A 57,671-nucleotide genomic window follows, 5' to 3' on the forward strand; every position below is an offset into this window, starting at 1 on the left:
CCGGCACCCCGCTGGCGCAGTATCTGGCCTCCGGAGAGCCCACTCTGGAGGTCGATCTCCCCGGGGCGTACGACTGGCGGCAGCAGGACCCGTCCGGCGGCCTGCGCGCCGTCGACGAGGGGTTCGGTTCGCTGATCCGGATGCCGCTCACGGCGCGCGGGGTCGTGCTGGGTCTGGTGAGCTTCTGGCGCGCCGTGGAGCGTGAGCCGTACGAGGAGGACGACCTCTCCTTCGCCGAGGAGCTGGCCCTGCGGGCGGCGCTGAGCGTCGACAACGCCCGCCGGTTCACCCGCGAGCACACCACGGCGGTCACCCTCCAGCAGAGCCTGCTCCCCCACGATCTGCCGGAGAACCGGGCCCTGGACGTGGCCCACCGCTATGTTCCCGCCCGGACCGGGGTGGGCGGCGACTGGTTCGACGTCATCCCGCTGCCCGGCGCCCGGGTCGCGCTGGTCATCGGCGATGTCGTGGGGCACGGCCTGCACGCCGCCGTGACCATGGGCCGGCTCCGTACGGCCGTCCACAACTTCTCCTCGCTGGATCTGTCCCCGGACGAGATCCTGGGCCATCTCAACGACCTGGTCCTCACCATGGACGAGGGGAACAGCTCGCTGGGTGACGGCACGGTCGTCACCGGGGCCACCTGTATGTACGCGGTCTACGAGTCCGTGTCGGGCCGCTGCACGGTGGCCAGCGCCGGCCACCTCGGCCCGGCGCTCGTCGGCCCCGACGGAACGGCGCGGTTCCCGGCCGTCCCGCTGGGTCCGCCGCTGGGCACCGCCAGCCTGCCCTTCGAGACCGCGGTGCTCGACCTGGCCGCCGGCAGCAGCCTGGTGCTGTACACCGACGGCCTGGTGGAGGAGCGCGGCCGGGACATCGATGTGGGCCTTGAACTGCTGCGCACCACCCTGGAGGAACAGGCCGGGCTCGACACGGAGCCGCAGGAGATGTGCCGGAGTGTGTTCGACGCGCTGTCGCCCTCGCACCGGGAGGACGACGTCGCCCTCCTCGTGGCCAGGACCCGGCTGCTCGACCCGTCGTCGGTCGCGGACTGGGAGCTGGAGGCCGATCCGGCGGCGGTCGCCACGGTACGGTCAGAGGCGGCCCGCAGACTCGGCGAATGGGGCCTGGACGAGATCGCGTTCAACACCGAGCTCATCCTGAGCGAACTGCTCACCAACGCGGTCCGCTACGGCACCGCCCCGATCCACGTGCGGCTGCTCCACAGTGCGACCCTGACCTGCGAGGTCGCCGACAGCAGCAGTACCTCACCGCATCTGAAGCGGGCGGCGGCTATGGACGAGGGCGGGCGCGGGCTCTATCTCGTCGCGCAGTTCGCGGAGCGCTGGGGCACTCGGTATCCGCCGCACGGAAAGATCATCTGGGCCGAGCAACTCCTCACCGGGCCACAGGCGCAGCCCCAGCAGTGGTCCGTGGACCTGGACGATCTGGATGACCTCGATGACCTGGAAGGCCTGGGAGGCCCGGAGGGCTCTGGCCTGTGACGGGAGACGGGGACGGCGCCGGCGCGTAACGGGATACGGGATACGGGATACGGGGACAGCACCGACCCGTAACGGGACACGGGAACAGCACCGGCCCGAACGGGACACCGGAACAGCACCGGCCCCGCGTCGGCGGAGCGGCGGCAACAGCACCAGCGCCGGAGCGGCAGCGCCTCAGGCTCCGTCCGCGATCGCCGACTCCACCTCGGCGACCCGCTCCTGCTCCTCCTGCGCGAACCGCTCCCGGTCGAGCTGCTCGGCTATCTCCTCGTCCTGCGACATCAGCAGGTCCAGGTTCGAGTTGCCCATCTCGAAGACGCCCATGTCGACGTACGCCTTCTGCAGCCGCTTGCCCCAGAGGCCGATGTCCTTGACGCACGGGACGATCCGGCTGAACAGCAACTGCCGGAAGAGCGTGAGGAATTCGGACTGCTCCGAGAGCTCCTCGGCCTCCTTCTTCGCGATGCCGAAGTTCTCCAGGACCTCCACGCCGCGCAGCCGGTCGCGCATCAGGTAGCAGCCCTCGATGACGAACTCCTCGCGCTCCCGCAGTTCGGCGTCGGTCAGCTGCTTGTAGTAGTCGCGGAGCGCCATCCGCCCGAAGGCCACGTGGCGGGCCTCGTCCTGCATCACGTACGCCAGGATCTGCTTGGGCAGCGGCTTGTCGGTGGTGTCGCGGATCATGCCGAAGGCGGCGAGCGCCAGACCTTCGATGAGGACCTGCATCCCCAGGTACGGCATGTCCCAGCGGGAGTCGCGCAGGGTGTCGCCGAGCAGTGCCTGGAGATTGTCGTTGATCGGGTAGAGCATCCCGATCTTCTCGTGCAGGAAGCGGCCGTATATCTCGGCGTGCCTGGCCTCGTCCATGGTCTGGGTGGCCGAGTAGAACTTGGCGTCCATGTCGGGTGCGGACTCCACGATCCGGGCCGCGCACACCATCGCGCCCTGCTCACCGTGGAGGAACTGGCTGAACTGCCAGGACGTGTAGTGCTTGCGCAGCTCGCCCCGGTCGCGTTCGGTCATCTTCGCCCAGTGGGGCGTTCCGTACAGGGTCATCGCCTCGTCGGGCGTACCGAGCGGGTCGTACGGGTCCACTTCGAGCGACCAGTCGATACGCTTCGCGCCGTCCCACTGCTTGTCCTTGCCCTTCTGGTACAGGGCGAGGAGCCGGTCGCGCCCTTCGTCGTACTCCCAGCTGAAACGGGCCGAACCCGACGCGGGTATCTGCCAGTTGGGCTCGGCCGGTCCCTTGGTATAGAGCTCATGCGTCGACATACCTGGCAGGCTCACACGTTGGTAGACGCCGGGTCAACAAGTCGCGCGCAAGGGATTGACCATCTTACTGACAAGCAGTCTTATAAGAGGTGACCACCGGTAACCCCAAGCGCGAGGTACCTCAGAGATGACGACAGCGACCGAACGCGAAGTGCTCCGTGACGCCCTCGGCCTGCTCAGGGACCGCGAACAAGTGGCCGAGCGCCTCCTCGAATCGTCCGCCAAGCACTCCTTCGACCCGGACAAGGAACTGGACTGGGTGGCCCCCGTCGAGGACGGCAAGTGGTTCTGGCCGCCCGAGCTCGTATCGCTCTACGACACCCCGCTCTGGCGGAAGATGTCCGAGGACCAGCGGATGGAGCTCGCCCGGCACGAAGCGGCCTCGCTCGCCTCGCTCGGCATCTGGTTCGAGATCATCCTGATGCAGCTGCTCGTCCGGCACATCTACGACAAGTCGGTGACAAGCAATCACGTGCGGTACGCGCTCACCGAGATAGCCGACGAGTGCCGGCACTCGATGATGTTCGCAAGGATGATCCAGAAGGGCGGGGCGCCGTCGTACCCGGTCCCGCGGATGTACCACAACCTGGCGCGGGTACTGAAGACCGTGTCGACCACCCCCGGTTCCTTCGCGGCGACCCTGCTGGGCGAGGAGATCCTCGACTATATGCAGCGGCTGACCTTCCCCGACGAGCGCGTACAGACCCTGGTCCGCGGGGTGACCCGGATCCATGTGGTCGAGGAGGCGCGCCATGTCCGTTACGCACGGGAGGAGTTGCGCCGCCAGATGGTCACCGCGCCGCGCTGGGAACAGCACTTCACGAGGCTCAGCTGCGGCGAGGCGGCGCGGGTCTTCTCCACCTGCTTCATCAACCCCCAGGTGTACACGAACACCGGCCTGGACCGCCGCGAGGCCGTGGCCCAGGTCAAGGCGAGCGGCCACCGCGCGGAGGTCATGCAGAGCGGCGCCAAGCGGCTGACGGACTTCCTGGACGACATCGGCGTACTGCGGGGCGCGGGGCGCAGGCTGTGGGTCAGCTCGGGGCTGCTGGCGAAGTAGGGCGGCCGGGGCCGGGCCGGGCACGCGAGGGCGTCATCGGGAGGCGCGGTGAGCGGCGTGGGATTCCCGCTCGCAAGAGATCGATTTTCGGTCAGTTCCGTCCCCGGACCCAGGCTTTCACCTCACACACCCTTCACAACTTTCTCACAGCTAATCCGTAGTGTGCGCACGGGAGTTACCCGTTCACAGAGGTCCATCTACTCGCTGATGCGATCGAGTCAACGCCGTAGTCATCGCTTGCAGCAGTCCGTTGACCTGTGCCTATAGCGCGTTCCGCGCCTCGGCGGGGATGTTGACGCACCCCGCCGGTGGCGTTGACCGAACTGGCATTCCGGGGGGGGGCCGCACACAGCGCCTGAGGAGGCCCGCTTCTTCCAAGCGCGGTCCCTCCTGCCTCCCTTCGGTGTGCCCATCACCTCCGAAGGGATACTCCGTTGCGCCCAGGACCGTGGTTCCGTATGCCCGGATTTCGAAGATCCGGAATCCTGACCCCGGTGGTCACGTCCGTGGCCGCCCTCGCCGTTCTCGGCGGACTGACCGTGCGCCCGGACCTGCTGGATCTCGGACGGAGTGCCGAGTCGGCGAGTGACTCGTACAACTGGTACGAGGACACGGCTGCCGAACAGCTCCGTCAGGACCAGTGCTTGATGGGCGATGTGCCGCGTCTGGGCGGCCCGTCGATGGCCAAGACCGCACAGGGTGGCCTCAACCAGACCCCGGACCAGCTGCGGGTACTGGCCGACCGGCAGTACTGGCAGAAGACTCCGCTCGCCACCGCGTACACGGCGGACCGCGAGGCGGCGGGCAAGGAACTGGACACCCTTGGCGCCCGGCCGGGCGCGTGGCAGAAGCCGCTCTCGGGCCTGGAGAGCCCGGCCGGTTTCACCGACGCCGACTTCCAGTGGCTCCGGGATCACCCGGGAGCGGGACGGACGACTTCTACTCCCAGACGGGTCTGAGCCCCTGGATCGCCGACCACTTCTGGAAGAACGAGAGCGACTTCTACCAGGACTCCACCCCCAGGCTGATGCGAAGACGCTGAAGGCAGTGAACGCCGTCGGCGCTCCGCTCTACGGCAAGGACCCCGACCCCACCGGCCTGTCGAAAGACGACTGGGACCGTGCGGTTGCCGAACACGATGCTTTCGAATGGCTGCAGGGAGAGCCGGCCGGGAGCGCGGGCGCGGACGACGCTCGCATCTTCCTTGCGTCCGGCGGCTTCCCCCACACGGCTCCGCAACCGGGAAGCGCGGAGTACCGGATCGCCGTCGAGGATCTGAAGTCCCGGTTCGCCGGCTGTGCGTGGCGTGACCCGGTCGATCCGGACAAGGTGCTCGGAGGCATATCGGCCACTGCTGCCGCGGAGTGGCAGCAGGAGATCGCCTCCCAGCAGGTGCAGCGCAACCAGGTCCTGGACGCGAACGCCACGGCCACGAAGGCCCTCGCCACCGGGGCCAAGGCGCTGGGCGAGCTGCTGGGCCAGTCCTGGATCGCTGACCATCTCGCCCGCTGGCAGGACTACTGGTCGCCGGGCGGTGCCGGATGGATCGGCGACGCCCCGGGGGTGATCGAGGTGCACGCGGCGAAGGGCAAATGCCTGGACGTGCAGAGTGCCGCGAAGACCGACGGCACCCCGGTCCAGGTGTACACATGCAACGGTTCCGCGGCGCAGGCGTGGCGGGTGTACGGCGACGATGTGGGTCTTCACCTGCAGAACGTGAACTCCAACAAGTGCCTCGACGTGAACGGGAACGCCGCGGTCAACGGCACGCAGATCCAGATCTGGGGGTGCCACGAAAACCCGGCGCAGACCTGGGAGTACAACCTCCACGCCACTACGAGCCTGAAGAACGTCGGTACCGGCAAGTGCCTCGACCTGCACACGTTCGCCGACGGCCTCAACTCGCAGCTGTACACGTGCAACAACACCGCTGCGCAGCAGTTCGACATCAAGCCGTCCGGGCACACCGGTCAGGTTCCGCCGAAGGCACAGTTCGACCAGGCCACCAAGGGCGTCACCGACGCCCAGGCGGCCGCGAAGAAGCAGCTCGCCGCCCTCAAGGTGCAGGCCGCAGCGGCGAAGACGGCCGCCACGACCTCGGACACGGCCGAGACCGCCGCGTACGCCGTCGCGGACAAGAACGGCGCGCCACGGGGCCGTGGCCTGCTGGTCGGAGAGCAGAAGGCGCAGGTCACCCAGGGGGCATCTGCCGCTCTTGCGGCGATGGTGAAGGCGGGCGAGACCGCCGAGGCCGCCACCCGCGTATCCGGTGGGGACAGCGAAGGACGCGCGCGCAGCGGCCGACCGCGCCGACGCTGCCGCCACCGAAGCCGAACAGGCCGCGAAGGATGCCGCCAAGTACGCCAAGGAAGCCCAGGACGCCGCCGATAGGTCGGAGGCCCAGGGCAAGAACGACCAGATTACGAACGGGGCCACCACCGGCATCGGCAATGTGTTCTACGTCGTCGATCACATCGAGACAATCGGCGACCCGGAGGTTCTGAAGAAGGACAACTGCAACCCGATCGTTCACACCGGCGACTGCACGATCACCGCAAAGATCCACTTCAACGCGATCATCGACCTCTACCTGTGCACTGCCGAGGACATGCCCGCAACCGAGTCCGGGTGCCCGGCCCCGGACACAGCGTTCCTGGGATCCCAGCCACTCAAGGACCAGACCTATGAGGTCAAGCACACCCTCTCGATGGCTGAGTTCAATGCGGGAATCGACCCGGTAAAGATCCTTCTCGGCGACTTCATCGAATGCGCCCAGAGAATCACGCCCGGCGGCGAGAGCGGAAGCTTCACAGGTTGCGCATGGGCCGCAACCTGGTTCGTCGGCGGTAAGGCGCTCGCTGCGGCTGCCGAAGCAGTTCGTGCTCTCGATGCCTCCCTCAGGACCGGCATCGGAATCGGAGACGCCTGGAAAGGCCTCAAGGCTGTTGGCCTCTCCGAAGACGCGATCGCCGGCATCGCGAAGACAGAAGGCAGGGAGCTGGCCACAGGGTGCAAGGTCAACAGCTTCCCCGCCGGCACGCGGGTTCTGCTGGCTGACGGAACGTCCAGGGCGATCGACACGATCTCCGATGGCGACCAACTGCTGGCAACCGATCCGAACACAGGCGCCACCCGGAGCGCACAGGTCACCGCGACCTTCTCTCATCATGCCGACCAGTTCGTGGACATCACGACGGCGGACGGCGGACGAGTCCGCACCACACCGGGACACCGGCTGTACGTGCCGGGCAGTGGATGGGTACTGGCATCCGACCTGCATCCCCGTGACCGTCTTCGTTCCCCCGCCGCAGGCCCTGCGGACTCTGTGGTGCGTGTACGGACCGTGCATGTACCGCAGGCGGTCTGGGACTTGACCGTTGCTGACCTCCACACGTTTTACGTCCTCGCCGGATCCACGCCGGTTCTCGTCCACAACTGTGACGGACAGTTGAGCGAGGAGCTGTACGCGGAAATCGAACACACTCATGGGCAGGATGTCGCTGATGGAGTGGACTGGATGGCAGACCGAATGCACGACGGTAGCGCAACCGCTCTCGATCACGAGATCCCCGGGATCGGCCACAACCTGACCGCCCTCGGTGACTATCTCGCTGATTGGCGCGGTCGCCTCAATTACAACGACGTGAAGCAAGGATCCCGGGTCGCGTACGATCAAGCACGAGGCACGCTCGTAGTCGAGAACTCCTACATGATCCACGCGTATCAGTACGACTACGCGAAGTTCAAAAAGCTTGTGGATGAAGGCAGGTACGTCCTGCAGAAAACTGAGGGATAAAGTCGTGAGGAGAGAAATCCCGACTGTGGCCCGCAGGGGTGATGGCTTCGCAGTCAGATTCACCAAGTGGCAGCGAGACCTCCTCGCAGGTTCAATCGAGCCCGTGACGAACCTTAGGACAGAGGAAGCTGTTCTGATTCGAACCGGTTTCACCAAGAATCAGATCACCCAAATAGAATCAAGCCTCGACGGCCTGGAAGAACACACGTACTCGGTCAAGGAATTGCACGTCATCTATTCCGTGCTCGTCTCGGTATGCAGCATGTTCGGACCGGAGGAAGCATTCCATACCAGGACCGGATTCTTCCGAGAGAACGCCCTGGGCCTCGCAGAGGGCCTGGTCAAGGCAGTCGGAGACGCCAGAACAGATTCGTGACACGGCAGTGAGCGACATCAACGCCACGTAGGACCGTAGGCGCCGCGTCACTCCTCCGGAATTTCTGCCGGGGGAGTGACCAGGCTCCACCATGGTGATGCGCTCCTCGACGCGGCCCTTGTTCTCGAAGTGCTCGACTCGGCTTGCGCGTTCCGCACCGCCCTGCTTGCCGGTCGCACCGAGAACAACGCACACATCGTCGCTGTTCACAGACATCTGTTGCTCCCTCCGAAGTAATACGAGGAGCGCGGCCAGCGTACTGGAGACCTCCAGCGGGATCTCGACACCGAGCCGGCCGTGGACGAAGAGCGCGGGCACCGCCAAACCTATCCGAGGCCACCGCGGGCGCGAAGAGGGACGCTGCGGTCAAGGCCGCCGACGCGGCGAAGGCGCAACCGATGCAAGGACCGCGGCCAACGCGGCGGATATCACGTTCTGCAGAAAAGAGGGCAGAGTAGTGGACATACCCGAACGGAACTGGGACGCACTGAATGGGTGAGATGACACCGGAGTCCACCGGTTCCGAAATCTTCCGATCCGACAGGTACTTCAGGGTCTGGCAGTACGCTGTCGGTCATCGCAGGCTACTCCTCCGTAGTAGCCAGGACAGGTCGCCGGACACCCGGATCGAAATCTACTTCGCCAACGTCGATCTCATGCTTCTCCGTCCCAGCTACGACAGTTTGGTCATCCGTCGCGCCGACGACGAGGAATGCAGGAAGACCGGCCTCGACTACGGGGTGGAAGTCAAGCCTGGGCGTCTGTTCTTGCTGGGTGGCGACCTGAGAAGCTTCGTCGTTTCGGCCCCTCCACAGTGGCATGAGGATGAGGGCACGATGGACGACCCATCATGGTTTGGCCCCATGCGGGGAACGCACTGAAAACAGCATCGGGAGGCCGCTTCACCAAGGGGTCTCCCGATGCTCTCTGCCCGCTCACCACGCCGGTCATCAGTAACCGAAGCCCAGCACGAACCTCCGCGGCCCACACTGGTGGACACCCGATACTCGTTCGCGGGAACCGACTTACGGCAGCCGCACAGGGCCCCAGACATCCCATTCCCGAACCGGCCCGCCCGAGCCGTTCGGCGAACACTTGACCCTCACGTGGCGTCATGCCGCATTGTCGGTGCCGTGGAAGAACACCTGACCGTGGGACGCGTGGCACAGCTGGCCGGCGTGAGCGTCCGCACGCTGCACCACTACGACGAGATCGGCCTCGTGCGGCCGTCCGCGCGGACCACCGCCGGCTACCGGACGTACTCGGCGGGCGATGTGGAGCGACTGCGGGAGGTGCTGGCCTACCGGCGGCTGGGATTCGGACTACGCGAGATCGCGGATCTGATTGACGACCCGGGCACCGACGCGGTCGCTCACCTGCACCGGCTGCGTGGCCTGCTGCTGGAACAGCGCGATCGCGCCGGTGCCATGGTGACAGCCATAGACACGGAATTGAGGGCACGGGCGATGGGCATCAGGACGACATCAGAGGACCAACTCAGGGCGTTCGGCGCGCAGTTGTACGAGGTCATCGGGTCCGCTTACCCGGCGACGCGGCGCACCGAGCCGCGGATCGCCGCGCGGGTATGGGACGCACTCGGGGACGCACGGACCGTATTGAACGTCGGGGCCGGCACCGGCTCCTACGAGCCCCCCGACCGCGACGTGACCGCGGCGGAACCGCCGGCGGTCATGCGGACACAGCGTCCCGTGGGCGCGGCGCCGTGTGTGGCCGCCGGTGCGGAGAACCTCCCGTTCGAGAACCGGTCCTTCGACGCCGCGATGGCCTTCAGCACCGTTCATCACTGGCACGACCCGATCGCCGGGCTGCGTGAGATGCGGCGCGTGGCCCGCCGCGTAGTGGTGCTCACACACGACGCCAGTGACAACGGCTGGCGTCACCGGTTCTGGCTCACCCGCGACTACCTGCCTGAGGTCGCCGGCCTCGTCGCCGGCCGCCCCTCGGTTGACCAGCCGGCCCGCTCGATCGGAGCCCGCATGGAGCCGGTGCTCATCCCGTGGGACTGCGCCGACGGCTTCCTGGAGGCCTGCTGGCGCAGGCCCGAGGCGTATCTGGACGAACATGTGCGCCGCGCGGTGTCGGTGTGGACCAGAGTCGGGCCGGAGGCAGAGCAGCGGGCCGTGAACGGGCTCCGCGACGACCTTTCCTCGGGCCGGTGGGCCGAGCGCAACGGTGACCTCGTCGATCTCGACACGGCAGAGCTCGGCCTCCGCCTGCTCGTAGCCTGAACGCCTGCTCGTCGCCTGAACCATCGTGGGCGAACGCTGTCAGAGGTGCTGACCCGCCGGAATCAGCAGACGGTGCCGCTGCCTCACGAAGCCCTACCGAGTGGGCTGTGCCAGCTCGGCGATGGTGCGCTCCAGCCAGGCGTGGTCGGCCTTGCTGGTGGCGTGGGCGAGTTGGAGCATCCCGCGGCGGAAGCGGTCGGTCATCTCGCGGGCGCGCAGCGGGCGGCCGTCCTCGTAGAAGTAGCTGCCGGGCTCGTCCATGAATGCGAGGCGGCGACGTAGTACGTGCACCTGGTCGGCGGGGCTCGGCAACTGGCCGAGGAAGGCGAGCAGGATGAAGAAGGAATTGCGGTCGGTGACTTCGAGTTCGGCGGGCTCGCGCAGACGGCGCATGAGTTCGGCGCGGCCGGATTCGGTGAGGGAGAGGACCTGGCGAGGAGTGGCCCGTTCACCGGGCTCGGTGTGGCGGGTGAGGTGTCCGGCGGCTTCCAGGCGCTTGATCGCGGGGTAGAGGGCGCCGTCGCTCACGGGACGCACGTGGCCGCTGAGCCCGGAGATGCGGGCACGCAGGTCGTACGCGTGAAGGGGCTCCTCGTTGAGGAATCCGAGGATGCAGAGGGTGAGCACCGGGCCTCCGGGGTGCGTACTTCGCGGTCGTCGTGGCTGCCCAGGGTAGCCGCATCGGGAACTTTAACTCGAATAGAGTTACCTCTGTTAGAGTCAAAACCATGACGACGGCAACCACGCGGCACTTCCACACTCCGGACGGCATACGGCTCGCCTATATCGACCTGGGCGGCGCAGGCCGCCCCGTCCTCGCACTGCACGGCGCCTACGGACGCGGCCGTTCCATGCTCGGGCTCGCCACCCACCTCGGACCCGGCTACCGGCTCATCGCACTCGACCAGCGCGGACACGGCCTCTCCGACCACCCCGACGACTACGGTCGCGATGGCTACATCGCCGACGCGGCAGCGCTCGTCGAACACCTCGGACTCGGCCCCGTCGCGGCCGTCGGACACTCGCTGGGCGGCATCACCGCATACCAACTGGCCGCGAGGCGACCGGAACTGGTCTCGGCCGTGGTCGTGCTGGACTTCCCGGCGGAATACCGGGCGTCGCTGGGCGACGATCAGCTGCGCGCGCTCCCGACGCACTTCCCGAGCATGTGCGCGATGCTGGACGCGCTCGCGTTCGTGGACGAGCCCCGGCACTTCACCGAGAGCGCGGTGGAGGAACCGGAGGGCTGGCGATTCCTGTGGCGGGCCGACGAGGTCCAGGCCGCCAAGGCCGCGGTCCGAGGCGACTGGTGGGACGACTTCACCGGCGCCAAGCAGCCGCTGATGGTCGTACGGGGCAGACACAGCGCGGTCGTCCCGCGCCGGCACGCAGAGGAGATGATCCGTCGCCGGCCCGGCACGGAAGTCGTGACGATCGACGGCCACCACGACTTCTACATCACGCATCAGGCTGAACTGGGCGCGACAGTAAGGACCTTCCTCGACCGCACGGCCCCACTGGCGGGGTAACGCCTGCACTCGGCCACTTCCGTCTGTACTCGACCACTTCCGTTCCAGCGGCCGTCGCGACACCCACCCCAGTTCCCGTAAGGACGTGTGCACGGAGCCACTTGGACGGGGAAAGCGCAACTTCGACATGGACCGCAGAGGCAGCTACCTTCACCTGGTCTTCAGCGGTCGCCCACGGCCGCACAGGGGTTCCTTCAGGCTGAGCCACCCGTGACGCGACGAGTTGGTCATGCCCCACGATTCCCCGCCCCCATGCGTAAGGCACCGAACCGGGCCCACACCAGGCACCCCCAACCAGGGAGAGACGCATGCCCCATCTTGTTCTGTACACATTCGGCGTCCTGAAGTCACCTCTCGCCGATCCCACCCCCCTCACGCGCGAGTTCTACGACATCGGTGAGGCCGTCTACCGGAAAATCAGTCAGCACCCCGGATACCTCGCGCATGCCGAAGCGGCAAACGGCGACCTGGGCGAGCTCTTCGGGGCGGACTGGGGTATATGGGGAGAGTTCGCTGTACCGACTTGGTACGGCAAGGGCCATACGGTGGAAACCACCGCCCTGGCCGCGACCCTCTCACTCTGGACCGACCTGCACCCCGCCTTCGACGCCATCTATACCGGTCTGCACCGTGAGGCGCTGAACAGGCGTTACGACTGGTTCGAGAGGACAGGACACCCGAGTCACGTGCTCTGGTGGGTCTCCGACGGCGTGACACCCACCTGGCAGGACGGGGTTTCCAGGCTGGAACACCTCCACGACCACGGCTCCGCGCCGCACGCCTTCACCTTCCACCACGCGTACGCCCCGGACGGAACTCCGGCCAGGATCAACGGCATCGGGCCGAAAGGCGACCAGGTTCACCGATAGGGAAGCCAGATCGACCGGGTTCGCTGTCAGACACCTCGATCGAATGACGGCGAACGTCAGTGACCGAACGGGGTCGGCGAGCGTAGGACGTCCTGTCCTGCGTGGTCGTTCTGCCCGGCGTGGTCGTTGAGCCATATCGCATATCGCCGCGGTCAGGTCGAGGATGCGCTGCATGGAGTTCGGCACCGGGGAATCGCCGGGGCCGAGTTCGCCGGGTTGCGCGGGCCGTGATCAAAGACAGGCGTGGCTCCCTCGACTCCTTCAAGCCGGGATACGGTCCTGCCATGTCCCGATCAGCCGAGATTGGCCCTTCCCCGTCCCCCGTGACCGCGGACGACCTCGACCTTGCCGTGCAGCTCGCGCTGGCGGTCCTCCGCAAGGCGCCCCCAGCCGTGTGGGACGAGAAGGCGGGTTCGCTGGAATGGAACTGCTGGGAGACCGTCGAGCACCTCAGCGACGACCTCTTCGCATACGCCGCACAACTGGGCCCCAGAACACCGCCCTTGGATGGCGAGGTGCCTTTCGTGTGGGAGAGCCGGCGGCCCGGCGGCCCCGCGAACGCCATTCACGCGGACCGTGAAGCCGGGCCCACGGGACTGTTGCAGGTGCTGGAGGCGAGTGGCGCACTACTGGTCGCCATGGTCCGCACGACTCCCCCAGAGGTCCGCGCCCACCACGCATTCGGCATCTCCGACCCCGAGGGCTTCGCCGCGATGGGCATCGTGGAGACCCTGGTGCACACGCACGACCTGACCCAAGGGCTCGGGCTTGCCTGGAACCCACCCGCCGATCTGTGCTCACGGGTACTCGCCCGGCTGTTTCCGAACGCCCTGGAGTCCACGGATCCCTGGCCGACCCTGCTGTGGGCCACCGGACGCGCCGAACTGCCCGGACGCCCGCGTCTGACCTCATGGCGCTGGGACGGCACACCCCGGGCGTAGCGCCGAGCGACGCGCTCCGGCGCCTACGCGGAGCCGGCAGGTGGCAGGCGGCAGGCGGCAGGCGGCAGGCGGCAGCGGCTGAAGACGGCCGGTGGAGCAGAGAGAAGTAATCCGAGTGACGAGAGCTGTGTCGGCAAGCAAGCGGGTCATCCGAATGGTTCGCGAGAACGAGGGCGCCACGAACCACGGTGACGGCTGCGACGCGAGGACGCTTGCCACCGCGGAGCGCAAGCTCGGCCTCGTGTTCCCGCCGTCCTACAGATGCCTCCTCTCAGAGTTCGGTACCTGGGACATTGCCGGGACTGAGTTCATCGGGGTGTACAAGACGTCTGCCCTTGGGGATGTCCTGCTGGGATCTGTCGGGCAGACTCTGCAGGCCCGAAGAGAGGTCGGACTGCCACATGACCTCATCGTCGTCATGGTCGACGACGTGTGGGCATACGTTGTTCTTGACGCCTCCCGGGAAGATCATGCTGGCGAGTACCCCGTGTGCGCATGGAATCCGGGACTACCGGACCGCGACAGCATGGAGAGAGTCGGAGACGATTTCGGTTCTTTCGCTCTCAAGGAATGCCAACGAGCCATGGGGCTGTAGCAACTGGCCCTGAATGGCCGGGCGATGAGGAATTGACGGGTGTGGGCCTGCGTTCCAGTGATCCCACCCGAACCCGACTATCGACAGCAGTTGTTCACCGTCTCGGGAGGCAGTCGGATCGGCCCTGGCGATGTGTATGGGAACGGGCTCTGGCACACATCCCGTGACGCGCACACGTTGAGTAACGTGGAATTTGCTGAGAGTTCGAGGTCAAGATCGTGCACGGTAGAGGGATGTCTGAGTCGTCCTTGCCTGGTGGGTCGTCCTTGCCTGGTGGCTTTATCAATCACGTGGTGCGCGTCGGCGCCACGGTGCGCCGGCCCGCATCGGCCAGTACGGGGTTCATCGGCGACCTGCTGAAGATGTTTGAGGCCAGCGGCTGGCCCGGTGCACCGCGCTACTGCGGCATCGACGAGGAGGGCCGGGAGGTCCTCACCTACCTCGAAGGGCATGTGGCCTGGGAACCACAGCAGCCGCCGGCCGTGTACTCCGACGAGAGTCTGCTGCGGGTCACGCAGCTTGTGCGGGAGTTCCACGACCTGACGGCAGGCACGGCACTGGCCGGATCACATGAGGTCGTATGTCATAACGACCTCTCGCCCAAGAACACGGTCTATCGACCTGTCAGCGGCGCCTTGCGCCCGGTGGCCTTTATCGACTGGGATCTGGCAGCCCCAGGAGCGCGCATCCATGATGTCGCCCACGTTTGTTGGCAGTACCTCGGACTCGGGCCCAGCGTCGAAGACGCCTCCGAAGCTGCGCGAAAGTTGCGGTTGATCGCTGACAGTTATGAGCTCGTGGAGCGGCGTGATCTCGTCTCTGCGATCTTGTGGTGGCAGGAGAGGTGTTGGCGCGGTATTGAGGCTGCTGCGGACTCTGGAGACCTTGCGATGATCCGTCTCCGTGACGTTGGGGCAGTGACAGAGGTGCAGGAGGCGTATCAGTGGGTCTCTGATCACCGGGTGAATATGGATCGCGTCTTGTACTGACCAACTTGGTGCCGGTCATCTCACGAACAAGAACGGGTTATGGCTGAATATGTGCTGCCGCTCTCCTTACGACAGCAGAACTCGTTTGCGGAGAAGTCGGAAGCCGGCCCGGCCGAACATCTGGCGCTTGAGCATCTTGATGCGGTTGACGTGACCCTCGACGACCCCCGAGCTCCAGGGCAGGGTGAGGCCGGCGATGACGGCATCCCGGTCGCGGTCGATGCCTGCGGCGAGGGTGTGGAGGCTGGGCAGGCCGTCCTTGCGGACGGCGTCGAGCCACTCCGGTAGCCGTTCGCCCTCGCGCTCGGTGAGCATTCGGGCGAAGGACCGGACGTGCCTGGTGAGGGGTCCAGCTCCGGGCAGTGGGCCAGCACGGCCTTGAGCCGCAACTGTTCGCTCTCTGTGAGGCTTTCGGGGCGCGCGCTGTTCTGCCAGCGGCAGAACAGCGGCCGGACCGGGCTCGACGATCACTACAGTCCCGTCTCATGACGACGATTACGACGCGTACGGTCGAGTATCCGGCCGACGGTTTGACGATGATCGGGCACCTCGCGCTCCCGGCCGGCGTCGACCGCCGGCCCGCGGTGCTGATCGGGCCAGAGGGCATGGGGCTCAGCGACGTCGAGCGTCGCCGGGCCGATACTCTCGCCGAGCTGGGATATGTAGCGCTGGCCTTCGACCTTCACGGCGGGCGCTATTTGGGCGACCCCGAGGAGATGCTGGCCCGTTGCCTGCCGCTGCTCGCTGATCCCGACCGGATGCGGGGCATCGGCCATGCGGCGCTCGACGTGTTGCGCACCGAACCGCGGACCGACCCCGACCGGATCGCCGCCGTCGGCTACGGCACCGGGGGCGCCATCGGGCTGGAACTCGGGCGCGATGGCGTCAACCTGCGCGCGATCGGGACAGTCAACGCAACTACCACGGGCCGACCGGGCGAGGCGGCGCGCATTCGCTGCCCGGTGTGGGCCGGGGTCGGGTCGGAAGACCCGATCATGCCGCCCGTGCGACGGAACGCGTTCACCGCCGAGATGCAGGCCGCGGGCGTCGACTGGCGCCTCTCGGTCTACGGCGGCGCCTTGCACGCCTTCCACCACCCGCCGGTCGACCACCCCATGGTCCCCGGCGTCGGCTACCACCCACAGCACGCGCAGCGAGCCTGGCGCGACGTCGTCGACCTGCTCGCCGAGTGCCTGCCCGTGACGGAGGGCCTGGGGTATGACCCAGGCCCTCCATTGGCACCTGGCCTGGTCGGCGTCGGGCACTGACAGTCCCTTCCCCTCAAGTCCGCACAGCAGAACCGCATACGGGAAGATGCTCGATTGCAGAGACGTATGCACAACTGCCGCAGTGAATGCCGGATTTACTGCGACGGAGCCCCTGCCGTGATCGTCGCGACCTGCTCGCCGACCGCTGAGGCGTGGTCCTGGGGCCCGTCCCCCGCAAGGTGGTGTGGGCAGAGATCTACCTCGTACCGTGACTGCGCCGGCCATCCGCGGTCACCGCCCGCCTTCCTCCCCCATGTACTGCCCCGCGAACGCCCTGGCCGCGGTTCCGGATTCCAGGATTCGCCCCAGCCGGGCCCGCGCCGTGCCCGCACGGAAGCGGTCGCCCGACGATGCCCCGTGCAGTACGTCCGAGAGCCACTGCGAGAACTCCTGGTACTGCCAGACGCGCCGCAGGGCCGCCTCCGAGTACCCGGCGAGCCCGGCGCCGTTGTCATCGTCGTCGGAGTCGGCGCCCGGGGTGGCCGCGATCAGCGCGTCCGCGAGCAGCAGCGCGTCGTGGATCGCGAGGTTCATCCCCTTCGCCGCGATCGGTGCGACCAGATGTGCCGCGTCGCCCGCGAGATGGAGACGGCCGTGGGACATCGGCTCCACCACGTAGTTGTGCATGTCCAGGACCACCTTCTCCACGAGCGTTCCCTCCGTGAGCGGACGGGCCCCGTCCGCGGCGAGGCGGGTGTGCAGTTCGTGCCAGACGCGCTCGTGCGGCCAGTCGTCCGGGGTGTCGCCGGGCGGGACCTGGAGGTAGTACCGGGTGACCTCGGGGCCGCGGGCCATATGGGCGCCGAACCCGCGCTCGTGGATGCCGAAGACCACGCCGTCCGCGGACGGCGGTGCCTGGGCGAGCAGCGCCAGCCAGGCGACCCCGTCGTCGCGGCGGCTGACCGTGACCCGGCCCTCGGGTATCGCGGCCCGCGCGACTCCCCGTGCGCCGTCGCAGCCCGCCACGTAGTCGCACACGACGCGGTGCCGCGAGCCGGTCAGCGGGTCGGTGTACGAGACCACGGGCCGGTCGCCGCCGATGCCGTCAAGACGTACGTCCCGGACGCCGAAGCGGGCGTCGCCCGCTCCCTTGTCCGCGTACGAGGCGATCAGATCGGTCACCAGCCGCGGCTGCGGATAGACGAAATGCCGCCGGCCGGACAGCTCGGCCGTCGGCACGGTGTGCCGCTCGCCGCCGAACCGGAACTCGAACTCGCCCTGGGTCTCGGCCTGGACGGCTATCCGCTCCGCGAGGCCGTGCTCGGCGAGCGCCCGTACCGCCCACTCCTCCATGAACCCGGCACGCGGCCGGCGCTCGATGAAATCTCTGCTCTCCGCTTCCAGCAGCACGCAGTCCACGCCGCTGTCGTGCAGCCGGTTCGCCACCACGAGCCCGGCGGGACCGGCCCCGATGATGACGACGGAGGTGTGCGTGAGGACGGGAAGAGCCGAGGACACGTGGGGGTTCCCTTCGGTTCGGGGCGGGACCGGAGACCGGGCGAACGCCGGCCGGAATCGCGGAACGATCACTCGCAGTATGGCGGTGGCGCCGCGGCGGCCGGATCCGGGGCGCTCCCCGGAACGTGCCCCGCCGTGAACACCGGGATTACGCTGCGGTCATGACCCCCGCAGCGATCCCCGCGTACCGACGCCTCAGCGTCGAGGAGCGCCGTGTCCAGCTCCTCGACGCGGCCCTGTCGCTCTTCGCGCACCGGGCGCCCGACGAGGTCTCGCTCGACGACGTCGCCGAGGCGGCCGGGGTCTCCCGGCCGCTCGTCTACCGCTACTTCCCCGGCGGCAAGCAGCAGTTGTACGAGAAGGCGCTGCGCTCGGCGGCCGACCAGCTCGAACTCTGCTTCGCCGAGCCGCAGACCGGCCCGCTCACCGTACGGCTGGCACGGGTGCTCGACCGCTATCTCGCCTTCGTGGACGAGCACGACGCCGGGTTCTCGGCGCTGCTCCAGGGCGGCAGCGTCGCCGAGACGTCCCGCACCGGGGCGATCGTGGACGAGGTGCGGCGGGCCGCGGCCGAGCAGATCCTCGTCCACCTCGGGGTCGGCGCACCAGGTCCGCGGCTGCGCATGATGGTGCGGACCTGGATCGCCGCCGTCGAGGCCGCCTCGCTGATCTGGCTGGACGAGGAGAAGCAGCCGCCCGTCGGTGAGCTGCGCGACTGGCTGATCGACCATCTCATCGCGCTGCTGGCGGCGACGGCCGGGACGGACCCTCAGGCCGCGGCGGCCGTCAGGACCGCGCTGGCCGACGAGCGGCCCGAAGGCGCGGTCGGAGTCCTGGCCAACCGGCTGCTGCCCGTGGTGGACGAGGCCGCGCGGCTGCTGGGCGGCGTCTGACGCGGGCACCGCGTCAGCGGGGGGGCGCCTCAGCGAAGAGGCGGGCGCCGTCCGTGGCGGCCGGGGTGCTGCGTCCGTGGCGGCCGGGGTGCTGCGTCCGTGGCGGCCGGGCCGCCATCCGCGACCGCTGTCCTTCCGCTACCGCTGTCCTTCCGCTAGGGCTGTCCTTCCGCTACGGCTGTCCGACCGCGGGGCTGCCGGGGTGCTGCGTCAGACTGGCCCGGTGAAGAGCGAAGAGACCCTGTTCGAGGGCGGTCCGCTGGACGGGCGGATCCTGCCCGTCCTGCTCGGCCCGACCGGTCAGCCGCCCAAGGTGTACGAGGTTCCCGTCCCGGACGCCGGGGGCGGGCCGCCGACCGTACTCGTCTATGTCCGCACCCCGGCCGGCCATACCAGGCGTCTCGGGATTCAGCACGGCTGGAAGTACGCGTACGCACCGGACGGCCGGCCCCGCACGCTGAAGTGGCCCTGGTCGAAACCGGACGTGCAACCGGACGTGAAGCCCGACGTGAAACCGGACAGGACATCGGACAGGACGCCGGACAGGAAGCCGGACGAGGGGCCTGATGCTGATGCCGAGTCAGGCGGTGGGCCGGGCAGCGGTTCCGGGTGAGCCGGTGGCCCGCCGGGTGGTATCGGGCCGGTCCCCGCAACCGGATCCAACCTGTCCGGGTGACCGGATTGGGCCGATTCGCCCACCCGTGAGGTGACACCGCCGGCTTCACCGCAGGCTCGGTCCGGGGTGGACGGTCCACTCCGGAAGCAGAGGTGATGTGGTGTCAGGAAGACTGCTGCGGTTCATCTGTACGACGGCACTGGCCACGGTGGTCGTCGGTGCGACCCCCGCACTCGCCGTTCCGGTCGGCCTCGGCAGCCCCGTCCCGGAACCGGGCCCGGCAGCCTCGCCCGCCCCCACCGGTCCCGCCACTCCAGCCACTCCCGGCGCCGCCGACGGCCGGACCGGGGCCACCGGCACCGGTAGCCCGGCCGCCCCGGGTGACGCCGCGGCCGATCCGGGCCGCCTGGGCGAACCCGGCCTGGCCGGCCCCGGAGTGACCGACCCGGCTCCCGGCGCGCCCGGAGTCGCGCCCGCCGCTCCCCGTACCCCGGCCGAGGCCACCCTGACCCGGCTCCGGACCCTCTACCAGCAGTCCGAGCAGGCCGGGCAGACCTACCGCGCCACCACGGAGGCACTCAAGCGCCAGCAGGCCAAGGCGAACAGCGTCGGCGCCGGACTGGTGAAGGCGCGGATGGAGCTCGCCCAGAGCCGGAACGCCGCCGGCCGGCTGGCGCGCGAGCAGTATCAGGACCAGTCCGGGCTGTCCCCCTACATCAGTCTGATGCTGGGCGGCGACCCCCAGCAGGCTCTCGACGCGGGCCACCAGATTCAGCGGGCATCGGCCGATCTGATGGCCAAGGCCCGCCGGCTCCAGAAGGCCGAGGCGCACGCCGGGAAACTCGACACCGCGTCACGTGCCGCACTGCAGAAGAAGCAGGCACTCGTCGCCCGGCAGAAGCAGCAGTACAAGACGGCCCAGGCCCGTCTGCGCGAGGCGGAAGCGCTGCTCGCCGGGCTCTCCCCCGGCGAAGCGTCCGACGTACAGGCGCAGGACGACGCCGATACGACCGCCGCCCAGGGCGCGCTGGACGCCTCCGGGGCGCTGAACGGACCGCAGGCTTCGGCGTCGACGCGCGGCGCCCGGGCCGTGGCGTACGGACTCGCCCAGGTCGGCAAGCCGTACCTCTGGGGCGCCGAGGGCCCCCGCTCCTTCGACTGCTCGGGGCTGACCTGGCGTGCCTGGGCGCACGCCGGGCGCACGATTCCCCGGACCAGCCAGCAGCAGTGGCGCCGGCTGCCCAGGGTCTCGCTGCGGTCCCTGCGCCCCGGCGACCTGATCGTCTACTTCCCGGGGGCCACCCATGTCGCGCTGTACATCGGCGGCGGCAAGGTCGTCCAGGCACCCCGCCCCGGCGCCGACGTGAAGGTCTCGCCGATCGCGTCGAACCCGATCCTCGGCGCCGTCCGCCCTGACGCCTGAAACGACGGACCGCCTGCACGGGAGCGCGCGAGGCGGGGGCGGTGCACCGGGGCGGTGCACCGGCGCCGGGCCCAACTGCGGTCAGACGGCCAGGCGTTACGGCGTTCCCGGCATTCCCGGCGTTCCGGCTGTCAGGCCCCCGTGACCGAGGCCAGGTACGCGTTCGTCTTCTCCGGGTCGAAGAAGAAGTTCTCGAAGTCGGCCGGGTTGTTGAACCCGTTGGCGAAACGGTCCGCCACCGGCTGGAGCTGGCCCGCCGCCCCGATGAGGTTCAGCACGTGCTCCGGGGGGACGCCCAGCATCGCGTTCGTCCACTTGGTGACGTGCTGCGCCGTCTCCCAGTAGCGGTCGAACGTCTGCTGCATCCACGCCTCGTCGAACGGCTGGTCGCCCCGCTCGACGATGGAGGAGAGGTAGGCGGCCGCGCACTTCGACGCCGAGTTGGAACCCTGGCCGGTGATCGGGTCGTTGGCCACGACCACGTCGGCGACGCCGAGGACCAGGCCGCCGCCGGGCAGCCGCCCGATGGGATTGCGGACCGTGGGGGCGTACCGGCCGGAGAGGGTGCCGCCCGCGTCGGTCAGTTCGACCTTGGTGGCCCGCGCGTACTCCCAGGGCGTGAACTTCTCCATGAGTTCGAGCGTGAGGGCCAGGTGCTCGGAGGGGTCCTTGATGCCCTGGAAGGCGTCCAGCGGGCCGCCGGGCACGCCCTCCCAGAAGAGGATGTCCGCGCGGCCGCTGTTGGTGAGGGTGGGCATCACGAAGAGCTCGCCGACGCCCGGGACCAAGTTGCAGCGCACCGCGTCGAATTCGGGGTGCTCGGGGCGTACGCCCATGCCGTGCACATACGACACCGCAAGCGCCCGCTGCGGCACGCTGAACGGCGAGCGCGCCGCGTCCCGGCCGAACATCGAGACCAGCTCGCCCTTGCCCGCCGAGACCATCACCAGGTCGTACGTCCGGGCGAAGAAGTCCAGGTCGGAGACTGCCGCACCGTGGATGACCAGCTGGCCGCCGCGCTGTGCGAAGGACTCCATCCAGCCGGCCATCTTCACGCGCTGGTCGACGGACTGGGCGTAACCGTCGAGCTTGCCGACCCAGTCGATCGCGCGGGAGGAGTCCGGGGCGGCCACCGAGACGCCGAGGCCCTCGATCTTCGGCGCCTGGGACTCCCAGAAGTTGAGCTGGAGGTCGCGCTCGTGCTGGAGCGCCGTGTGGAACATGCACTGCGTGGACATGACCCTGCCGGAGCGGATCTCATCGGACGTGCGGTTGGACATGAGCGTGACTTCGTAGCCCTGGGTCTGGAGGCCAAGAGCCAGCTGGAGCCCGGACTGGCCGGCTCCGACGATGAGTATCTTCCGCATGGCGGGTTGTTCTCCTATTCGGGGGTGGTGTCGAGTGCGTGCCCCACCAGGGCAAGCAGTGACTCGACCACCGTCATTCTGTTACGCGCGTCCATGATCAGTACAGGCACGTGCGGGGGAATCGTCAGAGCCTCCCGCACGTCCTGCGCCTCGAAGCCGGGTGTGCCTTCGAAGTGGTTGACCGAGACGATGTAGGGGAGCCCGCAGCTCTCGAAGTAGTCGAGCGCGGGGAAGCAGTCGGCGAGCCTGCGGGTGTCCGCGAGCACTATCGCGCCGATCGCCCCGCGCACCAGGTCGTCCCACATGAACCAGAAGCGCTGCTGCCCCGGTGTGCCGAACACGTACAGCACCAGGTCGTCGTCGAGCGTCAGCCGCCCGAAGTCCATCGCGACCGTGGTGGTCAGCTTGTCCGGCGTGGCGCTGAGGTCGTCGGTCTCCTCGCTCGCCTGGGTCATCAGGGCCTCGGTCTGGAGCGGGGTGATCTCCGAGACAGAGGTGACGAAGGTCGTCTTTCCCACGCCGAAGCCGCCTGCCACCACGATCTTGGTGGATATGGGGGCCCGGGTGCGGTCGTTCTGCCAGGCCTGGACGGACTCATTGGCCTCGGCGGGGATCAGCGTCTCAGAGACGGCGGAGTCCACTCAGCACCCTTTCCAGCAAGGCGCGGTCGGGCTGGCCTTCGCCGTGCCCGGTACCGTACACACGGATCTTTCCCTGGTCTGCGAGGTCGCTGAGCAAGACGCGGACGACGCCCAGCGGCATCTTGAGCAGCGCCGAGATCTCCGCGACGGTGCGCATCCGGCGGCAGATCTCGACGATGGCGCGCATCTCCGGCATGAGGCGCGCGGGGCCGTTGGCCAGCTCCGGGCGCTCCGGGGACGCTTCGATCGCGGCCACGAAGGTCTCCACGAAGAGGATGTGGCCGAATTTGGTGCGGCCGCCGGTGAGCGAGTACGGGCGCACTCGCGCGGGGCGGCGGTCCGGGTTACGGACCGGGAGGGCCGGGGTCACTGGGCGCTCTCCATCGATTTGCGCAGCTCGCTGCGGAGTTCGGGGGTGAGGACATGACCGGCACGGCCGACGAAGAGCGCCATGTGGTACGCGACGACGCTCATGTCGCAGTCCGGTGTGGCGTGGACGCCCAGCAGCGATCCGTCGCTGATGGACATCACGAAGACGCTGCCCTCCTCCATCGCGACCATCGTCTGCTTGACGCCTCCGCCGTCCATCAGCTTGGCGGCGCCGATGGTGAGGCTGCCGATGCCGGAGACGATCGTGGCCAGGTCGGCGGACGACCCCTTGGGGCCGCTCTGCCGGACGGGCCGGGCCTGACCGGCTGCCGAGACCTCGGGGTCCGACGAGAGCAGCATCAGCCCGTCGGACGAGACGACGGCGATGGAACGGAGCCCTGGGACCTCCTCCACGAGATTCTTCAACAGCCAGTGCAGGTTCCGGGCTTCACTGCTGAGTCCGAATGTGCTGGGCGCAGTCAACTGCGTGCCTCCTCGACACTGTCCCCCGCGTCATCGGTAGGTACAACATCCGATCTCTGCTCCGAGATCTCCGTTTCGACGTCCTTGCGGCCGTCCTTCGCTCCTTGGTGGAAGCCGCCGAGCCTACTGCGCAGGGCAGCGGCGTCCACACTGCCGGTGCGCTGCTTCGGGGCCGTGCCGGCGGGCTTGGTGACCTTGGGAACGCGCTTGGGCAGGCCCTTGTCGGTGATGCGCCCGGCCCCCTGCTCCGGGACACCGCCGGCGGCGGGCTCCGGGTCGGGTTCCGCGGCCGCCGGGCCGGGCCGGTACGCGGGCTCGGCCACGGGCTCCGGTCCGGGTACGGGCTCCGGCTCCGGTACGGGGCGCCGCATCGTGAAGGTCGGCTCGTCCACCTCGTCGGGGGTCCGCTCGTGGGCTTCGGGCTCTATCTCGTAACGCGACCTGGTCGGGATCGTGTTGGAGTTGGCCTCGGCCATCGAGCCCGGCAGGCTGATGACAGGTGCCGCGCCGGGGTCGGGGACGAAGTGCGACGGTGCGACCGGCGGTCCGTCCGGCAGCAGCGCGCCGGGCAGCACGACGACCGCGGCCACTCCGCCCTGCTTCTGCTCGCGCAGCTCGACCCGTACGCCGTGCCGCTTGGCCAGCAGCGAGGCCACGTGGAGTCCGAGTCCGGACTGCTCGTCGCCGGGTGCGCCCGGACGGGACGCGTCGGGGTCGGCGAGCAGCGCGTTGAGTTCGGTGCGCCGGCCGGGCGACATGCCGATGCCCTCGTCCTGCACGGAGAGCATCACCTCGCCGCTCTCCAGGAGCCAGCCGGAGAGCTGGACATGGGCTTCCGGCGGCGAGAACGCGGTGGCGTTCTCCAGCAGCTCGGCCACGAGGTGGCTGATGTCGTCGGCGGCGAAGCCCGCGATCTGGGCGTGCGGCGGCAGGGACTGGATGGCGACGCGTTCGTACCGCTCGATCTCACTGACCGAGGCACGCAGCACGTCCACCAGGGGTACCGGCCCCGAACCCTGTCCGTGGCCGTGCTCGGTGCCCGCGAGGACCAGCAGGTTCTCGCTGTGGCGGCGCAGCACGGTCGCCATGTGGTCGAGCTTGAAGAGGGTGGCGAGCGCCTCGGGGTCCTGTTCGCGCTCCTCCAGGCCCTCGATGACGGTGAGCTGACGCTCGACCAGGCCGAGGGAGCGGAGCGAGAGGTTGACGAAGGTCGCGCGGACGGTGTGGTGCAGCCGGTCGAGGCGGGCGGTGACCTCGGCGGTGTCCGCCTCCAGCATGGCGCGCTCGGCGTCGAACCGGTCCCGGCCGCCGCGCAGATCGCGCTGGTCGCGTGCGAGGGCTTCGGCGCGGGCGTCCGCGGTCAGCACCCTGGTGTGCAGGGCGTTGATGGACCGTACGACCTGGGCGAACTCGTCGTTGCGGCCGGTGAAGACGATCGGCTCCTCCGACTCGGGGGCGCCGGCCAGGCGCGCGGCGCCGATCCGGAGCACCGCGAGCGGGCGGGTGAGCGTACGGGCGACGGCGGCGCCGACCCCGATGGTGAGGAGCAGCAGGAATCCGGCGAGGGCGATCCGCAGTTCGAGGGCGGTCACGGCGTCATCGCGGAGCGCGGCGATCCGTTTTGCCTGCCGGGTGGCGAGCGAGGCCTCGACGCCGCGCATCTGATCGGTGCGCGCCGCGAGCGCGGCGCCGGCCTTGGCCGGGTTGGTCTTGAGGTCGGCCGCGGAGAGCGTGGGCTGGTCGGCCAGGCGTGAGAGATAGCCCTCGGCGGTGCTGACCTCCGGGCCGGAGACCGTGGAGGCGAGCGACTCCTGGTCGGCGGGGTCCGCGGCCTGGTCGAAGTCGGCGAGGGCGGCGAGTTCGCGGACCCTGGCCTGCTGGGCCGCCGCGCTCAGCGCGTCCCGGGTGCGGCCGTCCGCGCCGCCGGTGTCAGCCGACTTCTGCACGTAGGTGCCGGTCACCGGGTCGTACACGGAGGTTGTGACGGGGCGCGGGACGGCCAGCGCGCCGAGCAGCAGCCCGCGGGTCTGCGAGGCCTCCCCGACCGCGTGGCCGAGGTCGGCCGCGGCGCGGGTGGCGGCCGCGTCCTCGGGCGGTGTGCGGTCGGCGAGTTGGCCCGAGGTCTCCTGGACCTTCTCGATCAGGTCGGAGTACGCCTTGTTGGCTTCGAGCGCGCTGCTCTTGTCGGTCAGGGCCGTCCTGCGGACGGAGGGCAGGGTGGCGAGGTCATGCCGGAGATCGGCCGGTGCGGAGGCGCCGATCTCCTCGATGTCGCTGTCGACACGGGTGGCCCGGTCGGCTGCCAGTTTGTCCTTCTTGGCGCGTCCACCCGCGATGTAGACCGTGACGTCGTCCCGCTCGTCCGCGAGGTCGTGCGCCAGCGAGACGGTCTGCTGGTCCAGGTCGGAGAGGGTGACCAGCCGCTGGGCGTCGGTCAGTTCGGCCGACGTGCTGTAGACCGAAGGGGCACTGGCCGCGAGCACGGCGAGGCCGACGACGGCCACACCGGCGACCAGGCGCCTGCGTACCCGGGTGGTGCGCTCGGGTGGCACGCCTCTGTTGCCCCGAAGCCGCTTGTTCTGCACCGGTGCTCACAATCTTGACTCGTCCACGCATGACGCCGAGATGATGACTGATCACAAGGATGCACTCCCACCTCTGGTACGGCTTCTGACCATTCCAGTGGTTTTGGGAGGGGAGTGTGCATCACCAGGTCAGCCACCTGAACGAGTGAACATCAACAGCAAGTTGGCGAACAACTCTGCGACCCGCGCACGCGGGGCGCGCACGGGGCGCCGGTTGGAACTTCCGGACCGGCTTTGGCAGGATGCGCGCCCGCAGCGGGCCGACAGAGTTACGGAGTCGTACATTCCGTGCCAAGTTCCCCGGCCCGCACGGCGGTCCGTACCTTTCGCCCGTGCCTGTGCGCCCCCCGTGAAGGCATCGGGCAGACTGACCGGTATGCGGATCGAACTCGCCTCCACCCCCGGCACCCCCGAACGCCCCAACGAGGACTGGACCGGTGCCGTCCTGCCTGCCTCGGGAGGGGGCGGACTGCTCGTACTGCTCGACGGCGTGACTCCGCCCGCGGGGAACGACGGATGTGTGCACGGCGTGCCGTGGTTCACCACGCGACTCGGCGGCTCTCTGGTCGAACTGTCCGGTTCGCGCCGGGATATGAGCCTGCGTGAGGTGCTCGCGGAGGCGATTCGCCTTACCGCTGAAGCGCACGGCTCAATCTGTGACCTTTCTCACGTGCGTACCCCGCAGGCAACCGTTGTCATGGCGCGCTGGTCCGCCGAGACCGTCGAACACCTGGTGCTTTCCGACTCGGCCCTGCTGGTCGAGGACGCCTCGGGGGCGGTACGGGCGGTGCTGGACGACCGCCTGGACCGGCTGCCGCGCGAGGTGCTGGCGACCGAGGCGACGGCCGACGCGGCACGGAACCAGGAGGGCGGGTTCTTCACCGCGGCCGCCGATCCGGCGGTGGCGGCGCGCGCGGTGACCGGGCGCACGCCCCTGGCGGAGGTACGGGCGCTGGCCGCGCTCAGCGACGGCGCGAGCCGCTGGGTGGAGGTCTTCCGCGAGGGCGACTGGGCGGAGTGCCTGGCCGTGCTGCGCAAGGAGGGTCCGCAGGCGCTGATCGGGCGGGTCCGGGCGCTGGAGGACGCGGACACCGACCGTGCGTTCCTGCGGAACAGTAAGACGCACGACGACGCGTCGGCCGTGCTGGTGGAGCTGTAGGGGGCCGGCGCCGGCCCCCTGTTCCTCGGCTCAGTCCTCCGACCGGGCGTTCAAGTGGTGCAGCAGACGGGCCAGTTCCGCGACCTCGGCCCGGTCCCAGCCGTCCAGCTTGCGTACGTACTCGGCCCGGCGCGCGTCCCGCACCCGGCGCATCCGTTCGCGCCCCTCGACGGTGAGCTGCACCAGGAAGGCGCGGCCGTCGCCGGGGTCCTGCTCACGGGTGACCAGTCCGAGGACTTCGAGGGAGCGCAGTTGACGGCTTATGGTCGCCCGGCCGACTCCGATGTAGGCGGCCAGGTCGGTGGCCCGCTGCCCGCCCCACTCGTCGAGACAGACCAGCAGCCCGTAGGCGGCGGCCTCCAGATCGGGGTGGACGGCGCGCGACATCTCGCCGGACGAGGCCCGCGCGCGGCGCAGGAAGACGGCCAACTCACGTTCCAGCGCGAGGAATTCATGGTCCACACCACTTTCGGGCGGGACGGGGAGTTCACTTCCAGTACCGCTGTCGTGCACGTCAGCACCCCTTACGAGCTTTCCCGATCCTGAAAGTTTCTTTCAGCGTCTGCCATCGCCGCAGCTGGGCCAGTATTTCGCAGGAGTAGACCAACGGCAGCACCCAGGCCCCCTTCCGCCGTGCGGGTCTACGTGCGTAGCGTCGTCGTTGCTGACATGTCCACACCACACCATGTCGGTGATGACGGAGTACTCCGACGACGGAGTACGCCCAGCTCCCCCCACCGAGCCTTTCGGAGGCACGCACATGCCCGTGCTCAGATCCGGAACGGCCCGACGCGGACGCACCGCCGCAGTCGGGATCCTTCTCGCCTTTCTCACCTCCCTGCTGGCCCTGCCCGGCGCGGCCTCCGCGGCCGACACCCCCGCGCGCGGCACGGCCACCATGGGGATGGGTGTCATCGCGCACGACGGCCAGGGCGGCAGCCCTCGCAACACCCCCTCGGCGGTCCAGACCGAAGGCGTCGACGTCTCCGGCTACCAGGGCAACGTCAACTGGGCGACGCTGTGGGGCAGCGGCGTGCGGTGGGCCTACACCAAGGCCACCGAGGGCAACTACTACACGAACCCCTCCTTCACCCAGCAGTACAACGGCTCGTACAACGTCGGGATGATCCGCGGCGCGTACCACTTCGCGACCCCGAACGACTCCAGCGGTGCGAACCAGGCGAACTACTTCGTCAGCCACGGCGGCGGCTGGTCCCGCGACGGCAAGACCCTGCCCGGTGTGCTGGACATCGAGTGGAATCCGTACGGCGACGCCTGCTACGGCCTGAGCGCGGCATCGATGGTCGCCTGGATCCACGACTTCGCCAACACCTACAAGTCGCTCACCGGGCGTGACGCGGTCATCTACACCGCGACCAGCTGGTGGACGCAGTGCACGGGGAACAACAGCAGCTTCGGGGCCACCAACCCGCTCTGGATCGCCCGCTACGACTCGGCGCCGGGCGCGCTGCCCGCCGGGTGGGGCTTCCAGACGATGTGGCAGTACACCTCGACCGGACCGACGGTCGGCGACCACGACAAGTTCAACGGCGCACTGGACCGGGTGCAGGCACTCGCCAACGGCTGACGCCGCGAACCGCACGGAGAACTTCACCGCGGACTGCACCGCGGACTGCGCAGGGCCCCCGGCGTGCCGTCGGGGGCCCTGCGTGTGCCTGTAGGTCCTGTACGGCACCGGGCGGTCAGGCGGCCGCCGGAACCCGTACCTCCGCCGGGGACAGCGCGATCTCCAGGACCTGGCGTACGTCCGTCACCGGGTGCACCTCAAGCGTGTCGAGCACCTCGGCGGGCACGTCGTCCAGATCGGCCTCGTTCCGCTTGGGGATCACCACGGTCGTGATGCCCGCCCGGTGCGCGGCCAGCAGCTTCTGCTTCAGACCGCCGATCGGCAGCACCCGCCCGGTCAGCGACACCTCGCCGGTCATGGCCACGTCCGTACGGACCTGCCGGCCGGAGAGCAGCGACGCCAGCGCCGTCGTCATCGTGATGCCCGCGCTCGGGCCGTCCTTGGGCACCGAGCCCGCCGGGAAGTGGATGTGCACCCCGCGCTCCTTCAGATCCGCGACGGGCAGCTCCAGTTCGGCACCGCGCGAGCGCAGGAAGGAGAGCGCGATCTGTGCCGACTCCTTCATGACGTCGCCGAGCTGGCCGGTCAGGGTCAGCCCCGCCGCGCCGGTCTCGGGGTCGGCCAGCGACGCCTCGACGAAGAGGACGTCGCCGCCCGCGCCGGTCACCGCGAGGCCGGTGGCCACACCGGGCACCGCCGTACGGCGCTCCGCCGGGTCCTGGGCGGACTCCGGCACATGGTGGGGCCGCCCGATCAGCGGCCGCAGCTCGGCGTCGGTGACGGTGAGCGGCAGCTCCTGCTCGCCCAGCTCGTGCTGGGCGGCGACCTTCCGCAGCAGTCTGGCGACGGCCCGCTCCAGATTCCGGACGCCCGCCTCGCGGGTGTACTCCCCCGCCAGCTTGCGCAGCGCGGAGTCGTCGAGCGTCACCTCGCCGGGCTCAAGACCCGCGCGCTCCAGCTGCCTGGGCAGCAGGTGGTCGCGGGCGATGACGACCTTCTCGTCCTCGGTGTAGCCGTCGAGCCTGACCAGCTCCATCCGGTCGAGCAGCGCCTCCGGGATGGCTTCGAGCACGTTCGCGGTGGCCAGGAACACCACATCGGACAGGTCGAGCTCGACCTCCAGGTAGTGGTCCCGGAAGGTGTGGTTCTGGGCCGGGTCGAGCACTTCGAGCAGGGCGGCCGCCGGGTCTCCCCGGAAGTCCGAGCCGACCTTGTCGATCTCGTCGAGCAGGACGACCGGGTTCATCGAGCCGGCCTCCTTGATCGCCCGCACGATCCGCCCGGGCAGCGCGCCGACGTATGTACGCCGGTGTCCGCGGATCTCGGCCTCGTCCCGTACGCCGCCGAGCGCGACGCGGACGAACTTGCGGCCCATCGCGTGCGCCACTCCCTCGCCGAGCGAGGTCTTTCCGACCCCGGGCGGTCCGACGAGCGCCAGTACGGCGCCGCCGCGGCGGCCGCCGACGATGCCCATGCCGCGGTCGGCACGGCGCTTGCGCACGGCCAGGTACTCGGTGATGCGCTCCTTCACGTCCTCCAGGCCCGAGTGCTCCGCGTCCAGGACGGCCTTGGCGCCCCTGATGTCGTACTCGTCCTCGGTGCGTTCGTTCCACGGCAGTTCGAGGACGGTGTCCAGCCAGGTCCGGATCCAGGAGCCCTCGGGGCTCTGGTCGGACGAGCGCTCCAGCTTCTCGACCTCCTTGAGCGCGGCCTCCCTGACATACCCGGGGAGGGCGGCGGCCTCGACGCGGGACCGGTAGTCGTCGGACTCGTCGTCCGCCTCGCCGTTGAGCTCGGAGAGCTCCTTGCGTACGGCCTCCAGCTGGCGGCGGAGCAGGAACTCGCGCTGCTGCTTGTCGACGCCCTCCTGGACGTCCTTGGCGATGGACTCGGCGACGTCCTGCTCGGCGAGGTGCTCGCCCAGCCACTGGACGGCGAGCTTCAGCCGGGCCACCGGGTCGGCGGTCTCCAGCAGCTCCGTCTTCTGGGCGAGGGTGAGGAACGGTGAGTAACCGGAGTTGTCCGCGAGGGCCGACACGCCCTCGATCTGCTGGACGCGGTCGACGACCTGCCAGGCCCCGCGCTTCTTCAGCCAGTCGGTGGCGAGCGCCTTGTACTCCTTGACCAGCGCGGTGACCGCGCCGGGCAGCGGCTCGGGGTCGGTCTCGTCGACATGGATGCCCTCGACCCAGAGCGCGGTGCCCGGGCCGGTGGTGCCGGCCCCGATACGGACCCGGCCGCGGCCGCGGACCAGGGCTCCGGGGTCTCCGTCGGAGAGCCTGCCGACCTGTTCGACGGTGCCGAGGACACCGGTGCTCGCGTAGCTGCCGTCGAGCCGGGGAACGAGCAGGACCAGCGGCTTGTTGCCGCTGGAGCGGGCGGGGGACGCCTGAGCGGCCTCCACGGCGGCGCTTACGTCCGCGTCGGAAAGGTCCAGCGGCACCACCATTCCGGGCAGCACGACCTCGTCGTCGAGCGGCAGCACGGGCAGGGTGAGCGGTGTGGACGTGTCAGCCATGATCTCCCCTTAGGCAGTGAAGTTGAGCTATGCACACTCAATGCCAGGAGAGGTGCTGGTGTTCCCGGGCGGCCGTTCGCTCTCAGCGATCGGACCCGCCACCAGGTCAGAAGGCCGTCGTGGAGGCGTCGGCGGAGCTGTCAGGAGAGGTCGCGGACGCGCCCGCCGAGGGGGTCGCGGTGGCTGAGTTCGCCGGTACGGGCGATAGGGGCGGCGCGGGTGCCTGAGGGGCGTGGCCGGTCCTGGCGGCTTCCCAGCGGCGTACCAGCGGCCAGCAGGCCACCCCGATGGCGAGCGAGATCGGATGACCCCAGTCGGTGAGCGGGTCGCCGAGGGTCAGCAGCGCCTGCACGAGCGCTGTGGCGACGGCCGCCAGGAGGGGCCAGCGCAGCAGCGGCGCAAGCAGTCCGGCCAGGGCTCCGACACCGGCCATCAGTCCGAAGCTGATGCCGTAGTCCAAACGGTGGAGCGAGGAGTCGGGGAGATGGCCCGTGGCGACCGCGACACCGACCGGGATCTCGGTGGCCAGCGTCGCCAGGACGTGCCCCGCCAGGAACACCGCGCCGGTGCGCAGCGCGCCTATTCGGCGCTCCAGGGCGGTGAGGACGAGCAGGAAGCCGGCCGAGGACACCGAGAGCAGGCCGCCGGCTATCCACAGGGCGCTGCCCACCAGGACGAGCAGCGGGGTACGGGCCAGATGCGCCATGTCGGTACTGGAGCCGCGCAGTACGGCGGTGACGGTGTGCGGGTCGGCGTGCTCGGCGAAGAGCGAGGTGGCGACCAGCACCAGGACGTAGGCGAACGTGAAGGGCGTTCCGGTGGGGGTGGGCAGCAGGCGCAGCAAGGGCAGCAAGGTACGGCCGGTGCCACCGGCCGGGCGTCGTGTCCGCTGCGTGTGGTGCACTCTGTCTGTCCCGTCGGCCGTCGGTCTTCCCGTTCGACTCCACTTCCCCCAACGTTCACTCTCCGGGATAGCCTCCGACCGCGCCTATGACATCCACCACACGAAGCAACCCCCGCACCCCCCGTGGCGTCCGGGGGCGACCCGGGAGGAGAACCCCCATCGACACCGAGTACACCGGCGACACCGAGACCGCCTCCGTCCCCGGTACCGGCACCGGGGACGTACGCACGCTCGACAGGCGCGAGGGGCCGTACGGCGAGGTCGTACTGCGCGAGCGCGGGGAGCACTTCGAGATCATCGCCAACGGCTGTTTCCTGATGGACACGTCGGACGGCCGCTCGGAGCGGCTGCTGATCGACGCGGCCCTGGCTGCGCTGCCGCCCGGCCGCGACCGCCCCTCCGTACTCATCGGCGGACTCGGCGTCGGATTCTCACTCGCACACGCCGCTGCGGACCCCCGCTGGGGCCGGATCACGGTCGTCGAGCGCGAGCAGGCCGTCATCGACTGGCACCTGGAGGGCCCGCTCGCCCGGATCTCCGGCGCAGCGCTCGCCGATCCCCGGACTGTGATCCTGCCCACCGATCTGGTCGCACACATGCACGGATCCTCATCGGCATATGACGCTTTGTGCCTGGACATCGACAACGGACCGGGGTGGACGGTCACCGACGACAACGGCGGGCTCTACACCGCCGACGGGCTCGCAGCCTGTATGGAACGGCTCAAACCGGGAGGAATCCTGGCCGTCTGGTCGGCTCAGCCATCGGCGACTTTTGAGGAAGCCTTGCGGAATGCCGGATTCATCGGGGTAAGGACCGAAGAGATCCCAGTTGCCCGGGGCGTTCCCGACGTGGTCCATCTCGGTGTTCGCCCTGCGTAGCCGGGACGGCGTCCGGGCATCTAGTCTGCTGACCGGCAGACGAGATCTGGACGCCTTGTCCAAGAGCGCAGCTGGGACACAGCCGCGTACGCAGCAGAACGCAGATCAACAGCGCACTTCCAGGGGCGGGCGATGGAGCAGACACACACCACCCACAACGGCGTCGCGGCCACCCCGGGCGCCCAGCGCCGGGTGCTGGTCGTCGAGGACGACCCGACAATCGTCGACGCCATCGCCGCACGGCTGCGGGCCGAGGGTTTTCAGGTGCAGACGGCAACGGACGGGCCGGCCGCGGTGGACGCGGCCCAGGGCTGGCAGCCGGACCTGATGGTCCTCGACGTGATGCTGCCCGGCTTCGACGGCCTTGAGGTCTGCCGCCGCGTCCAGGCGCAGCGGCCGGTACCGGTCCTGATGCTGACGGCACGCGACGACGAGACCGACATGCTGGTCGGACTCGGTGTCGGCGCCGACGACTACATGACCAAGCCGTTCTCGATGCGCGAGCTGGCGGCGCGCGTCCATGTCCTGCTGCGGCGGGTGGAGCGGGCGACCATTGCCGCCTCGACACCGCGCAGCGGCATCCTGCGCCTCGGCGAGCTGGAGATCGACCACGCGCAGCGGCGGGTGCGGGTGCGCAACGAGGACGTGCATCTGACGCCCACCGAGTTCGATCTGCTGGTCTGCCTGGCGAACACCCCGCGTGCCGTCCTCTCGCGCGAGCAGCTGCTCGCCGAGGTCTGGGACTGGGCCGACGCGTCCGGCACCCGGACCGTGGACAGCCACATCAAGGCACTCCGCAGGAAGATCGGCGCGGAGCGCATCCGTACGGTGCACGGTGTCGGGTACGCGCTGGAGACCCCGGCACCATGACCCGTCCGCGGTGCCGGCGGACCTGGAGCGGTGTCCGGCCCCGGGACCTGGGGCGGGAGCTGGGCCGGGATCTGAGCCGGCTGCTGACCCGGCCCCGGCCGTGGAACCGGCAGCGCCCCTTCCCGGTCTCGATCAAGGCCAAGCTGGGCACGCTCGTGGTGGTGTCGGTCTTCATCACCACGGGGCTGCTCCTGGTGGCGCTGCGCACCAAGACGGAGCTGCGGTTCATCACGGTGTTCTCGGTGATCGCCTCGATGCTGATCACCCAGTTCGTGGCGCACAGCCTGACCTCGCCGCTAGACGAGATGAACACCGTCGCCCGGTCGATCTCGCACGGTGACTACACCCGGCGGGTCAGCGGCGCCGACCGCAGGGACGAGCTGGGCGACCTGGCCACGACCATCAACCGGATGGCCGAGGACCTGGAGGCGGTGGACCGGCACCGCAAGGAGCTGGTCGCGAACGTCTCCCATGAGCTGCGGACCCCGATCGCGGCCCTGCGGGCGGTGCTGGAGAACGTCGTGGACGGGGTGTCGGCCGCCGACCCCGAGACGATGCGCACCGCGCTCAAGCAGACCGAGCGGCTGGGCCGGCTGGTCGAGACGCTGCTCGACCTCTCCCGCCTCGACAACGGGGTGGTGCCGCTCAAGGCGGCCCGTTTCGAGGTGTGGCCGTACCTCTCGGGCGTGCTGAAGGAGGCGAATCTCGCAGCCGCTCAGCGCGCGGGCGCCTCGGGCTCCGGCGGCCAGCACACCCGGACGGACGTCCATCTCCATCTGGATGTCTCGCCGCCCGAGCTGACGGCGCACGCGGACGCCGAGCGGCTCCACCAGGTGGTCGCGAACCTGATCGACAACGCGGTCAAGCACTCCCCGCCGCACGGCCGGGTCACCGTGCAGGCCCGGCGCGGGCAGCAGCCGGAGTCGCTGGACCTGGAGGTCACGGACGAGGGCCCGGGGATCCCCGAGTCCGAGCGGCACCGGGTCTTCGAGCGCTTCAACCGGGGCCGCGCCCCGTCCCCGCACGGTCCGGGCAGCGACGGCGGCACCGGGCTCGGTCTGGCCATCGCCCGCTGGGCGGTCGATCTGCACGGCGGGCGGATCGGGGTGGCCGAATCGTCCCGTGGCTGCCGGATACGCGTCACTCTTCCGGGCGTATCCAAAACACCAAGTTGACGTAAAGTCTCCAGCGGAAGCCCGCGTTCCGTACCGAACACGCGGGTAAGCGCGTCAGAGGGTGCCGGCCAAGGGGCGGCAGCCGTGATGCGCCATACCCGCATAGCGCGGAACCACGCTTGTTTCCCGCCATTTCAAGCCCCGAAACCAGCTTTCGAGTGTGACTTACACGACGTTGGACCGCCCAGCCTGCGCCTCCAGGCCAGGGAGGCGTAGCCTTTATTTCCGCTGTCCATCACCTTGTGAAGCGGAAGAGGGCGGTTAACGCCGTGTCGTCTCAGTCCCCCAGTAATTCGAGCATCTCGACCGACCAGGAGGGGCAGGACAAGAGTCCTGCTGACGCTTTTGGTCCCAATGAGTGGCTCGTCGACGAGATCTACCAGCAGTACCTCCAGGACCCGAATTCGGTTGACCGTGCCTGGTGGGACTTCTTCGCCGACTACAAGCCAGGTTCTGCCGGTGCTCCCACCGCGGGTGCGGACCCGGTGAGCCCGAATCCTCCCCACCAGTCGGGCGTGAGCGGCCGGACGGCCGCCGCGCAGGGTGGCGCAGCCGCGGGGGCTGCTCCCACCACGGCCGCGCCCGCCACTCCCAGTGCTCCCCCGGCTGCCGCGCCCGCAGCGCCGCAGGCCCCGGCTCCGGCCGCGCCTGCCGCCGCGAAGCCCGCGGCCGCCGCGAAGCCCGCACCGGCCGCCAAGGCCGCTGCGAAGGCCGAGCCCGCCGCCGAGCCCGAGGCGCCCGCCGGCCCCGAGCTGGTGACACTGCGCGGCCCGTCCGCCGCGGTCGCGAAGAACATGAACGCCTCCCTCGAACTGCCGACGGCCACGTCCGTCCGCGCGGTCCCGGTGAAGCTGCTCTTCGACAACCGCATCGTCATCAACAACCATCTGAAGCGCGCCAGGGGCGGGAAGGTCTCCTTCACCCACCTCATCGGCTTCGCGATGGTGCAGGCCCTCAAGGCCATGCCGTCGATGAACCACTCCTTCGCGGTGAAGGACGGCAAGCCGACGCTGGTCAAGCCGGCGCACGTGAACCTCGGCCTCGCCATCGACCTGGTGAAGCCGAACGGCGACCGCCAGCTCGTCGTCGCGGCCATCAAGAAGGCCGAGACGCTCAACTTCTTCGAGTTCTGGCAGGCGTACGAGGACATCGTCCGCCGCGCCCGCGCGAACAAGCTGACGATGGACGACTTCACCGGGGTCACCGCGTCGCTCACCAACCCCGGCGGTATCGGCACCGTCCACTCCGTGCCCCGTCTGATGCCCGGCCAGGGCCTCATCATGGGTGTCGGCGCGATGGACTACCCGGCCGAGTTCCAGGGCACCTCGCAGGACACCCTGAACAAGCTGGGCATCTCGAAGGTCATGACCCTGACCTCGACCTACGACCACCGGGTCATCCAGGGTGCCGCCTCCGGCGAGTTCCTGCGGATCCTCGCCAACCTGCTGCTCGGCGAGAACGGCTTCTACGACGACCTGTTCGAGGCGCTGCGCATCCCGTACGAGCCGGTCCGCTGGCTCAAGGACATCGACGTCTCGCACGACAATGACGTCACCAAGGCCGCCCGCGTCTTCGAGCTGATCCACTCCTACCGGGTCCGCGGCCATGTCATGGCCGACACCGACCCGCTGGAGTACAAGCAGCGCAAGCACCCCGACCTGGACATCATCGAGCACGGGCTCACCCTCTGGGACCTGGAGCGCGAGTTCGCCGTCGGCGGCTTCGCCGGCAAGTCGATGATGAAGCTGCGCGACATCCTGGGCGTGCTGCGCGACTCGTACTGCCGCACCACCGGCGTCGAGTTCATGCACATCCAGGATCCCAAGCAGCGCAAGTGGATCCAGGACCGCATCGAGCGCGGCGCGCACGCCAAGCCCGAGCGCGAGGAGCAGCTGCGCATCCTGCGCCGGCTGAACTCGGCGGAGGCGTTCGAGACCTTCCTGCAGACCAAGTACGTCGGCCAGAAGCGCTTCTCGCTCGAAGGCGGCGAGTCCGTCATCCCGCTGCTCGACGCGGTCATCGACTCGGCCGCCGAGTCGCGCCTCGACGAGGTCGTCATCGGGATGGCCCACCGCGGCCGTCTCAACGTGCTGGCCAACATCGTCGGCAAGTCGTACGCGCAGATCTTCCGCGAGTTCGAGGGCAACCTCGACCCGAAGTCGATGCACGGTTCGGGCGACGTGAAGTACCACCTCGGCTCCGAGGGCACCTTCACCGGTCTGGACGGCGAGCAGATCAAGGTCTCGCTGGCCGCCAACCCCTCCCACCTGGAGACCGTCGACCCGGTCGTCGAGGGCATCGCGCGCGCCAAGCAGGACATCATCAACAAGGGCGGCACGGACTTCACCGTGCTGCCGGTGGCGCTGCACGGCGACGCGGCCTTCGCGGGCCAGGGCGTCGTCGCCGAGACGCTCAACATGTCGCAGCTGCGCGGCTACCGCACCGGCGGCACCGTGCACATCGTGATCAACAACCAGGTCGGCTTCACCGCCGCTCCGGAGTCGTCGCGCTCGTCGATGTACGCCACCGACGTGGCCCGCATGATCGAGGCGCCGATCTTCCATGTGAACGGCGACGACCCGGAGGCCGTGGTGCGTGTCGCGCGCCTCGCCTTCGAGTTCCGCCAGGCGTTCAACAAGGACGTCGTCATCGACCTGATCTGCTACCGCCGCCGCGGTCACAACGAGGCCGACAACCCCTCGTTCACGCAGCCGCTGATGTACGACCTGATCGACAAGAAGCGCTCGGTGCGCAAGCTCTACACCGAGTCCCTCATCGGTCGCGGCGACATCACGCTGGAAGAGGCGGAGCAGGCGCTCCAGGACTTCCAGGGCCAGCTGGAGAAGGTCTTCGCGGAGGTCCGCGAGGCCACAGCGGAGCCCGCCGAGGCCACGGTGCCGGTCCCGCAGGCCGAGTTCCCGGTCGCCGTGGACACCTCGATCTCCCAGGAGGTCGTGAAGCGGATCGCCGAGTCGCAGGTCAACATCCCGGACCGGATCACCGTGCACCCGCGGCTGCTGCCGCAGGTGCAGCGCCGGGCCGCGATGATCGACGAGGGCACGATCGACTGGGCGATGGGCGAGACCCTCGCCATCGGCTCGCTGCTCCTGGAGGGCACCCCGGTCCGCCTCTCCGGCCAGGACTCGCGCCGCGGGACCTTCGGCCAGCGGCACGCGGTGCTCATCGACCGCAAGACCGGCGAGGACTTCACCCCGCTGCTCTACCTCTCCGACGACCAGGCGCGTTACAACGTCTACGACTCGCTGCTCAGCGAGTACGCGGTGATGGGCTTCGAGTACGGCTACTCGCTGGCCCGCCCGGAGTCGCTGGTCATGTGGGAAGCGCAGTTCGGTGACTTCGTCAACGGCGCGCAGACCGTGGTGGACGAGTACATCTCGGCCGCCGAGCAGAAGTGGGGCCAGACGTCCGGCGTCACCCTGCTCCTCCCGCACGGCTACGAGGGCCAGGGACCGGACCACTCGTCCGCCCGCCCGGAGCGCTTCCTCCAGCTGTGCGCGCAGAACAACATGACGGTCGCCATGCCGACGCTCCCGTCGAACTACTTCCACCTCCTGCGGTGGCAGGTGCACAACCCGCACCACAAGCCGCTGGTCGTCTTCACCCCGAAGTCGATGCTCCGCCTCAAGGCGGCCGCGTCGAAGGCGGAGGAGTTCACCACGGGCGGCTTCCGTCCGGTCATCGGGGACGACAGTGTCGACCCGAGCGCCGTGCGCAAGGTCGTCTTCACGGCCGGCAAGGTCTACTACGACCTGGACGCGGAGCGCACCAAGCGCGGCGTCACGGACACCGCGATCATCCGTCTTGAGCGCCTGTACCCGCTGCCGGGTGCCGAACTCCAGGCGGAGATCGCCAAGTTCCCGAACGCCGAGAAGTACCTCTGGGCGCAGGAGGAGCCGGCGAACCAGGGTGCGTGGCCGTTCATCGCGCTCAACCTGATCGACCACCTGGACCTGGCGGTCGGCGCCGACGTCCCGCACGGTGAGCGCCTGCGCCGCATCTCGCGGCCGCACGGCTCGTCGCCCGCGGTCGGCTCCGCCAAGCGCCACCAGGCCGAGCAGGCCCAGCTGGTCGCCGAGGTCTTCGAGGCCTAGGCGGTACCGGCAGGTTCATCCCTGGGGCCCGTACGCATCGTGTGATGCGTACGGGCCCCACGGCGTACCGCGGCCGGCTCACGACCGGACCGCGGCCGGCCCCGTGGCTCAGACGAACTGCGGCTCGAAGTCCCAGTACCGCACCGCGCCGTCCCTGATGCTCCGGGTGTGCTGGTGGTCGTCCCCGAGCAGTTCGGTGATCCGTGCCAGCGCCTCCGCGTGCAGCCGCCCGGCGAGCGCCGTATCGCCGGCCGCCCGCAGGTCACGGGCGAGCGCGGTCTGGGCGGTGGTGGTCAGCGGGTGCCCGGGGCCGAGCGACCGCACGGACCGGTCCAGCAGGTCGTGTCCCAGCCGTACGGCGCCTTCGGCGTCTCCCGCCCGCTGCCGTGCCGTCGCGGTGTTGAAGGCGCAGCCCAGCGTCCACGGGTGGTCCGCGCCCACCGCGTCCGTCATCTGCTCCAGGGTCTGTTCGGCGAGTTCCAGGGCGCCGTCGTGGTCGCCCGCGTCGCCCTGCAGCAGTGCCAGGTTGGCCCGGGTGCCCACCGCGTACGGGTGCAGCTCGCCGAGTTGCAGCGCGTACAGCGAGGCCGTCTCGTCCGCGAGGTCGTAGGCCTCACGGAACTCGCCCGCCTCGCGCAGCAGCATCGCGAAGTCGGCGCCCGCCCGCAGGGTGTCGGGGTGGCGGCGGCCGCGCCGGGCGACCCGGCGTTTGCGGACGCTGAGCAGCAGCGCTCTGGCCTGGAGGAGCTTCCCGTCGCGGCGCAGGCACAGGGCGAGGTTGTGGTCGGCGTTCAGGGTCTGTCCGTGGTTGCGGTCCAGCTCCTGGCCGTGCAGCCGCGAGTTGTGCTGCTGGATCTCCAGGGCCTCCCGGTAGCGCCCGAGCAGCCGCAGCATGGTCGCGGTGCGCAGCGCCGAGTGCAGGGTGAGCGGATTGCGCCCGCCGAGCAGGGCGACCCGCGCGGTCAGGATGTCCCGGTGCAGGTCCAGCGACGCCTGGTACTTCCCCTGGAGGCCCATCGCCTCGGCCAGGTTGTTCCGTATGGACAGGGTGCGCGGCACCTCGGCGTCGCCCAGCGAGGTGACGGCCTCCCGGTCCGCCTGCTCGAAGAGCGTCCTGGCCTCGTCGTAGCGGCCGAGCGCCAGCAGGGTGCCGCCGAGCCCGTCCCTGGCCCTGATCACTTCGATGGGTTCGGCTCCGGGGCTGCTCAGCAGCCGTTCGAGCACCTCACGTCCGACCGCCTCGGCCTCGGCGTAACGGCCCAGCCTGCGCTCCATGTTGGCGCGCTGGTGGACGGCGACCAGGACGGATGTGCTGGTGGCGCCGGACACCCGCTCCCAGTGCTCGACGGCCGCCCGGCTGAGCCGCCCGCCCTCCTCGTACTCGCCGCGCATCCGCAGGTACTCGATGCAGTTGAGCACCAGCCTGCGCACGTCCTCGTCGGCCGACTCCAGGGCGCCCGCGATCTCCAGATGCGGAATCAGCTCGGCGTAGCGTGACCAGTTGCGGGACGACGCCGGGTCCCTCGGGTCGGCGGTGACGAGCACCTTGAGCGCGGCCTCGGTCAGCTCCGCGCGCTCACCGGGTGTCTGGGCGTGCCGTACGAAGGAGTGGAAGATCCGGTGCATCCGCAGGGCGGCGACGGTGACGGAGCCGCCCATCCGCGGGACGGGGTCGTACTCCAGCCGCATGGAGGTCACTTCGGAGAGCCGGCGCAGGGCGGAGTTCCAGCTGCTCGGTTCCGGGACGACCCGGTCCAGGGGTTTGGGGAGGTCGGTGGCGCGCGCCGACTGGAGCAGCCGCAGCGGCAGCATCCCCGGGGAGAAGCGGGCGAGCAGATTGAGCAGTTTCCAGGCGCCCGGGTCCTGTTCGCGCAGGCTGCCGAGGGTCCTGGCCCAGGCGATCTGGAAGGACACCGGGTAGTCCTGGGAGGCCAGCACCCCGAAGCGGTCGGGGTTGCTCTCCGTCAGCTCCCTGATGTACTCGGGGATGTCGACGGTGGGGTTGATGTCGAGCCAGGCCGCCGTCTGGTCGAGCAACAGCGGCAGGTCCTCGACTGCTTCGGCGAGCAGCCCGGCCTCGTACGGGGAGAGCCGCTGGGAGCGGCGGCCCGCGAAGGCCACGGACTCCTCCCGCTCGAAGTGCCCCACCTGGAACAGCTCGGCCAGGGCCGACCACTCCTGGTGGTTGGTGGTGACCAGGACGTCGCCCGCCCCTTCGGGCAGCAGGGCGGCCAGCTTCTCGGGGTCTCCGGCGCCGTCGAGGACGATCAGCCAGCTGTCGCCGGTGGCGCGCAGCTTTCCGGCGGCCGCGGCTATGGACTGGTCGAGCTTGCTGCCGACTCCCGCGCCGAGGGCTTCGGCGAGGGTGCCGAACTGCTCACGGGCGGTGCCGGTGGTGGTTGCGTCCAGCCACCAGACGATGTCGTACTCGCCCTTGAAGCGGTGGACGTACTCCAGCGCGATCTGGGTCTTGCCGATCCCGCCCGGCCCGCACAGCGCGAGTACCGCACCCTCGCCGCGGCCGGCGGCGAAGGTGTCGTGGATGTGGTCGAGCAGGGTTCCGCGGCCGGTGAACCTGCGGTTGCGGCGCGGTACGTTCTGGATGTCCGGCGGGTCGTCGGGGAACCGCGGGACGCGGTCCAGGGTGACCGGGCGGACCGCGCCGTCCGGTGCGCCGGCGACTTCGAGCACCCGCCTGCGGGCCGCGTCGGCGCTCAGGCCGCGCAGCGCGACCGGCCCCAGGGCGATGATGGCCTCGGGCAGCGGGCGGGTGGTGACGCTGACTCCGGCGATCCGTTCGGGGTGGTCGGCGAGCATCTGGCGCAGCGCGTCGGCCCACGCCGTGCGGAGGCCGTCGTCGAACCGCTCGAACCAGTCGTCGATGACGAGCAGGACCCGCCCGGGTGCGGTCAGCATTCCGGTGAGGGCGTCGGCGGTCGGCGAGCTCCGGGCCGGGTTCCAGCGGACCAGGGCGGTGGCGGTCCCCACCTCCGTGAGCTGCCGGGCCATCCAGTGGGCCCAGGGCTCGCTCTGCCCGGCGAAGACCACCGTGACATGGGGAGTCGACTCCGCCATCGTCACTCCCTCAACCAGTTGCGTCACTGTCGTGCACCTACCACTCAAGTGTGAACAGAAGTCGCCATGTTGACGGCCAGTCGGCGCCACGATACGTCACGTGACGAAAGCGCTCAGCCGGTGGGCGATATACCGGATGAGGTACTCCAAATCGGCGCAGTAGACGCTGGGGTGCCGGAAGCCGGCCCCGGCCGCGTAACGGTGGACGTAGTTGCCACCGCCGCACACCCGGAGCACCGGGCAGCGCAGGCAGACTCCGGGGAGCGCCTTCTCACCGAGCTGTCTGGCGGCGATCCCGGGGTGCGCGAGCGCGGTGTCGAAGGGGTCGCTGAAGACGTCGAGGCCGGTCGAAGGGGCTCCCTCGTAGGCGGACTTGAGCGCGTCGACCTGCTCGATGGCGCCGTCGGTGTCCACGACGACGACGGCCAGCGGGGCCAGCCCCACCGCCTCGGCCGCGGCCGGTTCGCCGAACAGCAGCGCGACGAGGGTGTGGAAGAGCCGGATGCGCGGCTGGCCGGGACCGCCGTCCCACCAGCGGTCGAAGACGGTGGCGAGCCAGTGGCCGTACGGGGTGGGGCGCGGCCGGTGCCGGCCCGGTTCCCCCGGCTCGGTCCCCGGTGGCGGCACGGACCAGTTGCCGTGCGGCAGCAGCAGGTCGAGCCCCGGCGGGCGCAGCGCGCGCAGGCTGTCGTACACCTCGACCGGGTCGGCCGCGAGGTCGATGGTGCAGAGGATCCCGGCGTACGTGCCGGGGTGCCGGCACGCGGCGAGCAGCCGGGCGGCCCGGTGGGCGGCGGGCCAGGAGGGCCGGCCCGCGTGGTCCCTGCGGCGGGAGTTGAGCGCCGCGGTGCCGCCGTCGAGGGAGAGCCCGACGCGGATCCGGGCGGCGGCGAGCGCGTCGAGCGTACGGGCGGTCAGCAGGGTCCCGTTGGTCTGCACGGTCGCGGTGACCTCGCACCCCGCGGGCACCGCGTCCCGTACGGCGCGGGCGTACTCGATCACCGGGCCCGGCCCGGACAGCAGCGGTTCGCCGCCGTGCAGTTCGATCCGGATACGCGGGAGCCGGTGCGCGGTGACGTGCTCGGCGATCCGCGCCGCGGTCCTGCGGACGGTCTCGCCGGTGGCGCGGCGCGGGCGCTCCCGCCAGCTGCTGTCCTGGCCGCGGTAGACGTAGCAGTAGGAGCAGCCGAGGTTGCAGCGGCTGTGCACCTTCAGGACGAACTGCCGGAACGGCACGGGGTGTTGAGCGACGGGCCGGTCGCGGACCGCGGGGGTCATGGCGCGTCCTCGTAGTAGGCGATGAGCGGTTCGTGCGGATCGCGCTGCCGGGTCTCGGCGAGTACGGCGGCGAGCACCGGGTGGCCGGTGTCCCACGGCGGGGTCAGCCGGGGCAGCGGGTCGCCGGGCAGTGCTTCGGTGTCGTGGGTCAACGGCCGGCCGCCCCGTCCGTCAGCCGGGCGACGGCGTCCCGGACACCGGCCGCGGCACTGTCCCCCGCGGGTCCGGCGGACTCCAGCAGCGCCAGGGCCGCCCGGTACTCGCGGAGGGCTTCCGGCGGACCCGCGAGCTCCTCCAGCACAGCGGCGCGCGCCGCCCGCGCCGCACCGGCCCGCCCATCGTCGTCCACGTCGGTGGCGCGCAGATAGTGCTCGGCGGCCTGCTGGAGCCGGTCGGGGGTGCCGGTGTGCCGGGCGAGCAGCACCGCGATGTCGCCCCGGGCCTGCCAGGCGCGCGAGGCCGCGTACGGGTCGGGGGCCCCGCGCGCGGCGGCTCCTTGGGCCCAGTCGGCCTCGTAGAGGTCGGTGAGCCCGCCGGTGGCCCGGTAGCGCGCCAGATACAGCGCCCCGAGCAGCGCCCGGCGCGCGGCCAGTTCGCGGTCCGACTCGGCCGTCTCGTCGACGGCCTCGCGCAGCCGGCGTACGGCGGCGTCGAGATCGCCGGGCGCGCCGTCCCGCGCCGCACGGTGTCCCAGCGCCCGGCCCAGCCGGGTGAGGAGCCTGGCCGGCCGGTCCGGGGTCCCGGTGGCGAGGGCGGCGGCCCAGTGCTCGATGGCACCGTCCAGATGTATGCCGGGCCGGGGGGCCGGCCCCTGGCCGTGTCCGGGGGCGCCCCCGTGGGCGCTGTCCGGGCGGGCGCTCTCCCCCCGGCTGCCCTCCGGGCGGGCGCTCTCCGGATGAACGCTGTCCGGATGGGCGCTGTCCGGATGAACGCTGTCCGGGCGGGCGCTCTCCAAAGGGACACTGTCCGGGCGGCCGGCCGCCGGATGGACACTGTCCGGGCGGACGGCCGCCGGGAGAGCGGGAGCGGCGGGGTCGATGTGCCCCTGCCAGTGCACGTCCCCCATGCGCAGGTGGCAGTGGTGGCGTACGGCGTCGTCATCGGCGGCCGCCAGGGCCGCGGCGAGCGCGTCCAGCACCTCCCACCGCCACGACGCGTCGCCGCCCTCCAGGTGGGCCAGCTCCAGCGCACTGGCGATCTTCAGCCAGATGTCGGCCCGTTCGGCGCCCCCGGTGGCCTCGGCGGCGGCGGGGCGCAGCGCCCGGAGCGCACGCAGGGCGTAGTGCCGTACGACGTCGTCACTCACCACGTGGCGGGCCAGGTCCAGTTCCAGGGTGCCGTGCAGCACCCGCGCCCCGACCCCGTCCGCCGTGTCCGCCAGCCGCTCGGCGAGCGCCGCCGCCGCGTACAGGGGCGTGGTGTCCACCGCCGGCCCGCCCGCCCTGGACAGCCGCCGCAGCACCTCGATGTGGAGTGCGGCGGCCGCCGGCCACTCCTGCGACGGCCGTACGGCCTCCGTCACCCCGCGGAGCCGGTCGGACGCCGCGGACAGCAGCTCGGCCGCGGTGTCCGCGTCATCGAGAGGGGCGTCGCCGGGGTACGGGCCGCGGACCTCGCGCAGTACCTTCCCGGCCAGCTCCTGGCCGAGTTGCCCTTCATCGGCCGCCACCGCCATGGCGTGCAGCACCTCGGCGGCCGCGAACCCGTCGGAGGACTTCGCGGATTCCCAGGCCTCCGCCAGGTCCTCGTCCAGCGCACGCAGCCGCCAGCGCAGCAGCAGCGCCCGGGACAGCTCCGCCCGGCGGGCCGGCACCGACTCACGTCGCCGCTCCCCTGCCGCGGCCAGGCGCAGCAGCCCGATCGCGCTGTCGAGGTCCCGTACGCCGCCGAACCGCTCGTACCGCTGGATGAACTCGTCCGCCTGCGCGGTGAGTTCGCCCGGGGTGCCGGGGCCGGGCGGCGCGACGGGAGGCCCGCCGCGGCGTCTGATGGTGTCCGCCGCGACCTCGGCGAAGACGCGCAGCCCGGCGGGCATCGCACCGCCGCCCGCCGGGACGGGCAGCCGCTCGCCGAGCGCGACGGCGGCCATGGCGGGGAAGTTGCGCGCGCTGCGGCCGAAGCGCCGCTGGACATAGCTCGAACTGTGCCGCAGCACGAGCCGCTCGTCCCCCCGGTCGAGCCGGGCGGCGAGCAACACCTTCACCCCGTCGAGGAATTCGTAGTACGGACCGTCGGAGGGGCCGATGTCGGGCCGCTCGGCGCGCCGTACGATGCCGCCGAGCAGCACCTCGGCCAGCGCCTCGGGGCCGGTGCCCGCCAGCATCGTGTGCTGGACGAGCCGCATCACCGGCAGCACCAGCGGCACCGCCGTCAGATACTCGGCAAGCCGCTGCGCGGTGGGGGACGCGGTCCGCCGGAACGCGCCGACCCGCTCCTGCCCGGTGAGCGCGGCCTCGGCCCGTACCGGTGCGCGGGAGGGCGGTTGGTCACGGCGCACCCAGGCGGCCGCGGTGGACACCGACTGGCCGGTGCCGCCGGAGACCAGCCCGGCCCAGCCCTCCACGGAGGTGCGCCGCAGCGCGAGCACCGGGACCGGTCTGCCGTCGCGCGGGTCGGAGCCGTGCGGCGCTGCGCTGAACTCCAGCCGCCCCAGGGGGCCTTCGTGCCGCCGCAGCACCCCTCCGTACGCGGGCAGATGGGTCCGCCGCCACAGCCGCTGCGGCAGCGGCTGGACGACTGCGACCGGGGTGGTGGCCGACCAGTGGTACAGCAGCCGCTGCAGGACACCGGACCGCCACATGGGTCCTGAGCAGTCCGAGAGCAGCAGGATGATCCGGCGGCCGGTGGGGTCGCCGAGCTGGGCTGCGCGGCGCAGCGGTCCCGCCGGGACGCGTCCGGCCGCGTATCCGGCGCCCGATTCGCCGTCCGGGTGCAGATAGCGCAGCTGGACGTCCTGGAAGACTCCGGCGCCGGCGCAGATGCCGGCCAGCTCCTCCAGCGCGCTCTCCCAGGCGACCGTCGACGTGGAGACGTCCATGAGGAGCAGCAGCCGCGCCTTCTGCCGGCGCGCCGCGCGCAGTACCGGAATGACCAGTCCGGTGTCGGCCGCCCGGCCGGCGGTGGCCTCCTCGTCGAGCCTGCGGCCCGGCGGCACGGCCGGTGACCGGTAGCGGCTCAGCGGCCGTAACGCGCGCTGGAGCGCGTGCGGATCGGCGAGCGCGGGCGCCGCGGGCACCAGGACCGGCGAAGCCTCCACGGCGGCGGGCGCGCCTTCCGGGTCCGGCGCGGTCAGCAGGGCGGCGGGCGCGCCGGGCGTGTCCCCGGGTGGCTCGACGGGGCGGGTGGGGGCGGCCGGTGGAGCGGCGGGGGTCTCCTGCGGGAGACCGGCCGGAAGGCCGGGCCCGGCGGGGGCGGGGGCTCCGGTGCGGGCGGCCAGCCACAGCGCGTCCGCGAGTTCCCGCGCGTCGACATCGCGGCCTGACTCCCGCAGCCGGGCGACCAGGGTGGTCAGTGCCACACCCCGGCCGCTCTCGTCCCGCCCGTCGCCCACCGGGTCACCTGGGCCCGTTGTCGAGGGGCCGCATCAGGAGATCGGCGACGGCCTCCTGGTCGGCGGGGTGGCGGCCCGCGGTGTGCTGGACGAGGTAGATCGCGTTCAGCAGCTGGTCGGTCGGGCGCACTCCGCCGTCCGCCTCGGTACGGACGAACCGGTCGACGAGGCCTATGTACTCGTCGTAGGACCCGGCGCCGAAGTGCGCCTGGACCATGGCGGCGAGCCGTTCGTCCCGGGGCGCCGCCAGGTCGAGGTGGATGCACCGGCGCAGCAGGGGGGCGGGGAAGTCCCGCTCGCGGTTGCTGGTCATGACGACCACCGGGAAGGCCCGGCAGCGCACCCGGCCGCCGGTGACGGGGGCGCGCAGCCCGTCGTCGGTGAGGACCTGGACGGTCTGCTGCCCCGGCCGGTCGGCGACCCGCTCCAGTTCGGGCAGGGTGAACTCGCCCTCCTCCAGCACGTTCAGCAGGTCGTTGGGGAGGTCGATGTCGCTCTTGTCCAGCTCGTCTATGAGCAGCACCCGGGGCCGCTCGGCGGCGAGCAGCGCGGTGCCGAGCGGGCCCAGCCGCAGATAGCGCCCGATGTCCCCGGCCGGGTGCGGTCCGCCGGCCGGTCCGCACCCGCCGTTCCCGCCGTTCCCGCCGTTCCCGCCGTCCTCCAGCCGGGCGAGCTGGGCGTCCTGGAGGCGGCCGATGGCGTCGTAGGAGTAGAGGCCGTCGCGGAGTTCGCTGCGGCTGACGACCGGCCACTGGAGGACGCGGCCGAGGCCGAGTTCGAAGGCGAGGTCGTGGGCGAGCGTGCTCTTGCCCGAGCCCGGCTCTCCGGTGATCAGCAGCGGGCGGCGCAGATACAGCGCGGCGTTGATGAGCCGCAGCGCCTCGCTGCCGGGCACCGCGAGGGGGACGGCCCGGGTACCCAGCCGCCGCGTGGTCGCGGAGTCGGCTTCCGGCACCCGGTAGTCGATGGGCGGGGCGCCGAAGTCACGCCAGGGCGGTGGCGCGGGCCTGCGGTCGATACGCTCCGGATCGGGGTCGCCGGTGCCGCGGTAGATGAACCATTCGCTCATCGCTGGTTCGCTCCTCATCGGCGCCGGGCGTTCCGGGATACGTACCCGTCCGGCGCATCGTCAAAGTCGTTTTCAGGCCATTGCCGTGGACCGGCCCGCGGGGTACCGGTCACGGGGAGTACGGGGGCCCGGTCACGGCGAGTCCAGGGTGTGTTCGTCGTCGGTGGGCAGGGGCCGCCCCGGGTCGTCGTACAGCAGCATCAGCGGTTCCGGCCAGTGGGTCTCGGGGCGCCGGCGGTCGATGTCCTCCCGCAGATGGCGCAGCCGGTCCGGGAGTTCCGCCGTTCCGCCGGCCGCGTCGAACAACTTCTGTACCCGCGCCCGCAGTTCGTCGCAGTCCTCTCCGCAACTGTGCCCGGCACCACGGCCGATGTGCCACAGCGCGATGCCGTGGCCGGCCCGCAGCGTCAGTTCCATGGCGGCGGCTCCGGCGCCCCGGCCCGCGGGGCGGCACAGCACGGGGACGGCGCCGGGCGGAAGCGACTCGTAGTACGCGGGCCGCTGGGCGGTGCCCGGTTCCGGGATCCGTGCCACGGTCAGCCGCTGGGCCCCGGCCGCGGCCTGCCAGCGGCTGTCCCGCCCGGCTTCGTCGTGCCACTGGCCGCGGCGCCCGAGATCGCGCACCACCAGACGTCGCTGCGCCCCCAGGTGGGTGAGCCCGTCCATCGGCGGGGCGTCCTGGAGCTGCCAGCGGTGGACGGGGGTGTCGAACCGGCCGAGCGGCAGGGCGATCTCCACCGGCACCGGACGGTCCCCGTCGGGGTCCTCGGCGTGCAGCACCTCATGGAGCCTGCGCCGCAGCGTCTGGTGGTTGTGCCAGACCGCGTCGCCGCCCTGCGTACGAGGGGCCGGCCCCTCGTACGCGCCGATCTGCTCGCTGCCCCCTTCTCCGCTGAAGAGGTGGATCGTCCACTCGAAGAGCGCGGGGTCGTCGTGCAGCGGATCCATCACGACCGTGACCACCGGCCCCTCCTTGGGGCCCGGGTACGGCAGGACGATGCGTTCCGGACGTACGGGGTCGGGGAGCAGCGCGGAGGGCAGCCCGATCCCGGTGACCAGCTCGTGCAGGAGCGGGTCCGTCACCTGCTCCAGTCTGCGGTCGATCCAGTCGGAGAGCGGGCCCGTCGCGCCGCCGCGCGCGCCGACGTACTGGGCGGCCAGCCGGAGGTAGCTGAGCTGGACGAGCGGGCCGAGCGGCTGCTCGCCGTCGTACAGCAGGCCGTGACCGTCCCGCCAGCCGCGCAGTACGGCCCTGGTCGGAGGCAGCAGATCGCGGGCGGCCTTGCGCGCGAGAGCCGCGACGGGCGCTCCGGTGGCGGGGCCGGGCAGTTCGGCGAGGAGCGCCAGCGCATCGCGCCGGTCGCGCGGCGTCCAGTCGCCGCCTCCGCCGGGCCCTGCGGAGGCCGCCACCGGTTGTCTGGCGGTCCAGGTGTGGTGTCCCTTCCGTGCGGCGTGCCAGCGGTCGTGTGCGGCCATCACCTCCCGGTAGCGGTCGCCGAATCCGCGCAGCGCCCCGGCCGCGACGGCGAGGCCGCCCTCCTTGTCCTTCCTGCGGGACTTGATGATGCCGACGACCTCGCCGGTGAGCGGGTCGAGGAGCGGGCCGCCGGACACGCCCTTGGGGTATTCGGCGCCGGGCTCGATCAGCAGTCCGTGGTCTCCGCTGAGCACGTTGATACCGGCCCTTGCCGTGAAGGACACCGGGCCGCCCCCGGGCGCCGCCTGGGGTTCGGGGCGGTAGCCGTGCACGACGACCGTGTGCATCGGCCGTACGTCACGGTCGGTGAACCAGACGCACTCGTGTTCCGCCTCCGGGTCCAGCAGCCGGACGAGGGCGAGGTCCCGCTCCGGCGGGATCGCGGCCCCCTCCTTCTCGGCCAGCTGCCAGGCCACCACCTCGGCGGGGACGGGGATCCCGTCGTTGAAGTCGTCGCCGCGTACCGCGAGGTGCCCGCCGGGCCCGGCGGGCAGATGCGGGCGCAGCACATGGGCGCAGGTCAGCACCCAGCCGGGGGCGATGAAGAAGCCGCTGCCCCAGAAGTCAGCGGCGGCCCCGCCGGCGGGCAGCAGGTGGACGGTCGCGGCAGCCGTGAGGGAGTTGACGACGGGGTCGGGCTCATTCATCGGCGGGCTGGGGCACGGCGGGCGGAGGCGTGGCGGGCGGAGGCGCGAGGGGCGCGGCCGCGGCGGGCTGCTGCGCGGCGTTCTCGGCGAGTTTCCAGGTGAGGGACACCTGGAGGGCCGTCTTCGCCTCGGCCCCCGCCAGGACGGAGATGACCTTCCCCTCCTTGACGCTGAACTCAAGGCCGAAGGTGACGGTGGCCTCGTCGGGACAGGCGGCGCGCGCCGCGTCCAGCACGGAGCCTCCGACGCCGGCGATCACCCGCCGCAGATCGTCCACCCGGTTCTGCAGCACCTCCGCGACGCCGACGTCCTCGTATCCGTCGCCGTGCGCGCCGGATGTGGTCAGCCGGGCGTGCACAACCGCACCTCCCGGCAGGACGATTTCCTGTACCTCGGCCGCCATGACTCCCCCGTATCGCTCAAGTCACCTCACGTACAGGTTACTTGGACCATGACGAGGGTACTGGCCCGGCCGGTTGCGGAGGAGGCCGGAACCCGCCACTCAACGTCCGGTCCTGCGCCGCGCTCAAGACCGACCGGCAATTGGGGGGCGGGTGAAGGAGCGGGGCTGGGGCACGCACCTCGCAATTACCGGTCGGTCTAATCTGAAAGGGAACATCCGGAACGCATCAGGAGCGACACGTGTACTTCACCGACCGCGGCATCGAGGAACTGGAGAAGCGGCGGGGCGAGGAGGAGGTCACCTTCGAGTGGCTCGCCGAGCAGCTGCGTACCTTCGTCGACCTGAACCCGGACTTCGAGGTTCCGGTCGAGCGCCTGGCGACCTGGCTGGCCCGGCTGGACGACGAGGACGAGGACGACGACTGACGCGTAGGGGCGGTAGGAACGCGGGAGCCGGGCGCCGGCTCAGGCGCCCGCCCGCATCCGGTCGTACGCGAGGCCCAGCACCCCGTGCGCCATCAGCAGGGCGGCCGCCACCGTCCAGCCTCCCCTGCGGCGGCTGAAGCCCCAGAGCGCGAGCGGGACACCGGCGGCCAGCTGCGCCGCGCCGAGTGCGCGGGCCCGCGGGCCGCGCAGCCAGGGGCCGAGCGTGCCGTCCTCGAAGGCGGCGAGTTCCGCCCGCACGGCCTCCCGCAGGCCCGTCGGGTCGATCCGCCCGGTGGCGGGGTGGACTCTGGCCACCTCGCGCAGCCGGTCGGCGGGGTCACCGGGGGTGAGGCCGGTGGGCAGGGCGAGTCCGGTCCGGGCGAGGACAGCGGTGAGTCCGGTCAGCCGGGAGCGTGAGTCGGCGAGCGGGTCCGGGAGGGTGAGCTCGGTCAGCGCCTGGAGGTCCAGTACGGGATCGAGCCGCAGCCGTGCGCCGAACGTGCGCATCGCCCCGTCCTCACCGACCGGCGTGCCGTCCGCGCGCCACACATAGCCGACCGGCCGCCGGAAGCCGGAGGCCAGCGTGAGACCCGACCGGTCGTGGTCCCACCAGAGGGCGAGCACCGGCCAGTCCGACGCGACCGCGAGCGTGGTGACCCAGCCGCCGGCCACCCGGTCGACCGGCTCCTCCGTGTGCAGCCAGGGCTTCGCATCGGGGACGAGCACACTCCACCGCTCCCCCGCCGGTGCGAGAAGCAGCTGCTCCCCCAGCACCCGGGCCGCGATCCGTACGGCGGCCGGGTCGGCCCGGCAGAGCAGCAAGGCGCCTGTGGCGTTCTCTGACATGGCCCCACGCTAGGACAGATCCACGCATTCCACCCGCGCGCTTGACTTCACCCATCCGCGATATATCGTGTTCTTCAGAAGACGCGATATGTTGCGTTGTAGCCGACCGGTGGAGGTCAGTTCCATGTCCGAGAGGTCAGTGTCGGAGCCACAGAAACTCTCCTTCGACGAACCCGTGACGGCGCTGAACGTGCGCATCGTCAATGGCACGGTCAATGTCGTGGGCACCGACGACGCCGTACTGAACGAGCAGGGCGGCGCCCGGCTGGAGATCTCCGGGATCGACGGGCCGCCGCTGGTCGTGACGCTGGAGAACGGCACGCTGACCGTGGCCTACGAGGACCTGCCCTGGAAGGGTTTCCTGAAGTGGCTGGACCGCAGGGGCTGGCACCGCAACGCCGTCGTCTCGGTAGCGGTGCCCGCGTCGGCACGGGTCGAGGTCGGCGTGGTCGGCGCGGGCGCGGTGGTCTCCGGGATCCGGGGGCGTACGGAGGTGCGCGGGGTCTCCGGTGACACCACCCTGGTCGGCCTCTCCGGCACCGTTCTCGCCGGGACCGTGTCGGGGAACGTCGAGGCCCAGGCCGTCAGCGGCGATCTGCGCTTCCACTCGGTCTCCGGGGACCTCACCGTGATCGACGGGACCGGCTCGTCCGTACGGGGAGAATCGGTCAGCGGCGACATGGTCGTCGACCTCGACGCGACCGGCGGGCCGACCGACATCGCGCTCACCACCGTCTCCGGCGAGGTCGCCATCCGGCTGGCCCAGCTGACGGACGCCGAGGTCAGCGCGAACACCACGAGCGGCGCCGTGTCGAACGCCTTCGAGGATCTGCGGGTCAGCGGTCAGTGGGGTGCCAAGAAGATCACCGGTACCCTCGGCGCGGGCACCGGCAGCCTCCGGGCGACCACCGTGAGCGGGGCCATCGCCCTGCTGCGCAGGCCCGCACAGGACGACATCGCCGAGAAGGTGCTCTGACATGGCCCCCGTTTTCGCACACGGCCGACTGCGGCTCTACCTCCTCAAGCTTCTGGACGAGGCGCCGCGCCACGGCTACGAGGTGATCAGGCTTCTGGAGGAGCGCTTCCAGGGGCTGTACGCACCGAGCGCGGGCACCGTGTATCCGCGCCTGGCCAAGCTGGAGGCGGAGGGACTGGTCACCCACGCTTCGGAGGGCGGCCGGAAGGTGTACTCGATCACCGAGGCCGGCCGCGCCGAACTGGCGGGCCGCAGCGGTGAACTGGCCGACCTGGAGATGGAGATCCGCGAGTCGGTCTCCGAACTCGCCGCGGAGATCCGGGCCGACGTCAGCGGCTCGGCGAACGACCTGCGGCGCGAGATCCGCCAGGCGGCGAAGGAGGCACGCAGGACGTCGGCCGGCGCGGCGGACGGCGGACGGACGGCCGACGCGGGTCCGGACAGCGGTTCGGGTTCGGGTTCGGGTTCCGGCTCGGCTTCCGGCTCGGGGAAGCCGTTCCCCGGATTCCCGGACGCCTCCGACTTCTTCGACGGGAGCTGGACCGACAAGGAGGGCTGGCGCCAGGCCAAGGAGGACTTCAAGCGCGCCAAGCAGGAGTGGAAGGAGCAGGCGCGCCGGGCGAAGGACGAGTCCCGCCGCGCCCGCGAGGACGCCCAGCAGGCGCGCCGCCAGGCCAGGGAGGCCCAGGACTACGCGCGCGAGCAGATGCAGCGGGTCGCCGAGCAGGTCCAGGACCACTTCGCACGTGGTGACTGGCCCGCCGGGGTGCGCGAGGGTCTCGCCGAATTCACCCGGGAACTGGGCCGTTTCGGACGGGCCGCGGAGCCGGGGGCGGGAAGCCGTACGGACACGGATTCCGGCACGCGCACGACGGCCGGCACAGAACCCGGTTCCGGCACGGATCACGATTCCGGCACAGCTCCCGGTTCCGGTACGAGTTCGGGTACGGGCACAGCCCCCGGTTCCGGTACGGAGACGACCGCCGGCACGGACACCACGGCCCCCGTCGACCTGGGCAAGGGGGACGGCCGCCCGGCGCCCGAGCCGGAGTGGGCACACGAGGAGCCTTCCGGCAATCCGGCCCGCGACCTGGACCGGCTGCTCGACCGCTTCCGCGACGACATCCGGGACGCGGCACGCGATCACGGAGTCACGGACAGCCAGCTCCGGGACGCCAGGCGGCATCTGTCGGCTGCGGCAGCCCACATCGGCGCCGCACTGCGCGACCCCGGGGCGTAACGGCCCCGGGACGAGAGGCCCCAGGCCCGCGCCCGCTCCCCCGGCAACCGCCGGAGGGGCGGGCGCGCTCCCGTCACACGGCGCCCGGCAAACCGTCGCCCCGCCGCCCGCTCCCCCTCAGTACGCGCTCCACGCCCTCGTACGACACCCCGCACGCCGCCATCGCGTCCGCGGCCACCCCGCCCCGCTCGTACCAGCCGGACGAGCCGCCGCTCCAGCTCACGACCGGGCATCTGCGGCGGCTGCGGCAGGCACTGGCGGAGGGAACGGACGACCCGCAGGGCGAGTTCATCGTGGTCACCCGCTCCTGACCGTCAGGAGCGGGTAGGACCCAACCCGGCGCCGGTCCGGAGCGGGGCCGGGCCGCAGTCAGGAGCCGGCGGTCAGCACGATCTTGCCGAAGAGTTCGCCCGACGCCATCTTCTCGAAGCCCTCGCGGGCCCGGTCGAGCGGCAGTACCTCGTCGATGACCGGCCGCACCCCGGTGGCCGCGCAGAACGAGAGCAGATCCTCCAGCTCGTCCTTGGACCCCATGGTCGAGCCGACGACCTTCAGCTCCAGGAAGAAGATCCGGGTGAGCTCGGCCGACACCGGGTCGGAGCCGCTGGTGGCACCCGAGATCACCAGAGTGCCGCCCGGCTTGAGCGACTTGACGGAGTGTGACCAGGTGGCGGCCCCCACCGTCTCGATGACGGCGTCCACCCGCTGAGGCAGCCGCGCACCCGGCTCGAAGGCGTCCACCGCGCCGAGTTCGACGGCCCGTCGGCGCTTGGCCTCGTCCCGGCTGGTGGCGTAGACCCGCAGGCCCGCCGCCTTCCCGAGCACGATGGCGGCCGTCGCCACACCGCCGCCCGCCCCCTGGACGAGTACGGAGTCACCGGGCCGCACACCGGCGTTGGTGAAGAGCATCCGGTACGCCGTGAGCCAGGCGGTCGGCAGACAGGCGGCCTCCTCGAAGCTCAGCTCCTTCGGCTTGCGGAGCACGTTCCACTCGGGGACGGTGACCCGCTCGGCGAACGTGCCCTGGTACTTCTCCGTCAGGATGGACCGCCCCTCCTTCGGGCCGACCCCGTACCCGGTCTGCCCGATGACGGAGTGCAGGACGACCTCGTTGCCGTCCTGGTCGGTCCCGGCGGCGTCGCAGCCGAGGATCATCGGCAGCTTGTCGGCGGCGAGCCCCACGCCGCGGAGCGACCAGAGATCGTGGTGGTTGAGGGAGGCGGCTCTGACGTCGACCGTCGTCCAGCCGGGCCGGGCCTCGGGGGCCGGACGCTCCCCCAGTTCAAGGCCGTTGAGAGGGTGGTCGCGGTCGATGCGGGCTGCGTAGGCGGCGAACATGCCCCGACCATAGGCGTGGCCGGTTCCGTACGGAACCGGCCACAGGTGTGACGCTGCCTGCACTGGCCGGGGCGGAGGGGCCTCGCCGGCCCCTCACTCCCCGGGGAGGCCTCAGCGCCGGGCCACACCCTCCGCGCGGGCCGCGGCGGCCACGGCCGCGGTGACCGCCGGAGCGACCCGCTCGTCGAACGGCGACGGGATCACACAGTCCGGGCTCAGCTCATCGGCCACCACGGCCGCCAGCGCCTCGGCCGCGGCGAGCTTCATGCCCTCCGTGACCCGCGAGGCCCGCACCTGGAGCGCCCCGGCGAAGATCCCCGGGAACGCCAGCACGTTGTTGATCTGGTTCGGGAAGTCGCTGCGCCCGGTGGCGACGACCGCCGCGTACTTGGCGGCGACCGTGGGGTGGATCTCCGGGTTCGGGTTGGCCATCGCGAAGATGAACGAGCCCTCGGCCATCGAGGCGACCGCGGGCTCGGGGACCGTACCGCCCGAAACCCCGATGAAGACGTCCGCACCGGACATCGCGGTCTCCAGCGAACCGGTCAGGCCCGCCTTGTTGGTGAAGCCCGCGACCTCCCGCTTGATCTCGGTCAGGTCCTCGCGGTCCGCCGAGACGATGCCCTTGCGGTCGCACACCGCAACATCGCCGATTCCGGCCTCGATGAGGATCTTCGCGATGGCGACACCCGCCGCGCCCGCACCCGAGATGACCGCGCGCAGCTGCCCCAGCGAGCGTCCGGTGAGGGTGGCCGCGTTCCGCAGGGCCGCCAGGGTGACGACGGCGGTGCCGTGCTGGTCGTCGTGGAAGACCGGGATGTCGAGCTGCTCCTGGAGCCTGCGCTCGATCTCGAAGCAGCGCGGTGCGGAGATGTCCTCCAGGTTCACGCCGCCGAAGGACGGGGCCAGCCGCACGACGGTCTCGATGATCTCGTCCGTGTCGGTGGTCGCCAGCGCGATCGGAACGGCGTCGACGCCGCCGAACTGCTTGAAGAGGATCGCTTTGCCCTCCATCACCGGAAGGGACGCCTCCGGGCCGATGTCACCCAGCCCCAGCACTGCCGTACCGTCCGTCACGACGGCCACGACCTGCGACTTCCAGGTGTAGTCGTGGACAAGCTCCGGCTTCTCGGCGATGGCGCTGCACACCTTGGCGACGCCGGGCGTGTACGCGAGGGACAGGTCGTCCCGGTCGCGCACCGGCACCGTGGCCTGGACGGCCATCTTGCCACCGCGGTGCAGCGCGAACACCGGGTCGAAGGTGTCCTCGTCCTGCGAGGTCGTGCTGAAACTTTCGCTGCGAGGATTGACGATCTCCGCTGCCATTGGTTGTTACCCCTTAAGTCTTCATCAGTTGAGGGTGGCCACTCCTGGTTGAGGAGGGGTGGGCGGGCACCGCGTATGTGCCCCGCCCGGCCGGTTGGCCCGGCGGGCGGGGGGAGGTACATACGCGCGGGCGCGCCGCACACGCGCCCTGAGCCCCGGATGAGGGGTGTAACCGTCTGTTCTACCGGATGGACCGCACATCGGACGAGTCCATATCGAGTCCGCACCGACACGGTGAGATGGCTCATAGCGGGATATCCGGGCAGGTGAGCCCGGTACCGCGATTCGAGTCCATCCTTCGAGACGCGCCCCGGAACGGCGCGGGGCGGACCGGAGATCCTCCGGCGGAAGGTGCGTTTGCCAGCAGATGGTCCGGTCGTGCCGTACCGGCCAAGTGGAGAACGGGGGTGACCCGTTACCCGATTTTGACATGCCCAGCCGCCTGTTTGGACCAGTCCGGCTGGCAAGATGCCGTCATCCACACATGGTCGTGGCACCGGAACACCGTGTGCCGCGGCGCCAGCATT

General features: G+C 70.5%; 48 protein-coding genes and 1 pseudogene (1 of these 49 cut by a window edge). 26 read left to right on the plus strand and 23 right to left on the minus strand.

The annotated features are described in order from the left end of the window. Positions 1-1,505: the 3' portion of a SpoIIE family protein phosphatase/ATP-binding protein gene (locus tag OG385_RS07745; RefSeq protein ID WP_266860701.1), read on the plus strand. Its footprint begins 1,195 nt before the window's first position; only the last 1,505 of its 2,700 coding nucleotides appear in the window; its start codon lies off the left edge, out of view; it ends in the stop codon at positions 1,503-1,505. 174 nt (positions 1,506-1,679) lie between these two features. Here the strand turns inward: OG385_RS07745 and OG385_RS07750 are convergent, their stop codons facing one another. Continuing rightward, the gene (locus OG385_RS07750; protein ID WP_266853086.1) at positions 1,680-2,780 is read right to left on the minus strand and encodes a ferritin-like domain-containing protein; all 1,101 of its coding nucleotides are present in this window, start codon (positions 2,778-2,780) and stop codon (positions 1,680-1,682) included. Positions 2,781-2,907: 127 nt separating this feature from the next. On the opposite strand from OG385_RS07750, the gene OG385_RS07755 reads away from it, so the two are divergent. The 7 genes from OG385_RS07755 (at position 2,908) to OG385_RS07785 (ending at position 10,261) form a co-directional block, all read left to right on the plus strand. Then, positions 2,908-3,840, plus strand: coding sequence for a diiron oxygenase (locus tag OG385_RS07755; RefSeq protein WP_266853088.1), 933 nt, complete (start codon positions 2,908-2,910; stop codon positions 3,838-3,840). 494 nt (positions 3,841-4,334) lie between these two features. Then, positions 4,335-4,799 carry a hypothetical protein gene (locus OG385_RS07760; protein ID WP_266853090.1) on the plus strand — a complete coding sequence of 155 codons (465 nt, stop codon included), beginning with the start codon at positions 4,335-4,337 and terminating at the stop codon, positions 4,797-4,799. A gap of 88 nt (positions 4,800-4,887) precedes the next feature. Further along, a complete protein-coding gene (locus tag OG385_RS07765) occupies positions 4,888-6,231 on the plus strand; it encodes an RICIN domain-containing protein (protein ID WP_266853092.1) in 1,344 nt (447 codons plus the stop codon). 316 nt (positions 6,232-6,547) lie between these two features. Next, entirely contained in the window at positions 6,548-7,636 is a 1,089-nt protein-coding gene (locus tag OG385_RS07770; RefSeq protein ID WP_266860703.1) for a Hint domain-containing protein, read from the plus strand. Continuing rightward, entirely contained in the window at positions 7,599-8,012 is a 414-nt protein-coding gene (locus OG385_RS07775; RefSeq protein ID WP_266853094.1) for a hypothetical protein, read from the plus strand. The genes OG385_RS07770 and OG385_RS07775 overlap by 38 nt, the downstream gene beginning before the upstream one ends. 491 nt (positions 8,013-8,503) lie before the next feature. Then, positions 8,504-8,893 carry a hypothetical protein gene (locus OG385_RS07780; protein ID WP_266853096.1) on the plus strand — a complete coding sequence of 130 codons (390 nt, stop codon included), beginning with the start codon at positions 8,504-8,506 and terminating at the stop codon, positions 8,891-8,893. Positions 8,894-9,172: 279 nt separating this feature from the next. After that, positions 9,173-10,261: a MerR family transcriptional regulator gene (locus tag OG385_RS07785; RefSeq protein WP_266853097.1), complete on the plus strand. Its 1,089-nt coding sequence runs from the start codon at positions 9,173-9,175 to the stop codon at positions 10,259-10,261. Between the two features lie 93 nt (positions 10,262-10,354). Here the strand turns inward: OG385_RS07785 and OG385_RS07790 are convergent, their stop codons facing one another. Continuing rightward, complete coding sequence (locus OG385_RS07790) at positions 10,355-10,888, minus strand: PadR family transcriptional regulator (RefSeq protein WP_266853099.1); 534 nt, start codon at positions 10,886-10,888, stop codon at positions 10,355-10,357. Between the two features lie 101 nt (positions 10,889-10,989). Here OG385_RS07790 and OG385_RS07795 point away from each other — a divergent pair, with 101 nt between their 5' ends. The 5 genes from OG385_RS07795 to OG385_RS07815 all read left to right on the plus strand — a co-directional run bounded on the left by OG385_RS07795 (position 10,990) and on the right by OG385_RS07815 (position 15,184). After that, positions 10,990-11,790, plus strand: coding sequence for an alpha/beta fold hydrolase (locus OG385_RS07795; protein ID WP_266853101.1), 801 nt, complete (start codon positions 10,990-10,992; stop codon positions 11,788-11,790). 308 nt (positions 11,791-12,098) lie between these two features. Next, complete coding sequence (locus OG385_RS07800; protein WP_266853103.1) at positions 12,099-12,659, plus strand: DUF3291 domain-containing protein; 561 nt, start codon at positions 12,099-12,101, stop codon at positions 12,657-12,659. A gap of 284 nt (positions 12,660-12,943) precedes the next feature. Then, positions 12,944-13,600, plus strand: coding sequence for a DinB family protein (locus tag OG385_RS07805; protein WP_266853105.1), 657 nt, complete (start codon positions 12,944-12,946; stop codon positions 13,598-13,600). 91 nt (positions 13,601-13,691) lie between these two features. Continuing rightward, positions 13,692-14,195: an SMI1/KNR4 family protein gene (locus OG385_RS07810; RefSeq protein ID WP_266853107.1), complete on the plus strand. Its 504-nt coding sequence runs from the start codon at positions 13,692-13,694 to the stop codon at positions 14,193-14,195. A 233-nt stretch (positions 14,196-14,428) separates the two neighbouring features. Further along, complete coding sequence (locus tag OG385_RS07815) at positions 14,429-15,184, plus strand: phosphotransferase family protein (RefSeq protein WP_266853108.1); 756 nt, start codon at positions 14,429-14,431, stop codon at positions 15,182-15,184. 66 nt (positions 15,185-15,250) lie between these two features. On the opposite strand, the gene OG385_RS07820 is transcribed toward OG385_RS07815, so the two are convergent. Further along, positions 15,251-15,499 carry a transposase gene (locus OG385_RS07820; RefSeq protein WP_266853110.1) on the minus strand — a complete coding sequence of 83 codons (249 nt, stop codon included), beginning with the start codon at positions 15,497-15,499 and terminating at the stop codon, positions 15,251-15,253. A gap of 170 nt (positions 15,500-15,669) precedes the next feature. Here OG385_RS07820 and OG385_RS07825 point away from each other — a divergent pair, with 170 nt between their 5' ends. Beyond that, positions 15,670-16,452, plus strand: a complete 783-nt coding sequence (locus tag OG385_RS07825; protein ID WP_266853112.1) for a dienelactone hydrolase family protein — start codon at positions 15,670-15,672, stop codon at positions 16,450-16,452. Between the two features lie 231 nt (positions 16,453-16,683). Here the strand turns inward: OG385_RS07825 and OG385_RS07830 are convergent, their stop codons facing one another. Beyond that, on the minus strand, positions 16,684-17,910 hold the full coding sequence (locus OG385_RS07830; protein WP_266853114.1) for a 4-hydroxybenzoate 3-monooxygenase: 1,227 nt from the start codon (positions 17,908-17,910) through the stop codon (positions 16,684-16,686). A gap of 161 nt (positions 17,911-18,071) precedes the next feature. Between OG385_RS07830 and OG385_RS07835 the strand changes: the two genes are divergently transcribed. The 3 genes and pseudogenes from OG385_RS07835 to OG385_RS07845 all read left to right on the plus strand — a co-directional run bounded on the left by OG385_RS07835 (position 18,072) and on the right by OG385_RS07845 (position 20,842). Further along, positions 18,072-18,803, plus strand: a complete 732-nt coding sequence (locus OG385_RS07835) for a TetR/AcrR family transcriptional regulator (RefSeq protein WP_266853116.1) — start codon at positions 18,072-18,074, stop codon at positions 18,801-18,803. Positions 18,804-19,026: 223 nt separating this feature from the next. Further along, a pseudogene (locus tag OG385_RS07840) lies at positions 19,027-19,284 on the plus strand (hypothetical protein); the annotation flags it as partial. Between the two features lie 295 nt (positions 19,285-19,579). Then, positions 19,580-20,842: a C40 family peptidase gene (locus OG385_RS07845; RefSeq protein ID WP_266853118.1), complete on the plus strand. Its 1,263-nt coding sequence runs from the start codon at positions 19,580-19,582 to the stop codon at positions 20,840-20,842. Positions 20,843-20,973: 131 nt separating this feature from the next. Here the strand turns inward: OG385_RS07845 and OG385_RS07850 are convergent, their stop codons facing one another. Genes OG385_RS07850 through OG385_RS07870 form a run of 5 tightly spaced genes read right to left on the minus strand, consistent with a single transcriptional unit; the run spans position 20,974 to position 26,254 of the window. Then, positions 20,974-22,209 carry a styrene monooxygenase/indole monooxygenase family protein gene (locus OG385_RS07850; RefSeq protein ID WP_266853120.1) on the minus strand — a complete coding sequence of 412 codons (1,236 nt, stop codon included), beginning with the start codon at positions 22,207-22,209 and terminating at the stop codon, positions 20,974-20,976. A 14-nt stretch (positions 22,210-22,223) separates the two neighbouring features. Next, complete coding sequence (locus OG385_RS07855) at positions 22,224-22,850, minus strand: ATP/GTP-binding protein (RefSeq protein WP_266853121.1); 627 nt, start codon at positions 22,848-22,850, stop codon at positions 22,224-22,226. Further along, entirely contained in the window at positions 22,831-23,220 is a 390-nt protein-coding gene (locus OG385_RS07860) for a DUF742 domain-containing protein (RefSeq protein ID WP_323183639.1), read from the minus strand. The genes OG385_RS07855 and OG385_RS07860 overlap by 20 nt, the downstream gene beginning before the upstream one ends. Further along, positions 23,217-23,702, minus strand: a complete 486-nt coding sequence (locus OG385_RS07865) for a roadblock/LC7 domain-containing protein (RefSeq protein ID WP_266853123.1) — start codon at positions 23,700-23,702, stop codon at positions 23,217-23,219. The genes OG385_RS07860 and OG385_RS07865 overlap by 4 nt, the downstream gene beginning before the upstream one ends. Next, on the minus strand, positions 23,699-26,254 hold the full coding sequence (locus OG385_RS07870; protein WP_266853124.1) for a nitrate- and nitrite sensing domain-containing protein: 2,556 nt from the start codon (positions 26,252-26,254) through the stop codon (positions 23,699-23,701). The genes OG385_RS07865 and OG385_RS07870 overlap by 4 nt, the downstream gene beginning before the upstream one ends. Before the next feature lie 409 nt (positions 26,255-26,663). Here OG385_RS07870 and OG385_RS07875 point away from each other — a divergent pair, with 409 nt between their 5' ends. Further along, on the plus strand, positions 26,664-27,446 hold the full coding sequence (locus OG385_RS07875) for a protein phosphatase 2C domain-containing protein (RefSeq protein WP_266853126.1): 783 nt from the start codon (positions 26,664-26,666) through the stop codon (positions 27,444-27,446). A 30-nt stretch (positions 27,447-27,476) separates the two neighbouring features. Here the strand turns inward: OG385_RS07875 and OG385_RS07880 are convergent, their stop codons facing one another. Then, the gene (locus OG385_RS07880; protein WP_266853128.1) at positions 27,477-27,908 is read right to left on the minus strand and encodes a MarR family winged helix-turn-helix transcriptional regulator; all 432 of its coding nucleotides are present in this window, start codon (positions 27,906-27,908) and stop codon (positions 27,477-27,479) included. 298 nt (positions 27,909-28,206) lie between these two features. On the opposite strand from OG385_RS07880, the gene OG385_RS07885 reads away from it, so the two are divergent. After that, positions 28,207-29,034: a lysozyme gene (locus OG385_RS07885; RefSeq protein WP_266853130.1), complete on the plus strand. Its 828-nt coding sequence runs from the start codon at positions 28,207-28,209 to the stop codon at positions 29,032-29,034. 115 nt (positions 29,035-29,149) lie between these two features. Here the strand turns inward: OG385_RS07885 and lon are convergent, their stop codons facing one another. Then, positions 29,150-31,552, minus strand: a complete 2,403-nt coding sequence (gene lon / locus OG385_RS07890; RefSeq protein ID WP_266853132.1) for an endopeptidase La — start codon at positions 31,550-31,552, stop codon at positions 29,150-29,152. Between the two features lie 106 nt (positions 31,553-31,658). Continuing rightward, positions 31,659-32,456, minus strand: a complete 798-nt coding sequence (locus tag OG385_RS07895) for a rhomboid-like protein (RefSeq protein WP_266853134.1) — start codon at positions 32,454-32,456, stop codon at positions 31,659-31,661. 86 nt (positions 32,457-32,542) lie between these two features. Here OG385_RS07895 and OG385_RS07900 point away from each other — a divergent pair, with 86 nt between their 5' ends. From OG385_RS07900 to OG385_RS07915, 4 genes are all read left to right on the plus strand, one after another. Further along, positions 32,543-33,337 (plus strand): spermidine synthase, encoded by a 795-nt coding sequence (locus OG385_RS07900; protein ID WP_266853136.1) that lies wholly within the window; start codon positions 32,543-32,545, stop codon positions 33,335-33,337. Between the two features lie 132 nt (positions 33,338-33,469). Then, positions 33,470-34,207 (plus strand): response regulator transcription factor, encoded by a 738-nt coding sequence (locus OG385_RS07905; protein ID WP_266853138.1) that lies wholly within the window; start codon positions 33,470-33,472, stop codon positions 34,205-34,207. Next, the gene (locus OG385_RS07910; RefSeq protein WP_266853140.1) at positions 34,204-35,382 is read left to right on the plus strand and encodes a HAMP domain-containing sensor histidine kinase; all 1,179 of its coding nucleotides are present in this window, start codon (positions 34,204-34,206) and stop codon (positions 35,380-35,382) included. The genes OG385_RS07905 and OG385_RS07910 overlap by 4 nt, the downstream gene beginning before the upstream one ends. 269 nt (positions 35,383-35,651) lie before the next feature. Beyond that, complete coding sequence (locus OG385_RS07915) at positions 35,652-39,494, plus strand: multifunctional oxoglutarate decarboxylase/oxoglutarate dehydrogenase thiamine pyrophosphate-binding subunit/dihydrolipoyllysine-residue succinyltransferase subunit (protein ID WP_266853142.1); 3,843 nt, start codon at positions 35,652-35,654, stop codon at positions 39,492-39,494. A gap of 108 nt (positions 39,495-39,602) precedes the next feature. Here the strand turns inward: OG385_RS07915 and fxsT are convergent, their stop codons facing one another. The 7 genes from fxsT to OG385_RS07950 all read right to left on the minus strand — a co-directional run bounded on the left by fxsT (position 39,603) and on the right by OG385_RS07950 (position 50,993). Next, on the minus strand, positions 39,603-42,569 hold the full coding sequence (gene fxsT, locus OG385_RS07920; protein WP_266853144.1) for an FxSxx-COOH system tetratricopeptide repeat protein: 2,967 nt from the start codon (positions 42,567-42,569) through the stop codon (positions 39,603-39,605). A 96-nt stretch (positions 42,570-42,665) separates the two neighbouring features. Further along, positions 42,666-43,847, minus strand: a complete 1,182-nt coding sequence (locus OG385_RS07925; RefSeq protein WP_266853146.1) for an FxsB family cyclophane-forming radical SAM/SPASM peptide maturase — start codon at positions 43,845-43,847, stop codon at positions 42,666-42,668. Further along, positions 43,844-43,999 carry a hypothetical protein gene (locus OG385_RS07930; RefSeq protein WP_266853148.1) on the minus strand — a complete coding sequence of 52 codons (156 nt, stop codon included), beginning with the start codon at positions 43,997-43,999 and terminating at the stop codon, positions 43,844-43,846. The genes OG385_RS07925 and OG385_RS07930 overlap by 4 nt, the downstream gene beginning before the upstream one ends. Continuing rightward, on the minus strand, positions 43,996-47,397 hold the full coding sequence (locus OG385_RS07935; RefSeq protein WP_266853150.1) for an SAV_2336 N-terminal domain-related protein: 3,402 nt from the start codon (positions 47,395-47,397) through the stop codon (positions 43,996-43,998). The genes OG385_RS07930 and OG385_RS07935 overlap by 4 nt, the downstream gene beginning before the upstream one ends. Positions 47,398-47,401: 4 nt before the next feature. Continuing rightward, positions 47,402-48,466: a MoxR family ATPase gene (locus OG385_RS07940; RefSeq protein ID WP_266853152.1), complete on the minus strand. Its 1,065-nt coding sequence runs from the start codon at positions 48,464-48,466 to the stop codon at positions 47,402-47,404. A gap of 132 nt (positions 48,467-48,598) precedes the next feature. After that, entirely contained in the window at positions 48,599-50,590 is a 1,992-nt protein-coding gene (locus tag OG385_RS07945; RefSeq protein ID WP_266853154.1) for a trypsin-like peptidase domain-containing protein, read from the minus strand. Beyond that, a complete protein-coding gene (locus OG385_RS07950) occupies positions 50,583-50,993 on the minus strand; it encodes a CU044_2847 family protein (RefSeq protein ID WP_266853156.1) in 411 nt (136 codons plus the stop codon). The genes OG385_RS07945 and OG385_RS07950 overlap by 8 nt, the downstream gene beginning before the upstream one ends. A 239-nt stretch (positions 50,994-51,232) precedes the next feature. Between OG385_RS07950 and OG385_RS07955 the strand changes: the two genes are divergently transcribed. Beyond that, positions 51,233-51,418, plus strand: a complete 186-nt coding sequence (locus tag OG385_RS07955; protein ID WP_164267593.1) for a DUF6104 family protein — start codon at positions 51,233-51,235, stop codon at positions 51,416-51,418. A gap of 39 nt (positions 51,419-51,457) precedes the next feature. Here OG385_RS07955 and OG385_RS07960 read toward each other — a convergent pair whose 3' ends face one another. After that, positions 51,458-52,264: a hypothetical protein gene (locus tag OG385_RS07960; RefSeq protein WP_266853159.1), complete on the minus strand. Its 807-nt coding sequence runs from the start codon at positions 52,262-52,264 to the stop codon at positions 51,458-51,460. 124 nt (positions 52,265-52,388) lie between these two features. On the opposite strand from OG385_RS07960, the gene OG385_RS07965 reads away from it, so the two are divergent. Both OG385_RS07965 and OG385_RS07970 read left to right on the plus strand, forming a co-directional pair. Beyond that, entirely contained in the window at positions 52,389-53,240 is an 852-nt protein-coding gene (locus OG385_RS07965; protein WP_266853161.1) for a DUF4097 family beta strand repeat-containing protein, read from the plus strand. 1 nt (position 53,241) lies between these two features. Continuing rightward, positions 53,242-54,480, plus strand: a complete 1,239-nt coding sequence (locus OG385_RS07970) for a PadR family transcriptional regulator (protein WP_266853162.1) — start codon at positions 53,242-53,244, stop codon at positions 54,478-54,480. 73 nt (positions 54,481-54,553) lie between these two features. Here OG385_RS07970 and OG385_RS07975 read toward each other — a convergent pair whose 3' ends face one another. The 3 genes from OG385_RS07975 to OG385_RS07985 form a co-directional block, all read right to left on the minus strand. Further along, positions 54,554-54,703, minus strand: coding sequence for a hypothetical protein (locus tag OG385_RS07975; protein ID WP_266853164.1), 150 nt, complete (start codon positions 54,701-54,703; stop codon positions 54,554-54,556). Positions 54,704-54,849: 146 nt separating this feature from the next. Continuing rightward, positions 54,850-55,818: a zinc-binding dehydrogenase gene (locus tag OG385_RS07980; protein WP_266853166.1), complete on the minus strand. Its 969-nt coding sequence runs from the start codon at positions 55,816-55,818 to the stop codon at positions 54,850-54,852. A 111-nt stretch (positions 55,819-55,929) separates the two neighbouring features. Beyond that, on the minus strand, positions 55,930-57,144 hold the full coding sequence (locus tag OG385_RS07985; protein ID WP_266853167.1) for an NADP-dependent malic enzyme: 1,215 nt from the start codon (positions 57,142-57,144) through the stop codon (positions 55,930-55,932). Positions 57,145-57,671: the final 527 nt, after the last annotated feature.

The organism is Streptomyces sp. NBC_01306 (assembly GCF_026340465.1).
Lineage (GTDB): Bacteria > Actinomycetota > Actinomycetes > Streptomycetales > Streptomycetaceae > Streptomyces.

Coding starts and splice junctions, on each gene's coding strand:
- OG385_RS07750 (WP_266853086.1), bottom strand. CDS start 2,780: ATGTCGACGCATGAGCTCTATACCAAGGGACCGGCCGAGCCCAACTGG.
- OG385_RS07755 (WP_266853088.1), top strand. CDS start 2,908: ATGACGACAGCGACCGAACGCGAAGTGCTCCGTGACGCCCTCGGCCTG.
- OG385_RS07770 (WP_266860703.1), top strand. CDS start 6,548: ATGGCTGAGTTCAATGCGGGAATCGACCCGGTAAAGATCCTTCTCGGC.
- OG385_RS07775 (WP_266853094.1), top strand. CDS start 7,599: ATGAAGGCAGGTACGTCCTGCAGAAAACTGAGGGATAAAGTCGTGAGG.
- OG385_RS07780 (WP_266853096.1), top strand. CDS start 8,504: ATGGGTGAGATGACACCGGAGTCCACCGGTTCCGAAATCTTCCGATCC.
- OG385_RS07795 (WP_266853101.1), top strand. CDS start 10,990: ATGACGACGGCAACCACGCGGCACTTCCACACTCCGGACGGCATACGG.
- OG385_RS07800 (WP_266853103.1), top strand. CDS start 12,099: ATGCCCCATCTTGTTCTGTACACATTCGGCGTCCTGAAGTCACCTCTC.
- OG385_RS07805 (WP_266853105.1), top strand. CDS start 12,944: ATGTCCCGATCAGCCGAGATTGGCCCTTCCCCGTCCCCCGTGACCGCG.
- OG385_RS07815 (WP_266853108.1), top strand. CDS start 14,429: ATGTCTGAGTCGTCCTTGCCTGGTGGGTCGTCCTTGCCTGGTGGCTTT.
- OG385_RS07820 (WP_266853110.1), bottom strand. CDS start 15,499: ATGCTCACCGAGCGCGAGGGCGAACGGCTACCGGAGTGGCTCGACGCC.
- OG385_RS07825 (WP_266853112.1), top strand. CDS start 15,670: ATGACGACGATTACGACGCGTACGGTCGAGTATCCGGCCGACGGTTTG.
- OG385_RS07835 (WP_266853116.1), top strand. CDS start 18,072: ATGACCCCCGCAGCGATCCCCGCGTACCGACGCCTCAGCGTCGAGGAG.
- OG385_RS07850 (WP_266853120.1), bottom strand. CDS start 22,209: ATGCGGAAGATACTCATCGTCGGAGCCGGCCAGTCCGGGCTCCAGCTG.
- OG385_RS07875 (WP_266853126.1), top strand. CDS start 26,664: ATGCGGATCGAACTCGCCTCCACCCCCGGCACCCCCGAACGCCCCAAC.
- OG385_RS07885 (WP_266853130.1), top strand. CDS start 28,207: ATGCCCGTGCTCAGATCCGGAACGGCCCGACGCGGACGCACCGCCGCA.
- lon (WP_266853132.1), bottom strand. CDS start 31,552: ATGGCTGACACGTCCACACCGCTCACCCTGCCCGTGCTGCCGCTCGAC.
- OG385_RS07900 (WP_266853136.1), top strand. CDS start 32,543: ATGACATCCACCACACGAAGCAACCCCCGCACCCCCCGTGGCGTCCGG.
- OG385_RS07905 (WP_266853138.1), top strand. CDS start 33,470: ATGGAGCAGACACACACCACCCACAACGGCGTCGCGGCCACCCCGGGC.
- OG385_RS07910 (WP_266853140.1), top strand. CDS start 34,204: ATGACCCGTCCGCGGTGCCGGCGGACCTGGAGCGGTGTCCGGCCCCGG.
- fxsT (WP_266853144.1), bottom strand. CDS start 42,569: ATGGCGGAGTCGACTCCCCATGTCACGGTGGTCTTCGCCGGGCAGAGC.
- OG385_RS07925 (WP_266853146.1), bottom strand. CDS start 43,847: ATGACCCCCGCGGTCCGCGACCGGCCCGTCGCTCAACACCCCGTGCCG.
- OG385_RS07940 (WP_266853152.1), bottom strand. CDS start 48,466: ATGAGCGAATGGTTCATCTACCGCGGCACCGGCGACCCCGATCCGGAG.
- OG385_RS07945 (WP_266853154.1), bottom strand. CDS start 50,590: ATGAATGAGCCCGACCCCGTCGTCAACTCCCTCACGGCTGCCGCGACC.
- OG385_RS07950 (WP_266853156.1), bottom strand. CDS start 50,993: ATGGCGGCCGAGGTACAGGAAATCGTCCTGCCGGGAGGTGCGGTTGTG.
- OG385_RS07960 (WP_266853159.1), bottom strand. CDS start 52,264: ATGTCAGAGAACGCCACAGGCGCCTTGCTGCTCTGCCGGGCCGACCCG.
- OG385_RS07965 (WP_266853161.1), top strand. CDS start 52,389: ATGTCCGAGAGGTCAGTGTCGGAGCCACAGAAACTCTCCTTCGACGAA.
- OG385_RS07970 (WP_266853162.1), top strand. CDS start 53,242: ATGGCCCCCGTTTTCGCACACGGCCGACTGCGGCTCTACCTCCTCAAG.
- OG385_RS07980 (WP_266853166.1), bottom strand. CDS start 55,818: ATGTTCGCCGCCTACGCAGCCCGCATCGACCGCGACCACCCTCTCAAC.
- OG385_RS07985 (WP_266853167.1), bottom strand. CDS start 57,144: ATGGCAGCGGAGATCGTCAATCCTCGCAGCGAAAGTTTCAGCACGACC.